Annotated in this window: 53 protein-coding genes and 1 pseudogene (1 of these 54 running past the window's edge); 26 read left to right on the top strand and 28 right to left on the bottom strand. The window is 73.0% G+C overall.

The genetic code is table 11. From position 1 onward, the window contains the following. A protein-coding gene (locus ACH01S_RS19285) for a DUF11 domain-containing protein (protein WP_067893131.1) crosses the window boundary here: on the bottom strand, nt 1-721 show its 5' portion. It extends 362 nt beyond the left edge of the window; only the first 721 of its 1,083 coding nucleotides appear in the window; the start codon lies at nt 719-721; the stop codon falls past the left edge of the window. 214 nt (nt 722-935) lie between these two features. Here ACH01S_RS19285 and ACH01S_RS19280 point away from each other — a divergent pair, with 214 nt between their 5' ends. Then, nucleotides 936-1,961, top strand: coding sequence for a glycoside hydrolase domain-containing protein (locus ACH01S_RS19280; protein ID WP_067893128.1), 1,026 nt, complete (start codon nt 936-938; stop codon nt 1,959-1,961). A gap of 18 nt (nt 1,962-1,979) precedes the next feature. On the opposite strand, the gene ACH01S_RS19275 is transcribed toward ACH01S_RS19280, so the two are convergent. Next, on the bottom strand, nt 1,980-2,480 hold the full coding sequence (locus ACH01S_RS19275) for a DUF6221 family protein (protein ID WP_067893126.1): 501 nt from the start codon (nt 2,478-2,480) through the stop codon (nt 1,980-1,982). A 2,242-nt stretch (nt 2,481-4,722) separates the two neighbouring features. On the opposite strand from ACH01S_RS19275, the gene ACH01S_RS45410 reads away from it, so the two are divergent. Then, the gene (locus ACH01S_RS45410) at nt 4,723-4,932 is read left to right on the top strand and encodes a hypothetical protein (RefSeq protein ID WP_218010318.1); all 210 of its coding nucleotides are present in this window, start codon (nt 4,723-4,725) and stop codon (nt 4,930-4,932) included. Between the two features lie 500 nt (nt 4,933-5,432). On the opposite strand, the gene ACH01S_RS19260 is transcribed toward ACH01S_RS45410, so the two are convergent. The 3 genes from ACH01S_RS19260 to ACH01S_RS19250 all read right to left on the bottom strand — a co-directional run bounded on the left by ACH01S_RS19260 (nt 5,433) and on the right by ACH01S_RS19250 (nt 7,931). Further along, nucleotides 5,433-7,172, bottom strand: coding sequence for a phospholipid carrier-dependent glycosyltransferase (locus ACH01S_RS19260; protein ID WP_067893120.1), 1,740 nt, complete (start codon nt 7,170-7,172; stop codon nt 5,433-5,435). A gap of 272 nt (nt 7,173-7,444) precedes the next feature. Continuing rightward, entirely contained in the window at nt 7,445-7,687 is a 243-nt protein-coding gene (locus ACH01S_RS19255; protein ID WP_067893118.1) for a hypothetical protein, read from the bottom strand. Then, the gene (locus ACH01S_RS19250) at nt 7,677-7,931 is read right to left on the bottom strand and encodes a hypothetical protein (RefSeq protein ID WP_246237023.1); all 255 of its coding nucleotides are present in this window, start codon (nt 7,929-7,931) and stop codon (nt 7,677-7,679) included. The genes ACH01S_RS19255 and ACH01S_RS19250 overlap by 11 nt, the downstream gene beginning before the upstream one ends. A 104-nt stretch (nt 7,932-8,035) precedes the next feature. Between ACH01S_RS19250 and ACH01S_RS19245 the strand changes: the two genes are divergently transcribed. Both ACH01S_RS19245 and ACH01S_RS19240 read left to right on the top strand, forming a co-directional pair. Then, nucleotides 8,036-9,289 carry an NsdA family TPR-like regulatory protein gene (locus ACH01S_RS19245; protein ID WP_148344623.1) on the top strand — a complete coding sequence of 418 codons (1,254 nt, stop codon included), beginning with the start codon at nt 8,036-8,038 and terminating at the stop codon, nt 9,287-9,289. Between the two features lie 12 nt (nt 9,290-9,301). Next, a complete protein-coding gene (locus ACH01S_RS19240) occupies nt 9,302-9,613 on the top strand; it encodes a 4a-hydroxytetrahydrobiopterin dehydratase (RefSeq protein WP_067893116.1) in 312 nt (103 codons plus the stop codon). A 181-nt stretch (nt 9,614-9,794) separates the two neighbouring features. Here ACH01S_RS19240 and ACH01S_RS19235 read toward each other — a convergent pair whose 3' ends face one another. Then, on the bottom strand, nt 9,795-11,132 hold the full coding sequence (locus ACH01S_RS19235; RefSeq protein WP_083980870.1) for a class I SAM-dependent RNA methyltransferase: 1,338 nt from the start codon (nt 11,130-11,132) through the stop codon (nt 9,795-9,797). Next, nucleotides 11,125-13,158 carry an APC family permease gene (locus tag ACH01S_RS19230; RefSeq protein ID WP_067893113.1) on the bottom strand — a complete coding sequence of 678 codons (2,034 nt, stop codon included), beginning with the start codon at nt 13,156-13,158 and terminating at the stop codon, nt 11,125-11,127. Before ACH01S_RS19230 ends, ACH01S_RS19235 begins: the two co-directional genes overlap by 8 nt. A 224-nt stretch (nt 13,159-13,382) precedes the next feature. Here ACH01S_RS19230 and ACH01S_RS19225 point away from each other — a divergent pair, with 224 nt between their 5' ends. Next, nucleotides 13,383-14,048 carry a potassium channel family protein gene (locus tag ACH01S_RS19225; RefSeq protein ID WP_067893111.1) on the top strand — a complete coding sequence of 222 codons (666 nt, stop codon included), beginning with the start codon at nt 13,383-13,385 and terminating at the stop codon, nt 14,046-14,048. After that, nucleotides 14,048-14,707, top strand: a complete 660-nt coding sequence (locus ACH01S_RS19220; RefSeq protein ID WP_067893109.1) for a potassium channel family protein — start codon at nt 14,048-14,050, stop codon at nt 14,705-14,707. The genes ACH01S_RS19225 and ACH01S_RS19220 overlap by 1 nt, the downstream gene beginning before the upstream one ends. A 100-nt stretch (nt 14,708-14,807) precedes the next feature. Here ACH01S_RS19220 and ACH01S_RS19215 read toward each other — a convergent pair whose 3' ends face one another. After that, nucleotides 14,808-15,572, bottom strand: coding sequence for a DUF3159 domain-containing protein (locus ACH01S_RS19215; protein ID WP_370671578.1), 765 nt, complete (start codon nt 15,570-15,572; stop codon nt 14,808-14,810). A 29-nt stretch (nt 15,573-15,601) separates the two neighbouring features. After that, nucleotides 15,602-16,048 (bottom strand): OB-fold nucleic acid binding domain-containing protein, encoded by a 447-nt coding sequence (locus ACH01S_RS19210; protein WP_067893104.1) that lies wholly within the window; start codon nt 16,046-16,048, stop codon nt 15,602-15,604. A gap of 143 nt (nt 16,049-16,191) precedes the next feature. Here ACH01S_RS19210 and ACH01S_RS19205 point away from each other — a divergent pair, with 143 nt between their 5' ends. After that, a complete protein-coding gene (locus ACH01S_RS19205; protein ID WP_083980868.1) occupies nt 16,192-17,727 on the top strand; it encodes an MFS transporter in 1,536 nt (511 codons plus the stop codon). Here ACH01S_RS19205 and murJ read toward each other — a convergent pair. The 4 genes from murJ to ACH01S_RS19185 all read right to left on the bottom strand — a co-directional run bounded on the left by murJ (nt 17,693) and on the right by ACH01S_RS19185 (nt 22,657). After that, complete coding sequence (gene murJ, locus ACH01S_RS19200) at nt 17,693-19,540, bottom strand: murein biosynthesis integral membrane protein MurJ (RefSeq protein ID WP_083980867.1); 1,848 nt, start codon at nt 19,538-19,540, stop codon at nt 17,693-17,695. The two genes, ACH01S_RS19205 and murJ, sit on opposite strands and share 35 nt — an antisense overlap. Before the next feature lie 55 nt (nt 19,541-19,595). After that, nucleotides 19,596-20,417, bottom strand: a complete 822-nt coding sequence (locus tag ACH01S_RS19195) for a hypothetical protein (protein WP_218010317.1) — start codon at nt 20,415-20,417, stop codon at nt 19,596-19,598. An 84-nt stretch (nt 20,418-20,501) separates the two neighbouring features. Then, nucleotides 20,502-21,857 (bottom strand): FtsX-like permease family protein, encoded by a 1,356-nt coding sequence (locus ACH01S_RS19190; protein WP_067893223.1) that lies wholly within the window; start codon nt 21,855-21,857, stop codon nt 20,502-20,504. 2 nt (nt 21,858-21,859) lie between these two features. After that, nucleotides 21,860-22,657: an ABC transporter ATP-binding protein gene (locus tag ACH01S_RS19185; protein WP_067893102.1), complete on the bottom strand. Its 798-nt coding sequence runs from the start codon at nt 22,655-22,657 to the stop codon at nt 21,860-21,862. A 240-nt stretch (nt 22,658-22,897) separates the two neighbouring features. On the opposite strand from ACH01S_RS19185, the gene ACH01S_RS19180 reads away from it, so the two are divergent. After that, nucleotides 22,898-24,175, top strand: a complete 1,278-nt coding sequence (locus ACH01S_RS19180; RefSeq protein ID WP_067893100.1) for an ArsB/NhaD family transporter — start codon at nt 22,898-22,900, stop codon at nt 24,173-24,175. Nucleotides 24,176-24,177: 2 nt separating this feature from the next. After that, nucleotides 24,178-24,893, top strand: a pseudogene (locus ACH01S_RS46815) (PIG-L deacetylase family protein). A gap of 19 nt (nt 24,894-24,912) precedes the next feature. Here the strand turns inward: ACH01S_RS46815 and ACH01S_RS46925 are convergent. From ACH01S_RS46925 to dut, 3 genes are all read right to left on the bottom strand, one after another. Next, complete coding sequence (locus ACH01S_RS46925) at nt 24,913-24,993, bottom strand: 50S ribosomal protein bL37 (RefSeq protein ID WP_483902918.1); 81 nt, start codon at nt 24,991-24,993, stop codon at nt 24,913-24,915. Between the two features lie 136 nt (nt 24,994-25,129). Then, nucleotides 25,130-25,894: a DUF3710 domain-containing protein gene (locus ACH01S_RS19170; RefSeq protein ID WP_246237025.1), complete on the bottom strand. Its 765-nt coding sequence runs from the start codon at nt 25,892-25,894 to the stop codon at nt 25,130-25,132. 54 nt (nt 25,895-25,948) lie between these two features. After that, entirely contained in the window at nt 25,949-26,440 is a 492-nt protein-coding gene (dut, locus tag ACH01S_RS19165) for a dUTP diphosphatase (RefSeq protein ID WP_067893097.1), read from the bottom strand. Nucleotides 26,441-26,669: 229 nt separating this feature from the next. Between dut and ACH01S_RS19160 the strand changes: the two genes are divergently transcribed. From ACH01S_RS19160 to ACH01S_RS19125, 9 genes are all read left to right on the top strand, one after another. After that, nucleotides 26,670-27,380, top strand: a complete 711-nt coding sequence (locus tag ACH01S_RS19160) for a hypothetical protein (protein ID WP_067893095.1) — start codon at nt 26,670-26,672, stop codon at nt 27,378-27,380. Further along, entirely contained in the window at nt 27,377-27,904 is a 528-nt protein-coding gene (locus ACH01S_RS19155; RefSeq protein WP_067893093.1) for a MauE/DoxX family redox-associated membrane protein, read from the top strand. The genes ACH01S_RS19160 and ACH01S_RS19155 overlap by 4 nt, the downstream gene beginning before the upstream one ends. Next, nucleotides 27,901-28,383, top strand: coding sequence for a thioredoxin domain-containing protein (locus tag ACH01S_RS19150; RefSeq protein ID WP_067893091.1), 483 nt, complete (start codon nt 27,901-27,903; stop codon nt 28,381-28,383). Before ACH01S_RS19155 ends, ACH01S_RS19150 begins: the two co-directional genes overlap by 4 nt. Continuing rightward, complete coding sequence (locus ACH01S_RS19145; protein WP_067893089.1) at nt 28,380-28,934, top strand: hypothetical protein; 555 nt, start codon at nt 28,380-28,382, stop codon at nt 28,932-28,934. The genes ACH01S_RS19150 and ACH01S_RS19145 overlap by 4 nt, the downstream gene beginning before the upstream one ends. Then, on the top strand, nt 28,922-29,089 hold the full coding sequence (locus ACH01S_RS44480; RefSeq protein WP_169809304.1) for a hypothetical protein: 168 nt from the start codon (nt 28,922-28,924) through the stop codon (nt 29,087-29,089). The genes ACH01S_RS19145 and ACH01S_RS44480 overlap by 13 nt, the downstream gene beginning before the upstream one ends. Before the next feature lie 18 nt (nt 29,090-29,107). After that, the gene (locus ACH01S_RS19140) at nt 29,108-29,665 is read left to right on the top strand and encodes a hypothetical protein (protein WP_148344625.1); all 558 of its coding nucleotides are present in this window, start codon (nt 29,108-29,110) and stop codon (nt 29,663-29,665) included. Between the two features lie 35 nt (nt 29,666-29,700). Next, nucleotides 29,701-29,994 carry a DUF6412 domain-containing protein gene (locus ACH01S_RS19135; protein WP_218010316.1) on the top strand — a complete coding sequence of 98 codons (294 nt, stop codon included), beginning with the start codon at nt 29,701-29,703 and terminating at the stop codon, nt 29,992-29,994. Between the two features lie 48 nt (nt 29,995-30,042). Beyond that, complete coding sequence (locus ACH01S_RS19130) at nt 30,043-30,744, top strand: YidC/Oxa1 family membrane protein insertase (RefSeq protein WP_067893085.1); 702 nt, start codon at nt 30,043-30,045, stop codon at nt 30,742-30,744. Nucleotides 30,745-30,832: 88 nt separating this feature from the next. After that, the gene (locus ACH01S_RS19125; protein WP_067893083.1) at nt 30,833-32,119 is read left to right on the top strand and encodes a cytochrome P450; all 1,287 of its coding nucleotides are present in this window, start codon (nt 30,833-30,835) and stop codon (nt 32,117-32,119) included. Between the two features lie 7 nt (nt 32,120-32,126). Here the strand turns inward: ACH01S_RS19125 and ACH01S_RS19120 are convergent, their stop codons facing one another. Both ACH01S_RS19120 and valS read right to left on the bottom strand, forming a co-directional pair. Beyond that, nucleotides 32,127-33,008: a metal-dependent hydrolase gene (locus ACH01S_RS19120; protein WP_067893081.1), complete on the bottom strand. Its 882-nt coding sequence runs from the start codon at nt 33,006-33,008 to the stop codon at nt 32,127-32,129. 99 nt (nt 33,009-33,107) lie between these two features. After that, entirely contained in the window at nt 33,108-35,633 is a 2,526-nt protein-coding gene (valS, locus tag ACH01S_RS19115; protein WP_067893078.1) for a valine--tRNA ligase, read from the bottom strand. Between the two features lie 117 nt (nt 35,634-35,750). Between valS and ACH01S_RS19110 the strand changes: the two genes are divergently transcribed. Next, nucleotides 35,751-36,038 carry a DUF4235 domain-containing protein gene (locus tag ACH01S_RS19110; protein WP_067893076.1) on the top strand — a complete coding sequence of 96 codons (288 nt, stop codon included), beginning with the start codon at nt 35,751-35,753 and terminating at the stop codon, nt 36,036-36,038. Between the two features lie 17 nt (nt 36,039-36,055). On the opposite strand, the gene ACH01S_RS19105 is transcribed toward ACH01S_RS19110, so the two are convergent. Together ACH01S_RS19105 and ACH01S_RS19100 are read right to left on the bottom strand one after the other, a co-directional pair. Continuing rightward, complete coding sequence (locus ACH01S_RS19105; protein ID WP_306303253.1) at nt 36,056-36,853, bottom strand: hypothetical protein; 798 nt, start codon at nt 36,851-36,853, stop codon at nt 36,056-36,058. A gap of 16 nt (nt 36,854-36,869) precedes the next feature. Next, nucleotides 36,870-37,166 (bottom strand): DUF4193 domain-containing protein, encoded by a 297-nt coding sequence (locus tag ACH01S_RS19100; protein WP_067893074.1) that lies wholly within the window; start codon nt 37,164-37,166, stop codon nt 36,870-36,872. Nucleotides 37,167-37,671: 505 nt separating this feature from the next. Between ACH01S_RS19100 and ACH01S_RS46540 the strand changes: the two genes are divergently transcribed. Then, entirely contained in the window at nt 37,672-39,378 is a 1,707-nt protein-coding gene (locus ACH01S_RS46540) for a serine/threonine-protein kinase (RefSeq protein WP_067893072.1), read from the top strand. Next, on the top strand, nt 39,375-42,107 hold the full coding sequence (locus ACH01S_RS19090) for an ABC transporter substrate-binding protein (RefSeq protein WP_067893070.1): 2,733 nt from the start codon (nt 39,375-39,377) through the stop codon (nt 42,105-42,107). The genes ACH01S_RS46540 and ACH01S_RS19090 overlap by 4 nt, the downstream gene beginning before the upstream one ends. Nucleotides 42,108-42,125: 18 nt before the next feature. Here ACH01S_RS19090 and ACH01S_RS19085 read toward each other — a convergent pair whose 3' ends face one another. Together ACH01S_RS19085 and ACH01S_RS19080 are read right to left on the bottom strand one after the other, a co-directional pair. Further along, complete coding sequence (locus ACH01S_RS19085) at nt 42,126-43,478, bottom strand: sensor histidine kinase (protein WP_246237027.1); 1,353 nt, start codon at nt 43,476-43,478, stop codon at nt 42,126-42,128. Continuing rightward, nucleotides 43,475-44,128 carry a response regulator transcription factor gene (locus tag ACH01S_RS19080; RefSeq protein ID WP_067893068.1) on the bottom strand — a complete coding sequence of 218 codons (654 nt, stop codon included), beginning with the start codon at nt 44,126-44,128 and terminating at the stop codon, nt 43,475-43,477. Before ACH01S_RS19080 ends, ACH01S_RS19085 begins: the two co-directional genes overlap by 4 nt. 205 nt (nt 44,129-44,333) lie before the next feature. On the opposite strand from ACH01S_RS19080, the gene ACH01S_RS44475 reads away from it, so the two are divergent. Continuing rightward, entirely contained in the window at nt 44,334-44,510 is a 177-nt protein-coding gene (locus ACH01S_RS44475; RefSeq protein WP_165964506.1) for a hypothetical protein, read from the top strand. A gap of 51 nt (nt 44,511-44,561) precedes the next feature. Here the strand turns inward: ACH01S_RS44475 and ACH01S_RS19075 are convergent, their stop codons facing one another. From ACH01S_RS19075 to ACH01S_RS19065, 3 genes are all read right to left on the bottom strand, one after another. Then, a complete protein-coding gene (locus tag ACH01S_RS19075; RefSeq protein WP_067893066.1) occupies nt 44,562-45,371 on the bottom strand; it encodes an inositol monophosphatase family protein in 810 nt (269 codons plus the stop codon). Continuing rightward, a complete protein-coding gene (locus ACH01S_RS19070) occupies nt 45,368-46,279 on the bottom strand; it encodes a ferrochelatase (protein WP_067893064.1) in 912 nt (303 codons plus the stop codon). The genes ACH01S_RS19075 and ACH01S_RS19070 overlap by 4 nt, the downstream gene beginning before the upstream one ends. 61 nt (nt 46,280-46,340) lie before the next feature. Further along, nucleotides 46,341-47,480, bottom strand: a complete 1,140-nt coding sequence (locus tag ACH01S_RS19065; protein WP_067893057.1) for a lytic transglycosylase domain-containing protein — start codon at nt 47,478-47,480, stop codon at nt 46,341-46,343. Nucleotides 47,481-47,688: 208 nt separating this feature from the next. Between ACH01S_RS19065 and ACH01S_RS19060 the strand changes: the two genes are divergently transcribed. Beyond that, nucleotides 47,689-49,011, top strand: coding sequence for a D-arabinono-1,4-lactone oxidase (locus tag ACH01S_RS19060; RefSeq protein ID WP_067893055.1), 1,323 nt, complete (start codon nt 47,689-47,691; stop codon nt 49,009-49,011). Between the two features lie 51 nt (nt 49,012-49,062). Here the strand turns inward: ACH01S_RS19060 and ACH01S_RS19055 are convergent, their stop codons facing one another. After that, complete coding sequence (locus tag ACH01S_RS19055; protein WP_067893053.1) at nt 49,063-50,022, bottom strand: hypothetical protein; 960 nt, start codon at nt 50,020-50,022, stop codon at nt 49,063-49,065. 419 nt (nt 50,023-50,441) lie between these two features. On the opposite strand from ACH01S_RS19055, the gene sepH reads away from it, so the two are divergent. Beyond that, a complete protein-coding gene (gene sepH, locus ACH01S_RS19050; RefSeq protein WP_067893051.1) occupies nt 50,442-52,070 on the top strand; it encodes a septation protein SepH in 1,629 nt (542 codons plus the stop codon). Here sepH and ACH01S_RS19045 read toward each other — a convergent pair. Together ACH01S_RS19045 and ACH01S_RS19040 are read right to left on the bottom strand one after the other, a co-directional pair. Further along, nucleotides 52,067-53,623 carry a PH domain-containing protein gene (locus ACH01S_RS19045; RefSeq protein ID WP_246237029.1) on the bottom strand — a complete coding sequence of 519 codons (1,557 nt, stop codon included), beginning with the start codon at nt 53,621-53,623 and terminating at the stop codon, nt 52,067-52,069. The two genes, sepH and ACH01S_RS19045, sit on opposite strands and share 4 nt — an antisense overlap. After that, nucleotides 53,620-54,210: a PH domain-containing protein gene (locus tag ACH01S_RS19040; protein ID WP_306303252.1), complete on the bottom strand. Its 591-nt coding sequence runs from the start codon at nt 54,208-54,210 to the stop codon at nt 53,620-53,622. The genes ACH01S_RS19045 and ACH01S_RS19040 overlap by 4 nt, the downstream gene beginning before the upstream one ends. Before the next feature lie 262 nt (nt 54,211-54,472). Between ACH01S_RS19040 and ACH01S_RS19035 the strand changes: the two genes are divergently transcribed. Together ACH01S_RS19035 and ACH01S_RS19030 are read left to right on the top strand one after the other, a co-directional pair. After that, nucleotides 54,473-55,465, top strand: coding sequence for an ATP-binding cassette domain-containing protein (locus ACH01S_RS19035; RefSeq protein WP_067893049.1), 993 nt, complete (start codon nt 54,473-54,475; stop codon nt 55,463-55,465). After that, nucleotides 55,462-56,271, top strand: a complete 810-nt coding sequence (locus tag ACH01S_RS19030) for an ABC transporter permease (RefSeq protein ID WP_067893047.1) — start codon at nt 55,462-55,464, stop codon at nt 56,269-56,271. Before ACH01S_RS19035 ends, ACH01S_RS19030 begins: the two co-directional genes overlap by 4 nt. Nucleotides 56,272-56,372 lie beyond the last annotated feature (101 nt).

Raw genomic sequence — 56,372 nt, 5'->3', positions numbered from 1 at the left:
CGGCGGTCGGCGCGACCCGCACCGCCGGGAACCGCTTCGTGACGCGGGCGCCCGCCCAGGTCACGGTTCCGCGCAGGCTGATCGTCCGGTCCGGTCGGGCCCGCTTGGACACCCTGGCCCTGATCGAGCCGGCGATCTCCTGGCCGCGCCCGATCGCGCCGAGGCGGCAGACGACCGTCCGCTCGCGGGACGACGCGCAGTTCCGCTCGCCCGACACGAACGCGAGCGACTTCGGCAGCGTCGTCCGGAACACCGCCCTGCCCGACCGCGCCGGACCGTTCGCGACGACGCGGTACGTCCACTCGTAGGCGCGTCCCGGAACGACGTCCTGCTTGGGCGCGCTCGCCTGAAGTTGGACCGCGCGCGCATGGTGGACGTGCGCCTTGCCCTTCTTCGCCTTGACGGGCTTGGACTTCGGCTTCGCGTGTGTCGGCTTCGTCTCCGCCTTCGGCTTCGTCTCCGCCTTCGGCTTCGGCTTCGGCTTCGCATGATTCGCCTTCGGCTTCGTCCTCGGCTTGGGCTTGGGCTTGGGCTTGGGCTTGGCGGCGGCCTTCGGCTTGGATTTCGGTTCGGCCTTCGGCTTGGCCTGCGCGGCGTGCGTCCTCGGCCGGGGCGGCGGGCCGGGAGCGTCGGCCCGGGCCACGGCCGACGTCGGCGCGATGCCCAGCAGCGGCGCGGCCGCCACCAGGACGAGACCGCGTTCCTTCCATGTCCGGATCACAATGAACCCCCGTGGCCTGCGTTTCCTTCATGCGGACACGTCCGTTGTAGCGAGCGCGGGAGCGTCCGCATAGCGCCACGTCGGCGTGTCGTCACGGAGAGTGACCCATGTCGCGGAGGTGCGTCTTGGGCCTCCAACGCCCCGAAAGGGATGCGAGTCTCCGACACACGCTGTTAAATCGGACAGACTCGAACCCCCGACCCATGGAGTTGACATGGCTGTCTTCGGCGTCGACTACGCCTGGGGCCGCCCTGGAGCGTCCGCGCTGAAACGCGCCGGGGTGAAGTTCGCCTGCCGGTACCTGTCGCATGACACGTCCGGCAAGAACCTGACCCGCGCCGAGGCGGACGACCTGTCCGCGGCGGGCATCTGGCTGGTGGTCGTCTGGGAGTCCGCCGCGAAACGGCCGCTGGACGGACGGTCCGCGGGCGCCGCCGACGCGGCCGACGCCGCCGCGCAGGCCAGGGCGTGCGGCATGCCGGACGACCGTCCGATCTACTTCGCCGCCGACTGGGACGCCCCCGCCAGCGCGCAGGACGAGATCAACGCCTATCTCGACGGCGCCGCGTCCGTCATCGGCCGCGACCGGGTCGGCCTCTACGCCGGATACGGCCCGCTCAAGCGGGCCTTCGACGCGGGGAAGATCGCCTACGGCTGGCAGACGTACGCCTGGTCGGGCGGCGACTGGGACGCCCGCGCCCAGCTCCAGCAGTACTCCAACGACCACGAGATCAACGGCGTGGGCGTCGACTACGACCGCGCCGTGCAAAGCGACTACGGGCAATGGCGCGTCGGCGTCTCGCCCGAGGGAGACGACATGCCCGACTACGTGTCCGTGACCACCGGAACCGAACAGCCGATTCCGCCCGGCAAGTGGACGAACGTCAGTTGGAACAAGGAGTACGCCGACAGCGAGCACCAGCACTGGGACAAGGGCGGCCCGAGCCTGCTGACCGGTTCGGCGCGCTACAGCCTGTCCGTCGCGGCGACGATCACGGGCGTCCCGGCGGGCACCCTCATCCAGGCCCGCGCGGTGGAGGTCGAGATCGAGGACACCACCAAGTTCGAGGCCGGGCCCGTCCAGGACTTCCTCTCCGTCGGCGACCAGACGAACCTCGTGTACGGGCTCGCCGCCGACACCGTCGGGAAGGGCCACCGGGTGCGCTTCCAACTGCTCCACCACGGCCAGGCCCCGGCGAGCGTCACGGCGGGCAGCGCCAAGGTCTTCTTCTGGAAGTAGCGATACGCCGCCGCCGGGTCAGGCCCGCCAGGTCGGCCGGTACGCCGGATGGTCCGCGTACGGCATCGCGAGCAGCCGCAGCGTCGTGCACCCGCCGTCCCGGACGCGCTCGCCGCACGTCTGGCAGACGCCCGTCCCGTTCATGCGCGAATGCAGGTCGAGCAGGCGGCGCTTGAGGTAGGTCTCGGCCACGACCCGCGCGGGCGAGTGCCGCGCGACGTGCAGCGCCACGCCCTCCTTGACGAACGGCACGTCCAGGACGTGGTGCGGTCCGAAGCCCGGACGGCTCTGCCACGGGTACTCGTTGACGCTCCGCAGCGCGACCGGTCTCTGCAGGTGGTCCATCGGGCGTCGGCCGAGCCTGAGGCGTTCGCCGTCGCGCGGGTCGACCCACTGCCACCGCTCCTCGCCGGACAGGTCGGCGCCCCCGTTCGGACGCGACCGGTAGTCCGCCGCCCACCGCGCGGTCTCCTCGTCCTCGAAGAGCCGCGCCCGCAGGAACTCCACCAGATCGCTCACAGCCACTCCCGTTTCCGCCGCAGATGCCTCGATCCTGCCATCACAAGATCGGCGGGGCCTCCGGCGTGGGAGGTCGGACGGGAACGATCGCCTTCCGGTTTCGCCGACGAAACCGGAAGGCGATCGTCTCCCCGCACCGCTCTCAGGCGGTCATGTGCTCATCCTCATGCAGATCGCGTAGACCGTCATCGTCGTGGCGGCCGACGACCGACCCCACGCGCTCCAGCCCTGGCCTGAGGGAAGGATGGGCTCGGTACCCGCGATGGTTCCGACGTCCGTGAGGCCCATGGTCGCCCCACCCCCCGTGACGGTGTAGCCGACAGGACAGTAGACGGCCCCTTGGACCGACTGGCCCGTCCCCGGAACATTCACGATCGACGACACGCGAATGGTCTCGGTAACCCCCTGAGCCAAAGGCCCAGTAGGCCCGGTCGGCCCAGTGGCCCCTGTCGGCCCGGTAGCCCCGACCCCCGTCGGCCCAGTAGCCCCCTCGGGCCCCGTCGGCCCAGTCGGTCCGGTCGCACCGATCCCAGTCGGCCCTGTGGGACCTTCCGCACCCGTCGGACCAGTCGGCCCCTCGACTCCAGCCGGACCGGTCGGACCAGTGGCACCGACCCCAGTCGGACCCGTCGGCCCTGTCGGACCAGTCGCACCCTCGACACCCGTAGGACCGGTCGGCCCCGCGACACCTGTCGGACCTGTGGGGCCGGTGGCACCGCCGACGCCCTCAGCACCGGTCGGACCAGTCGGACCCGTCGCACCCTCAACACCCGTCGGACCTGTGGGGCCGGTCGCACCTTCCAAGCCCGTGGGTCCCGTAGGACCAGTCGCACCCTCGGTTCCAGCCGGGCCCGTCGGACCGGTCACACCGATCCCCATCGGTCCAGTCGGACCCGTCGCGCCCTCGGCACCCGTAGGGCCAGTCGCACCCTCCGGACCTGTGGGACCGGTCGCACCCTCCAGGCCAGCCGGTCCCGTCGGACCGGTAGGACCGGTCACGCCGATCCCAGTCGGGCCGGTCGGACCAGTGGCACCGCCAACGCCCTCAGCCCCGGTCGGACCCGTCGGACCCGTCGCACCCTCAACACCCGTCGGACCTGTGGGGCCGGTCGCACCTTCCAAGCCCGTGGGTCCCGTAGGACCGGTCGCACCCTCGGTTCCGGCCGGGCCCGTCGGACCGGTCACACCGATCCCCATCGGCCCCGTGGGCCCTGTCGCGCCCTCGGCACCCGTAGGGCCGGTCGCACCCTCCGGACCTGTGGGACCGGTCGCACCCTCCAGACCAGCCGGTCCCGTCGGACCCGTCGCACCTTCCAGGCCAGTCGGACCCGTAGGACCGGTCACGCCGATCCCAGTCGGGCCGGTCGGACCAGTGGCACCACTAACGCCCTCAGCCCCGGTCGAACCCGTCGGACCCGTCGCGCCCTCAGCACCAGTGGGGCCAGTGGGCCCTGTTTCGCCGATTCCGGTCGGACCGGTCGGGCCCGTCGCGCCCTCGATACCCGCAGGCCCCGTCGCCCCGGTCGGACCGGCAATACCTTCAGCGCCGGTAGGCCCCGTCGGGCCCTCCGGGCCTGTGGGCCCGGTCGCGCCCTCCAGGCCAGCCGGACCCGTCGGACCAGTCGCCCCCTCAATACCCGAGGGACCGGTCGGACCAGCCGGGCCCTCCGGACCGGTGGCACCGTTCACCCCCTCGGCACCCGTCGGACCAGTCGGCCCCGTCGGACCGGTCACACCCAACCCGGTCGGGCCGGTGGGACCAGTGGCACCGCCAACGCCCTCAGCCCCGGTCGGGCCGGTCGGGCCCTCTGGGCCGGTGGCACCGTCCAGGCCGTCGGCTCCGGTCGGGCCCGTCGGACCGGTCACACCGATGCCGGTCGGGCCGGTCGGACCCGTCGATCCATTCATGCCTGCCGGGCCGGTGGGCCCTGTCGCGCCCTCGATACCGGCCGGGCCGGTCGGGCCCGTCGCACCGTCCGCGCCGGCCGGGCCGGTCGCGCCCTCGGCGCCCGTGGGGCCTGTCGCGCCCGGCATGCCTTCAGGGCCCGTCGGGCCCGTGGGGCCGGTGGTGCCGATACCGGTCGGGCCGGTGGGGCCTGTCGCGCCGGTGGGGCCCGTCGGGCCCGTGGCGCCGTTCTCGCCTTCGGGTCCGGTGGGCCCTGTCGGGCCTGTCGGGCCGGGAGGTCCGTGCTTGCACCATTTGCCTTTGTGACAGCATTTGCCCTCTTGGCAGCATTTCTTCTTGTGCTTTCCACAGGCGATCTCGCCCGTGGCCAGCCGTTGCTCCTGCGTTTTCTCGTCGCGGACGGATTTTCGCGTCTCGTCGGCCGTCGACGCGGAGGCGCGGCCGGTCGCCAGCGGCTGCACCATGGCGGCCGAGACGAAGGCGCTCATGATCACGGCCTTTTTGACCATGCGCCTTCGTTGCAGCATCAAGAAGAACACGCGGTGACTCCCTCATGATCACCGGCGCGCCCAATGACGTCTTCGGCGCGCCCCACCGTTCGATGAGCGCTCCAGGCACGAGCCGCCTACTGCGCACGGCAAAGACCGGAACTAGGCCCGGACGTTCCCACGGTCAGATCACACATGAGGACGCGCCCCGTCTTTTGCCGCGCGTTTGCGTGTTTTATTGGCGTGCGTTTAGAGAGCGGCCGGTCAGATGATCAAGACCGTAGAAATGGGTGGCCTCTTGATCAGCCACGTGACGGTCAATCGCGCTGTCGGCCACAGAACACACATTCACCTGGTTGCGGCGTGTTTCGTTACAACACCCATATCAGACGGGCATGTCGAAGATCTGGCCATCACTCGCAATCATCCTGGACGTGTGGGATGCAGGGTTGGCATGAGTACGTCCGTTATCCGACGTGCATTCGTCCTCGATTTCGCGCTGGCGAAGCGAACTGAGGAGGGGGCAGAGTGCCGTCCGGACGTCTCAGGCCCGGTGGGTCACCTCGTGCGGCGCCAGGCCACCCAGCCGCCCGCGCCCGGCAGGCGCGCCGAGACGATGTGCCAGTTCGGCGGGGCGGCGGGCCAACTGCGCGCAATCACCGTACCCCTGGGCCAGGGGACGACGACGAGCGTCAAATCCCTGGGAAGAGGGAAGCGGCCGGAACTGTCGATCGGCACGAGCCCATGACGAGACTGGAACGCCTGGAGCACCCAGACCCGCCAATCGAGTCCGGGAAAGTTCACGCCGACCTTGTCGTCGGGACGGAGTTCCTCTTTCAGGCTGGCGGCGACGGCATACCGGTGGTCCCAGGGAGTGACGATGTGGTTGGTGGCGGCCACCGCTGCGGCCACGTTGACGGCGGCGACCATTCCGGCGGTGGCCATGATGGCGCGACCGCCGCCGTAGGCGATCAGCGCGGCCGCGCCGACGAGCAGCAGCAGGGCGGCGATGGTGGCGGGCCACAGCCGGAACGCGTCCCATTTCCAGGTGAGGAAACCGGTTTCGGGGAAGTCGGTGGAAAGGAAGAAGCCCCGGGAAAGGCGGCTCCCCGCGCTCAGCCAGACGATGGCTCCGGCGGCCAGCGTGACCGCCGTCGTGATGGGCGCGGCCTGGAGCGCGGTGACGACCGGTGCGCGCACCGCCAGGACGGCGGCGGCCATGAAGAGGACCGGCACCAGGCAGGTCAGATATCGGCCGTAGACGAAATTGGAAACGGTGTGCTCGTCCGGTGTGGCGGCCGAGGTGGCGAATGCGAGACCGGCCGTGCAGACAAGGGTCAGCGCCGCCGTGACGCGGGTGCCGAAAGGCGCGTGGTCGCGCACCGTGACGATGACCAGGGCGACGAGTCCCAGCCCGGCGATGCCCCAGGTCGAGACGATCAGGTACCACAGTTTCCCGACGGTCAGCGAGAGCGTCCACCCCAGGCCGGAAAGGCTGGTGAGCCGGTCGACCAGCAGACCGTCCAGCGCATACGCGCCTCGGGGGTAAAGCTGCGAGCGCACCCAGTCGTTGACCTGAATTCCCACGATCGTGGTCGCGACGAGCAGCCACGCCATGACGGTCACGCCGCGGCGGTCGGCCCAGCGCCGCCACCACGCCACGCCCAGCAGGCCCGCGAACACGACGACGAAGATGAAGCCCCGCACGTGAATCCATGAAAGGTACGCGGCGAGCACGCTCGCGATCATGCCGGGCGTCTGCTTCTGGGACGTGAGCCAGGAATGCACAGCCAGCAGCCAGCCCAGCACGATCACCGGCAGTACCGCGTCGGTCAGCACGAACTGGCTGTAATGGACGTTCGACGGCACCAGCGCGGTCAACGTCGCCGCGACGTACGCCGGAACCTGCGCCATTCCGATCCGGCGGAGCGCCAGATAGGCCAGCGGCAGCACCGCCGAACTCAGCAACGCGTTTATCACCAGGACGATGTGATACACCGTCCCGGGATCGTCGCTGAGCCAGTTCGCCGGGGTCAGGAGCAGCGAATATCCGCTGTAGTACAGCGGCCGTCCGGTCAGGTCGCCGACCGCTCCCCCGGCGAACAGCCGTCCGCCCAGCAGATATCCGACCTCGTCGGGAACATACAGTGGAACGTTCCGCCCGCTGCCGAGCGCCACCCGCAGCAGCACCTGCGAAAGCCATCCCGCGCCGAGGAGAATCGGCCACAGGGGAAGCTGGTTCGCCGCCTTTACCCGCGTCCGGACCCGTTCACGGAGCGCGACGTCGACGCCAATCATGACCGACCTTCCCCAAGGTCCCGCCGCAGCCGACGTCCGCTAGCGGGCTCACCTTCCGCACATTTCACGGGCCCATCCACTGCGATCCTTTTTGTGGGGCCAAAACCCCAAAGCCACATTCTGCGGCTCGCAAGGCACCGTACCGAGGACACGGCAAACCACAGCACTCACCAAGTCGCCATTGGCGAAACACATAAGCAACCTTCGCCTACAGAAAACCCGCCCCCGCTCAAACCGGCCTTCACGACGATCGCCGCCGATGCCGCCTAGGCTCACCGGCTCATGAACCGCTCCGCGACGGCCGGCGGGTCGACGTCGCCGGGCTGGAACACCTGCCGCACCTTCCCGAAGGTGTGGCCGCGCCACCAGTTCGGCGAGCCGGGCACGGCGTAGAAGGCGCCCACGACCGGCCCGTCCCGCTCCGCGATGACGTACACCCCGTCGCACTTCCCTCCGTAGATTTCGTACCCGTCCGGCGTGCTCGCGAGGACGGGCCTCGCCGCGTCACCGGTCATCGCGGATGACCTCCCGGATCTTCTCCGCAAGCCCCTCGGGCGTCTCCGCCGAGACGTCCGCGACACCGCTCAACTCCTCCCGCGTCAAAGGCCCACGCGTCGCCCACCATGTACCGATGTCGGTCCGGATGATGGACCAGGCCGGGAACTCGCCCTTGAGCCGGGCCTTCGTCTGTTCGATGTCGTTCGCGGTCGTCTTCACGGGGGCCGTCCTTCTGCCTGCGATGCGCGGATAGCCGGTCACAACCAGTGAATCTGTGGCGGACGCCGCAGGTCAGCGTGATAATCGCGGATGAGCGCGGACGCGGTCCGGCGTCCGCGAACTTCCAGGCCGAGGGGCACCACGACATGTCGTCCCGCAGTAGGTCCAGCGGTGCGCGCCTGCGCGCCGCGAGGAAGGCGGCCGGATTAACCGTCGCCGACCTCGCCGAACAGTGGCGTGACCTCGCCCCCGAGCGCGTCCGGCGGCGGCTGCCGTCGCTCAGGGACCTTGAGCGCACGATCCGCGGCCACGAGGCCGGCACGCACGCTCCCGGCCCGCGCTACCGGCTTCTCTGGGCCCAGGCCACCGGCAGCACCGAGGCGGAGCTGTTCGACGAGGCCGGACGGCCGCCCGCGTCGCCCCCGGCCATTCGCCCCCGCGAGCCGCTGGAGGCAGGAATGACGGCCGGGCCAGGCGCGATCGTGCCCGGCACCGGTCACCATGGGCGTGTGGCACCCGAGTTGGTCGGCTACTTCCGTCAGCAGCTACCCGGCCACTACAGCGCCGACATGTGGCTGGGCCCGCACATGCTGATCTCCACCGTGGACGCGCAGACGCGCCTTCTGAAGCAGCTCGTCAAGGACGCCGACTCGCGCGTCCGGCGCGGCCTGCTGGAGATGGGCGTGGCCTACGCGGCCCTGCTCGGATGGCTCTACCAGGATGCGGCCGATCTGGACGGCTCGGCCCGCTGGCGCGATGAGGCGCTCGACATGGCGCACCGGCACGGTGACCGCCAGCTCGTCGCCTACGCGCTGGCCAACAAGGCGATGCACGCGATCGACCTCCGCGACGGCGCGGCCATCGTCGACTACGCGCAGGCCGCCCTCGACGAGGAGCACCGCCTCGCCCCGAAGGTGCGCGTGCTGGCGCTCGTCCACCTCGCCCACGGACACGGCTTCCTGGGCGACCGCGACGCCGTCGATCGCGCGCTCGCCCGTGCTCAGGCGCTCATCGACCACGTCGACGCGGAACACCCGTGGGGCAACGCGTGCCGCCGCACCCCGAGGTACATGGAGATCCAGCGGGCCACGGCATACGGGCGCGCGGGCCTGCATGACGAGGCGGCGCGGCTGTGGGACGAGATCCTCGGTGACCAGCCGGACGACCACCGCCGGGACACGGGTGTGTTCCGGGCGCGGCAGGCCGCCGCGCTCGCCGCCGCCGACGCTCCCGAGCCCGAGAAGGTCGTCGAGATCGCGGGCGCCGCGGTGACCGTCTGCGCGGAGACCGGCTCAAAGCGGCTCCGCGCGGAGTTGGTCGCGCTCCCCGCCCACGCGGCCCCGTGGGCTCGCAGTCGGCACGGCCGGGACCTGGCTGAGATCATCGCGTCCGTCACCTGACCGGAGGTACCCGTGACCATCCCCGAACCCCTGACGGACGACCAGATCGCCGAGCGGCTCGCCGCCGCGCCCGGCTGGACCCGCGACGGCGACGCGATCAGCCGGACGTTCAAGCACACCTACCACGAGACCGTGCACCTGGCGATGTACGTGGCGGCCAAGGCCCGCGAGGTCGGGCACCACCCGGACATCCACATCACGTGGCAGCGCATCAGGTTCGCGATCACCACGCACGACGCCGGCGGCCGGATCACCGCGAAGGATTTCGACCTGGCCCGGCACATCGACGCGATCGCCGCCGGTCACGGCGCCGAACCGGTCTAGACGAGCCGCACAACGCACCGGCACCCGTCCTGTTCCCCCGCCATGAGACGGACGCGGGGCTGGGGCCGTCGCCCAGCCGCCGATCATGTTCGTTCGAGCCTCCTGAGAGGACGCACCGCCCGACATACGCAAGCTGACCATGATCGTGCGCAGCACGTGCGCGGAGCAGTGTCCCTCTCAGTCAACCTCTGACCAGGACCGCCAAAAGTTCTACGTGGTGGGTCATGGGGAAGGCGTCGAAGGCGCGGAGGGTTTCGAGGGTCCAGCCGCGGTCGCTGAAGTAGGAGAGGTCGCGGGCCAGGGTGGCGGGGTCGCAGGAGACGTAGGCGATCTTGCGGCCGGCGAGGCGGGTGATGTGGTCGACGACCTCGCGGCCGGCGCCCGCGCGGGGCGGGTCGAGGACGACGATGTCCGCGCGCCGGACGCGCTCGCCGCGGTGGTGGCCGCCGGTCCGCTTGTTCTGCGAGCGGGACGTGCCGTCCGCGCGGCCGAACTCCAGGTCGGCGACGACCTCCTCGACCGGGCCGCGCTCGATCGACACGTTCGGCAGGTCGCGCAGGTTGAAGCGGGCGTCGCGGACGGCCTGCCCGTCGGACTCGACGCCGACGACGAGGCCGTCGCGGCCGACGCGGTCGGCGAGGACGCCCGCGAACAGGCCGACGCCGCAGTACAGGTCGAGGGCGATCTCGCCGGGCTTCGGTTCGAGCGCGTCGAGGACGGCGTCGGCGAGGAGCCGCGCGGCGCCCGGGTGGACCTGCCAGAAGCCGCTGCCGCTGACCTGGTACAGGCGTCCGGCCACTTCTTCGCGGACGTACGGGAGCGCGGCGCCCGGCTCGGGCTTGCCGCGGACGAGCCGGACCGGCACGTCCAGCCGCGGCACCCGGATCTTGCGGCGGTCGCGGCCGCGCAGCACGACCAGGCGGTCGCCGGTGGTCGCGGACACGATGCCCTCGACGCCCGACGCGCCCGGCCAGCGCTTGCGCTCGATGCCCATCAGCTCGACGCCGGGGTGCGCGATCAGGCACTCGTCGATCGGCTCGATGTCGTGCGAGCGGTGCCGCCGCAGCCCGACGGCCCCGGACGACACCGTGAACTGCACGCGGGTGCGCCAGCCGAGGCCGGGCGGCGGGGCGGAGTCGCCGTCCACCGGGTAGGGGACCTCCTCGACGGTGACCGTCCGGGTGATCCCGGCGAGCCGCTGGAGCTGCTCCTCGACGACGGCGGCCTTCAGGGCGCGCTGCGCGGGCAGCGAGGCGTGCTGCCAGTCGCAGCCGCCGCAGCGGCCGGGGCCGGCGAACGGGCAGGGCGGCTCGACCCGGTCGGGGGACGCCTCGATGATCTCCACGGCGTCGGCGCGCAGGAAGTTGCGGGCGCTCTCGGTGACGCGGGCCCGGACCCGCTCGCCGGGCAGGGCGTGCCGGACGAAGACGACCCGTCCCTCGTGCCGGGCGACGCAGAAACCACCGTTCGCGACGTTGCCGACCTGCAGTTCAAGGACGTCGGGATCCACATCAGTCACGGTCTGAAACACTACCGGCACCGGGGCGTGAACCGGTCCGCGGCGGGCGCCGGGACGCCCCGGGGCCGGGCGGCTCGGCCCGCCCCTTGAGCCGGTCGGACGACTGGAGCTGCCACGCCACGCTCGTCACCATGACGCCCGGCTGGAACAGCAGGCGTCCCTTCAGCCGCAGCGCGCTCTGGTTGTGCAGGAGCTGCTCCCACCAGTGCCCGACGACGTACTCGGGGATGAACACCGTGACGACGTCGCGCGGGCTCTTGCGCCGGATGCTCTTCACATACGACAGGACGGGACGCGTGATCTCCCGGTACGGCGAGTCGAGGATCTTCAGCGGGACGGGGATGTCGAGCGCGTCCCACTCGTCCTGGAGGCGCTGCGACTCGGCCGCGTCGACCGCGACCGTCACCGCCTCCAGCGTGGACGGACGGGTCGCCCGCGCGTACGCCAGCGCCCGCAGCGTCGGCTTGTGGATCTTGGAGACGAGCACGATGCCGTGGTTGCGGGCGGGCAGCGCGACGTCCTCGCCGGACGGGACGAGCTCGGCCGCGATCCGGTCGTAGTGCCGCCTGATCGCCTTCATCAGCAGGAACAGCAGCGGCATCGCGATGCACACGATGTAGGCGCCGAGCGCGAACTTGGTGATCAGCACGACGACGAGGACGATGCCGGTGAGCGTCGCGCCGAACGCGTTGATGCCCCGGGAGGTCTTCATCCGGCGGCGCTGCGCCGCGTCGGTCTCGGTGGCCAGCAGCCGGTTCCAGTGCCGCACCATGCCGACCTGGCTGACCGTGAACGACACGAACACGCCGACGGTGTAGAGCGGGATCAGCCTGCTGACGGACGCGTCGTAGGCGTAGATCAGCAGCCCGGCCATGGTGGCGAGGATGATGATGCCGTTGCTGAACGCGAGCCGGTCGCCGCGCGTGTGGAGCTGGCGGGGCAGGAACCGGTTCTGCGCGAGCACCGAGCCGAGCACCGGGAACCCGTTGAAGGCGGTGTTGGCGGCGAGGAACAGGATCAGCGCGGTCATCGCGGTGACGAGCGCGAACCCGAGCTCGAAGTTGCTGAACACGGTGTGCGCGACCTGGGCGATGACGGGGTCGGCGTCCACGACCGCGCGGCCGGTGTCGGGGTTGATGAGCTGGCTGCCCTGGTCGGGCTCGGCGAACTTGGCGTCGGTGATGTAGGCGAACGCGGTGACGCCGCCGAACATCGTCATCGCGACGATCCCGAGCGCGAGCAGGGTCTTCGCGGCGTTCTCGCCCTTCGGCTTGCGGAACGCGGGCACCCCGTTGCTGATCGCCTCGACCCCGGTCAGCGCGGCGCAGCCGGACGAGAACGCCCGCAGCAGCAGGAAGACCAGCGCGAACCCGGCGAGGTCGGTCTCGTCGCCGCGGACCTCGTAGTGCGCCGTCTCGGCCTGCAGGTCGGTGCCGAGGACCAGCCGGACGCCGCCCCACAGCAGCATGCTCATCACGGCGAACATGAACAGGTAGGTGGGGATCGCGAACGCGACCCCGGCCTCCTTGATCCCCCGCAGGTTGCCGATCGTCAGCAGGACGACGATCCCGATCGCGACGACGACCTCGTGCGGCTGCATGAACTTCAGCAGCGCGCCGAGGTTCTCCACGCCGGACGACACCGACACCGCGACCGTGAGGACGTAGTCGACCAGCAGGGCGCTCGCGACGACGACGCCCCAGTTGCTCCCGAGGTTCTCGGTGGCGACCTCGAAGTCGCCGCCGCCGCTCTGGTAGGCCCGGACGTTCTGCCGGTAGGAGGCGACGACCGTCAGCAGGATGACCACGACCGCCGCGGCCACCCACGGCGTGTAGTGGTACATGACGAGGCCGCCCGCGCCCAGGGCGAGGAGGATCTCCTGCGGAGCGTAGGCGACCGACGACAGCGCGTCGCTGGCGAAGACCGGCAGCGCGATGCGCTTCTTCAGGAGCTGCTCGTGCTGCTGAGCGCTGCTGAGCGCGCGTCCGAGCAGCAGCCGCTTCGCAAGGTCCGGAACCTTTGACACGAGAGGAGACTCTAGCCCGTGGGAATGACGCCTCAGCCCCGCCCCCGTGCCCGTCCCGCCGGGTAGTACTCCCCTGGGGGGATGTGTAGGTTTGCAGCCCGGTAGGGATCATTCACAGGAAACGATCCTCGGGTGCAGCACGGCATGGCTGTGGGCGATGAATGCCGTGCACGGCGCGGGGGGTACAGGGGGAACGTCCCCCTGGACGGATAGAGGGAACGGCCGTGCATATCGTGATCATGGGATGCGGGCGGGTCGGCTCGACGCTCGCCCACATATTGGAGGACAAGGGTCACTCGGTGGCCATCATCGACCAGAACCCGGAGGCGTTCCGGCGCCTGCGCAGCGGGTTCCGGGGCCGCCGCATCACCGGGTTCGGATTCGACCGCGACGTGATCGCCGAGGCCGGGATCGAGCGCGCGTCCGCGTTCGTCGCGGTCAGCAGCGGCGACAACTCCAACATCATCTCGGCCCGGGTGGCGCGGGAGACGTTCGGCGTCGACAACGTGGTGGCCCGGATCTACGACCCCCGCCGGGCGGAGGTGTACCAGCGCCTCGGCATCCCCACGGTCGCGACCGTCCGGTGGACCGCCGACCAGATCCTGCGCCGCCTGCTCCCCGAGGGCGCCGAGCCGCTGTGGCGCGACCCGACCGGCGCGGTCGTCCTCGCCGAACTGGACTCCGGGCACCTGTGGGTGGGCGAGAAGGTCGGTGCGCTGGAGGAGCACGGCGGCACGCGGGTGGCGTTCCTGTCGCGGATGGGTGAGGCGCTCGTCCCCGACCGGGACACGGTCATCCAGGACGGCGACATCGTCCACATCATGGCGGGCGCCGACGACCTGGAGCGCGTCAACGCCGCCGTCGCGGCGCGGAGCGGGGAGGAGTCCTGATGCGGGTCGCGATCGCCGGGGCGGGCGCGGTGGGCCGGTCCATCGCCGCGGAGCTGCTGGAGAACGGGCACGAGGTGCTCCTGATCGACAAGAGCCCGAAGGCCATCAAGGTGGAGATGGTCCCGCGCGCCGAGTGGCTGCTCGCGGACGCCTGCGAGATCTCCGCGCTGGACGACGCCGCGCTGGAGCGCTGCCAGGTCGTCGTCGCCTCGTCCGGGGACGACAAGGTCAACCTGGTGGTGTCGCTGCTCGCCAAGACCGAGTACGGGGTGCCGCGCGTGGTGGCCCGGATCAACCACCCGAACAACGAGTGGCTGTTCAACGAGTCGTGGGGGGTGGACGTCGCCGTGTCCACGCCGCGGCTGCTGTCGGCGCTCGTGGAGGAGGCCGTCAGCGTCGGCGACCTCGTTCGGCTGATGACGTTCCGGCAGGGCGAGGCGAACCTCGTCGAGCTGACGCTGCCGGACGACGCGCCGCTCGGCGGGGAGCGGGTCGGCTCGGTGGACTGGCCGCGCGACACGGCCCTGGTGGCGATCCTGCGGGAGGGACGGGTGCTCGTCCCGACGTCCGACGACACCCTGGAGCCCGGCGACGAGCTGATGTTCGTGGCCAGCCAGGACGTCGAGGACGAACTGGCCGAACTCCTCGGCGGCCACTGACCCCGAAGACGGCGGAACCCGCCGGGCCGACGACGGCCCGGCGGGTTCTTCGCGTCCGGTGGCCGGGACGACCCCGCGGGACGACCTCGCGGGATGACGGTCAGGCGGGCTCTTCGCATTCGATCGGCGTCCGGCCGCGGGCGAGGAGGCCGACCATGGCGGCGAGCGCGGCCACCTGCAGCGGCCAGCCCATGACGATCTTGGCGGCGCCGAGCAGCCCGCTCTGGTCGCCGTCGGCGAGGTAGATCGGGTACTGGACGGCGACCCGCGCGACGCACGGCAGCACCAGCAGCCAGGTGAGCCGCGAGCACAGCTTCACGATCCCGGGGTCGCGGCGCCAGGCGGTCGGGTCGCCGGTGACCGAGCCGATGATGAAGCCGACGACCGGCCAGCGCACCGCGATCGAGAAGATCATGGCGGCCGCGTACCCGGCGTTCAGCATGATGCCGGGCAGGAACGCGTTCTCGGCCTTGCCGGAGCGCAGCGCGAAGAACGCGGCGATCGCGATGCCGACGAGGCTGTTCAGCACGAACTGCGGGCTGGAGCGCTGGACGATCCGGACGAGCAGCAGCAGCACCGCCGCGCCGACCCCGAGGGCGACGGCGAGCTTGATGTCCTTCGCCGCGACGTAGGTGGCGGTGAACGCGATCGTCGGGACGGCGGCCTCGATCATGCCGCGGACGCCGCCCAGCGCCTTGTTCAGCTGGGCGCGGACGGCCGCCTCGACGGTGTCGTGCGCGGCCGCCCCCGGAGCGGGCTCCGCGCCGCCGGGCTCCGGCCCTGGCCTCGCGCCGGTCTCCGGAGCCTTCGGAGCGGGCTCCGGGCCGTCCGTCGCGGGCTCGGCGCCCGCCTCCACTTCGTTCACGTCGCCACTCCCGGCCGCCGGCCGCGGCATCAGGAACCGCCGCGCAGCTCGTATCGCGGATTGAACATCACCTTGCGCCCGTCCTGGACGCTCACCAGCCCCTCGGCGCGCAGCATGCGGCCGGGGTCGATGCCGGCGATCTTGCGGCGGCCGAGCCACACCAGGCTGATCACGTCGGTGCCGTCGTACAGCTCGGCCTCCAGCGCCGGGGCGCCGCCCCGCGGCCGGAGCGTCACCGTACGCAGCGTACCGGCCACGCAGTGCCGCGTGCGCTCGCCGCACTCGGTGATCGGCGTCGCGCCCTCGTCGCCCGAGGTCCGCTGCAGCTCCTCGGCCTCCAGCTCGGCCGTGCTCGACGCCATCCGGCGCAGGAAGCGCCGCAGGCCGCCGCCCTTGGCCGGCGGCCGGTCGCCGCGGCCGCGCCCGCGCCGTCCGGGCCCGGCGCCCTGGGGTGTGCCGGCGGAAACCTCGTCCATGGTTCGAAGCGTATGGCATGACCGGACGAATCGGACCCCCTTGCCGCCATCCCGGCATGGCTTCCCGGTCAGCTATTGGAATGGACCATTCCGTTCTGCTACTATCGGAACAGAGCATTCCGCTCCAGACGGAAGGAAGAGCCATGACCGCCACCCTCGACACCCCGGCCGCGGCGCCCGCAGCGCCCGGGACCCGTCCGGACAGCGGCCCGCGGCCGCACCCGCGCCGCTGGCTCGGCCTCTCGGCGATCCTGGCCGCGACCCTGCTGAACCTCCTCGACTCGACCGTGGTGAACGTGGCCGCGCCCGCCATCCGCGCGGACCTCGGCGGGTCCTACTCCGCGCTCCAGTGGATGGCCGCCGGGTACACGCTCGCGCTCGCCGTCGCGCTGCTCACCGGCGGGCGGCTCGGCGACATGTTCGGCCGCAGGCCCGTCCTGCTGGCCGGCGCGGCCGGGTTCCTCGCCACCTCGGCGCTCTGCGCGCTCGCCTGGTCGCCGGAGAGCCTGATCGCCGCCCGGGTCGCGCAGGGGCTGTGCGCGGCGGTGATGGTGCCGCAGTGCTTCGGGCTCATCCGCGACCTGTTCGGCGCGAAGGACATGGGCAAGGCGTTCGCGCTGTTCGGCCCGGTGATCGGGCTCGCCACGATCCTCGGCCCGGTGCTCGCCGGGCTGCTGGTGGACGCCGACCTGCTCGGCTCCGGCTGGCGCGCGATCTTCCTGATCAACCTGCCGGTCGGCGCGTACGCGCTGGTCATGGGCGCCCGGGTGCTGCCCGCCCCGTCCGCCGCCGACCGCTCCGGCGGGCTGGACGCCACCGGCATGCTGCTCGGCGGGCTCGGCATGAGCATGCTCGTGTACCCGCTCGTCCAGGGACGCGAGCTCGGCTGGCCCGCCTGGACGCTGGCCGTGCTCGCCGGTTCGGTTCCCGTCCTCGCCCTGTTCGCGCTGCACCAGCTCCGCCGCTCCCGCCGGGGCGGGACGCCGCTGCTCCGCCTGTCGGTGTTCGCGAACCGGTCCTACTCCTCCGGCGTGCTGTTCGTCGTCGTCTTCTTCGGGACGATCACCGGCTTCTCCCTCGCCGTCGGCCTGTTCCTGCAGCTCGGCCTCGGCTACACGCCGCTCGCCGCGAGCCTCGCGATGTCGTCCTGGGCGATCGGCGCGTTCGCCGGGTCGGCGTTCAGCGGGATGGCGATGACCCGGCTCGGCCGGACGATCCTGCACATCGGCCTGGTCATGATGGCCGCCGGGCTCGGCGGGCTGTACGCGGTGTTCGAGACGGCCGGGACGGGCCTGACCGGCTGGCACCTCGCCGCCCCGCTGCTGGTCTTCGGCGCCGGGATGGGCATGATCTTCGTCCCGCTGTTCGACATCATCGTCGCGGGCATCGCCGACCACGAGGTCGGGTCGGCGTCGGCGGCGCTGGAGTCGATCCAGCAGCTCGGCGCGTCGCTCGGGATCGCCGTCCTCGGCACGGTGTTCTTCGGCGCGGTCGGCGCCCCGGCGGCCGGGCACTTCGACCCCGCCGCCGCGCTGGAGGCCGCGAAGCGGGTCGCGGAGCTGACGCTCCTCCTCACCGCCGCCGCGTTCCCGGTGGCGTTCCTCCTCCCCCGCCGGGCCCGCGCGGTCTCAGCGGCTCGGCCGTTCAGCGGCGCAGGCGCGCGGCGGCGATCGAGGTGAAGTAGCCGATCTCCGGGACGCGCATCACCCGCGCCGCGACCACGTAGAGCGCGCCGCCGCCGAGCCCGCCGACGACGACGGCGAGCAGGTCCGACAGCCGTCCGGCGGGCAGCCGCCCGAAGCTCCAGACGGCCGCCGCCGCGAACGCGAGCGCGGGCAGCGCGGCCATGTGCAGCCGGACGAGCGCGCGGGAGATCCGCCGCCCGTCCAGCCCGCCGAGGCGGCGGCGCAGCACCAGCGCGGCCCCGATGCCGCCGACCACGTAGAACAGCCCGTACGCGGCGGGCAGCCAGACCACGACCCGCCGGGCCGGGAGGAACTCCAGCAGCGCGAACGCGGTGACGCCCTGCGCGACCCCGGCCGGGACGGCGATCAGCCCCGGCGTCCGCGTGTCGCCGAGCGCGTAGAACACGCGCATGAGGAGCTGGTGCAGCGTGAACGGCAGCACGGCGAACGCGAACACCATGAGGGCGGTCCCGATGCGGTGCGCCCCGTCCTCGGTCAGGCTGCCGTGGGCGAACAGCACCACCGACCCGGGGACGGCGAACACCAGCATGCCGAGCCACAGCGGGACGAGCAGCGCGCACGCCAGCCGCAGCCCGCGCGAGAAGTCGTCGCGGACGAGGTCGCGCCGCCCGGTGGCGACGTGCGCGCTCATCCGCGGCAGCAGCGCCGTGATCACCGACACCGCGACGACCGCGTACGGGAGCTGGAACACGACGAGCGCGAACGAGTAGGTGGCGATCCCGTTGCCGCCGCCCGGGGCGCGGTGCCCGGCCCGGGTCGCGACGTTCGCGGTGATGAGGACGCCGACCTGCATGACCACGACGTAGACCAGCATCCAGACCGCGGTGCGGGCCGCCTCGCCGAGGCCGGACCCCCGCAGGTCGAGGCGCGGCCGCCAGCGGAACCCGGCGCGCCGCAGCGTCCAGGCGAGGACGGCGCTCTGCGCGACCGTCCCGAACGCCGACCCGAGGCCCATGAGCGTGAGCTGCGCGTCGGTGACGGTGTTCGGGGTCCGGCCGCGTCCGGCGACCCAGAGGAACAGCAGGCCCGCGCCCATCGTGACGACGTTGTTGACGACCGGCGCCCACATCGGCGCGCCGAACCGCTGCCGGACGTTCAGCATCGTGCTCGCCAGCCCGCTGACGCCGATGAAGAAGATCTGCAGCAGCAGGAGGCGGGTGAGCAGGACGGTGACCTCGCGCTGCCGCCCCGTGTACGCGCCCGCGTAGAGGGAGACCAGCGGTCCCGCGGCGAGGACGGCGACGACCGTCAGCACGGCGAGCGCGAGTAGCACGACGCCGAGCAGCCGCCGCTCGGTGGCCGCGCCGCCGTCGGCGTCCGCGAGCCGCCGTTTGACGAGGAACGGGACGAACACGCTGGCCAGCAGCCCGCCGAGCAGCAGCTCGTAGACGGTGTAGGGGACCATCTCGGCGGCCTTGTAGGCGTCGCCGAGCAGCGCGGTGCCGAGCGCCGCGCCGATCACGACCGTGCGCAGGAAGCCGGTGAGGCGGGAGAAGAACGTCCCGATCGCCATGACGGCGCTGGAGCGCGCGACGCCCCGCGGCGCGGCGGCCCCGGCGCCGCCGATCTCGGTGCGCTCGGAGCCGGGCCGGACGGCGGGGCCCGGGTCGCCGACGCCGTCCGGGTCGCGGACCGGGACGAGGCCGGGCTCCGGCTCGCCGGGCGGCTCGGCGCGCTCCGCCTCGTCGAAGACCCCCGGCATGAGGGGGCGGCCCCTGCCGCGCCCGGTGTCCGGCCCGGTGTCCGGCCCGGTGTCCGGCCCGGTGTCCGGCTCGCCCTCGGTCATCGGCACCACCCCCAGGGGCGCCAGTATGCCCGCCGGGCGCCCGGGGCGGACGGTTTCAGGTGATCATGAAACGGACGGCGGACACCGCGATCACGACCCCCGCCACGGCCCAGTACGCGCCCGACGCCGCCGCGACGACCCGCACGCGCCGCGGCTCGGGCAGCGCGGTGAACGTGAGCAGCCACGCCAGCAGCGGCAGGACGAGGATCGCGTGCATCGTCACGAAGTGCGCGGGCTTCAGCGCCGCGACGACGTGGTAGGCCGCCTGCTGGTCCCCCGACTCGACCTTCGCGACGCCGCGGGCGATCATCGCGCCGCCGGACGCCAGCGCGAGCATCAGCGCCGCGAACCCGGACCGGACGGCGAGCCGCATGCTCGGCGCCGTCCCCGGGTTCGCCCGGAACGCGGCGACCGCGAGCGTCACCAGCGTGACGATGAGGACGCCACCGCCGGCCGCCAGCATCCGCGTGATCACTGTGTCGAGGGTCGTCTCCATGTTGAAGTGCGACGGCACCCGCCGCCACGCCTGGACGGTGATCAGCGTGACCTCGACGACGCAGTCGGCCGCGAACACCCCGACCAGCACGGTGCGCGCCCGCTCGCCGAGCCGGACGAACGACCCGACCCACGCGATGGTGACGAGCGTCAGCCCGAACGACAGCCCGAACGTGACGGGCTTGCGCCAGGAGACGGGGCCCGTCCAGGGGCCGCCGTCCACGGCGAAGACGACGAGGTGCAGCAGGCCCGAGAGGAAGAGCGCGGCCCCGACGGCGTAGGCGACGCGCTCGACCCGGCGTCCGCCGGTCCAGGCCGACCGCAGGCCGCGGAGCGCGTCCGCCACCGGCAGCCCGCGCGGAACCCCCACCGAACCGGCCATGTCCCCTCCCAGAAATGAGTGAGTGCTCACCCAGTATGGATGAGCACCCACGCGGAGCACAACCGGGCCGCCCGCCCGTCCGGGTCAGCGCAGCGCCGCCTCGACCGCCGGGACCCGCACCGCGCGGCGCGCCGCGCCGTGCGCCGTGGCCCCGGTGAGGACGGCGGCGAGCGCGACCACCGCGACGTAGGTCCAGACGCTGCCGTCCGGGGTGGCCGAGTCGCGCCGGGCGAGCCCGAACGGGACGATCGTGAAGACGGACGCGACCGTCCCGCACAGCACGCCGGTGACCGTCAGCACCGCCGACTCCAGCCCCACCGCGGCGAGCACCTGGCCGGGCGTCGCGCCCGCGAGCCGGGTCTGGCCGAACTCGCGCCGCCGGTGCGCGATCGCCGCGATCAGCGTGTTGACCAGCATGATCGCGGTGAACAGGACCACCATGCCGATGACGACGAAGTTGAGCGTCTCGATGCTCTTCTGCTCGGCCGTCTTGGCGAGCCCGGCGGCGTCCATCGCGGCGTTCTCGGTCGCCTGCAGGAACAGGGTGCCGACGGCCGTCCCGACGAACAGGATGACCGGGGTGACCGCGGACGCCAGCGCCGACGTCCGGCGGCGCATCGTCGCGGCGGCGAACTCGCCCGCCGGGCCGAACGCCCGCAGCGGCCCGGCCGCCAGCGCCGTCGCCCCGCGCATGATCACCGGGCTGAGCAGCGCCAGCCCGATCGCGGCGAGGATGTCGGCCTGGCCGGAGGTCGCCATCGCGTCGCTGCCCTTGCCGTCCATCACGGTGATGGTCAGGACGCCCTCCCAGACGGCGGCGAGGAGGAACAGCACCGCGAACACCGTCCGCTTGCGGCCCATCCGGCCGTCGCCGATCGCGGCGTCCGTCATCGCCTCGGCCACCCGGACGCGGGTGGTCCGGCGCGCCGTGATCATCGCGGCGGCGACCGCGGACACGAGCGTGATCCCGATCCCCATCGACAGCGCGACCGGGCCGAAGCTGTAGCCGATCTCGGACGGGACCTGGTCGGTGCCGTGCAGCAGGCCGAGCAGCCCCCGGCCGAGCAGCATCGCCGGGACGATCCCGAGCAGCGAAGCCACGACGGCGAGCCCCGCCGCCTCACCGGTGATCATCCGGCGGAGCTGCGCCGGGGTCGCGCCGACGCTCTTCAGCAGCGCGATCTCCTGCGCCCGCTGCCGGACGGCGAGCGTCAGCGTCGAGGCGACGGCGAACACCGACAGCAGCAGCCCCCACCCGCCGACCACGTTCGCCATGATCGTCAGCGTCTCCCGGGCCGTGCCGGTCGCGCCGCTGGCCCGCGCCGTGTCGAGCATCGAGGCGAACGCCATGATGATCGCCGAGCCGAGGAACATCGCGAGGAAGCTCGCCGCGAACGCGCCGGTGCGGTGGCGCAGCGAGCGAAGTGCCAGTCCGAGCATCGTCACGCCTCCGCCATCGTCCGCTGACGCTCGACCTCTTCGGCCAGGTGCGTCATCCGCTCCGCGACGGCCTCGGCGGTCGGCGCGCTCTGGTGGCCGACGATGCGGCCGTCGGCGAGGTACAGCACCGCGTTCGCGTACGACGCGGCGACCGGGTCGTGGGTGACCATGACCACCGTCTGCCCGGCCATGTGCACCGACTCCTGCAGCAGGCCCAGCACGTCCCGGGCGCTGCGGGTGTCGAGCGCGCCGGTCGGCTCGTCGGCGAACAGGACCCGGGGGCGGGCGACCAGCGCGCGGGCGATCGCCACCCGCTGCTGCTGCCCGCCGGACAGCTCCGCCGGGAGGTGCCCGAGCCGCTCGGCCAGTCCGACCCGGCCGAGCGTCTCCCGCGCCAGCTCCCGGTCGACCCTGCGCCCGGCGAGCTTCAGCGGCAGCACCACGTTCTGCAGCACGGTCAGCGTCGGCAGCAGGTTGAACTGCTGGAACACGAAGCCGATCCGCTGCCTGCGGAACTTCGTCAGCTCCGTCTCGTTCTCGCCGGTCAGCTCGGCGCCGTCCACCAGCACCCGGCCCTCGGTCGGACGGTCGAGCCCCGCCGCGCACTGCAGCAGCGTGCTCTTGCCCGACCCGGACGGGCCCATCACCGCCGTGAACGACCCGGCGGGCAGCGACAGCGACACGCCGTCGAGCGCGACCACCCGGTTGCCCTCCGTCCCGTACACCTTCCGGACGCCCTCCAGCCGAAGCGCCTCACCGGTCGCCTGGCCCGCGGGGTCCGGTCCCTTGCGTCCGAACATCGTCCTTACCTCCAGCCCGGGCGCCCTCGCCGGGCGCCTCCGAGAAAGAAGCTACGGACGCCGGACGCGCCGGAGGATGGGCCCAGCACGCCGATCGGGGTAGGCAAAACCCCACCATCGCCTGGCGCCGCCCAGGCCCCGGTTCGACCCGGCGCGGCCCGTTGCCGCTAGGGTCGGACGCGGTGCGCCGGGAAGTCTGGTCGGCAGGTCCCTCGTCCGCATGCCGATCGGGAGTCACCGTTGGCCGTCGCCGCGATCGTCGTCTTCATCGGCGCCTACGTCCTGATCGCCTCGGAGCGGGTGCACCGGACGGCGGTCGCGCTCGGCGGCGCGGGCCTGATGCTGCTCCTGCGCGTCACCGACGCCGAGGGCGCGTTCTTCTCCGCCGAGTCCGGCATCGACTGGAACGTCGTCTTCCTGCTCCTCGGCATGATGGTGATCGTCTCGGTGCTGCGGCGGACCGGCGTGTTCGAGTTCGTCGCGATCTGGGCGGCCAAGCGCGCGCGGGGACGGCCCTACCGGCTGATGGTGATGCTGATCGTCATCACGGCGGTGGCGTCGGCGCTGCTCGACAACGTGACCACCGTGCTGCTGGTCGCGCCCGTGACGTTCCTCGTCTGCGACCGGCTCGGGCTGCGGTCCGAGCCGTACCTGATCGCGGAGGTGATGGCGTCCAACATCGGCGGCACCGCCACCCTGGTCGGCGACCCGCCCAACATCATCATCGCGAGCCGCGGCGGGCTGTCGTTCAACGACTTCCTGGTGCACCTCGCGCCGCTGGTCGTCCTGCTGGTCGCGGTGTTCTGCGCGCTGTGCCGGTGGCTGTTCCGCTCGGCCTTCGTCCACGACCCGGCGCTCGCCGCCGAGGTCATGGAACTGGACGAGCGGAAGGCCATCACCGACCGGGGCCTCCTGCTCCAGGGGCTGACCGTCCTCGGGATCGTGGTGGTCGCGTTCGTGCTGCACCCCGTCCTGCACTACGAGCCGTCCGTCGTCGCGCTGCTCGGCGCGGGGCTGCTCGTCGCCGCGACGAAGGTGACCACCGAGGAGGCGCTCAGCGAGGTCGAGTGGCCGACCCTGGTCTTCTTCGCCGGGCTGTTCGTCATGGTCGGCGGGCTGGTCGAGACCGGGGTGATCGACGACATCTCCACGGCGGCGGCGGACGCGACCGGAGACCGGCTCGGCGCCGCGTCGATGCTGCTGCTGTGGGCGTCCGCCGGGCTGTCGGCGATCGTGGACAACATCCCCTACGTGGCGACGATGAGCCCGATCGTGTCGGACCTCGTCCAGCAGCACCCGGGGACGGAGGGCCACGTCCTGTGGTGGGCGCTCGCGCTCGGCGCGGACCTCGGCGGCAACGCCACCGCCATCGGCGCCAGCGCGAACGTCGTCGTCCTCGGGATCGCCGCCCGCAACGGCACGCCGATCAGCTTCTGGCGGTTCACCCGGTACGGCCTCGTCGTCACCTTGGTCACGGTCGCGCTCGCCACGCCTTACCTGTGGCTCCGCTACCTGTAGCGATGGGCCAGGATGAGGGGATGGACGAGGTACCTGAGGACTGGGACCGCGCGCTCGCCGTCGTGGCGCACCCCGACGACCTGGAGTACGGCGGCTCGACCGCCGTCGCCAAATGGACCGCCCAGGGCAAGACGGTGACGGAGGTGCTCGCGACCCGCGGCGAGGCCGGGATCGACTCGATGGACCCGGACGAGGTCGCCCGCGTCCGCACCGGGGAGCAGATCGAGGCGGCGCGCCGGGTCGGCGTCGAGACCGTCGAGTTCCTCGACTTCGCCGACGGCGTGCTGGAGTACGGCCTGCCGCTGCGCAGGGCGATCGCGGCGGCGATCCGGCGGCACCGCCCCGAGGTGGTCCTGTCGGTGAGCTACCGGGAGCGCTTCCCCGGCGGGCCGTTCAACATGGCCGACCCCGGGCGCTCGGTCTCGCCGCCGTCGACGCGATCAGGGACGCCGCCAACCGCTGGGTGTTCCGCGACCTCGGTCTCGACCCCTGGCAGGGCGTCCGGTTCGCGCTGCTCGGCGGCTCGCCGGAGGCCGCGCACTACGTGGACGTCACCGGCCACCTCCAGGCGGGCATCGACTCGCTGCTCGCGCACCGCGTGTACTTCTCGAACCTCGGCGCGGACTTCGACGCGGCGGCCTTCCTCACCGGCATCGCCGAGGAGGGCGGACGCGCCGCCGGGGTCGAGCACGCGATGCCGTTCGAGCTGATCGCCTGAGCGGGCCCGGTCCCGGCGGTCAGTGACGGGCGTTGGGCCGTTTTCCCTTGTTGCACTTGCCGCGTTTACGTGCCCGGCGCTTGCGCGTCTTCTTCGACATGTCCTGATTCAGCACCCGGGGGACGCCGCTGGCAAGGGACGGCCCGCGCGCCGCACGGAAAAACCCGCCGTGCCGCACGTCCGAAAAGGCGTGCGGCCGGCGGGTCGGAGATTCTGGCGGACCGGACCCGGACGGGTCAGCGGACCTCGGTGATCTCGGGGCCGCGCTCGAAGGGGTTGAAGGTCTCGACGGCCTCCTCGGCCTCCTCCTCGCCGCCCTCGCTGAACTCCTTCGGGATCTGCAGCTCAAGCAGGTCGCGCGGCGGCATCGGGGCGTCGCCGCGGACGACCACCACGCCGTTCAGCACGTCTTCGAGGACCTGCCACTGCTCCTCGTCCTCGATCGCGGCGCCCTGCACCACGGCCTGGAGGAACCAGCGGGGGCCGTCCACGCCGAGGAAGCGGATGATCTGCGGCGCCCAGCCCTGCTCGACGAACTCGGCCGGGATCTGCTCGCGGGCCTCCGCCGGCATCTCCGCGAGGACCTCCTCGGTGAGCGGCGTCGGGATCATCGCGAGCAGCTCGGTGCCGAACGGCCCCTCGCCCTCCTGGATCTGGCCCTGCGCCTCTTCCTGGATGTCCTTGGCGGTCTCGCGGCGCACGTCGTCCCAGATGCCGGAGCGCTTCGGCGCGGCGAACGCCTGGAGCTGCATCACGCTCTGCTCGTACTGCACCAGGACGGCGACCGGGCGCCCGTCGAGCGGGTTGCCCTCCTCGTCGACCTGGGTGGCCTCGAAGTTCACCTGGAAGCCGAGCCCCTGCGCGACCGGGACCAGCATGGAGCCGAAGTCGAGCCGCTGGATATCGGGGTAGGAGTCCTCCGAGTCCCACGGTCCGCCATCGGCGCGCTCCGCCACGGCGGAAGCCTCCTCCTCGGCGTCCTCCGCCGGCTCCTCGGTCACCTCGGGACCCTCAGCGGGCTCCTCGGCCTGCCGGCGACGTCCAAAAGCCACGACTCACGCTCCTTCTCGACTGTGCTCATTGTTCCCGAAAACGCGCGTGGAGCCGAATCCGCCGGTGGAGCCGAAGCCGTCGGTTCCGCGCGCCGACCCGGGCAGCTCGGCGACCTCGTGGAACACCGCGTGCTCCACCCGCTGCACGACCAGTTGCGCGATGCGGTCGCCGCGCCGCAGCGTCACGGTGGCGCGCGGGTCGGTGTTCAGCAGGGTCACCTGGATCTCACCCCGATAGCCGGCGTCGACCGTACCGGGTGCGTTGACAATGGTCACCCCCAACCTAGCGCCCAAACCGGACCTCGGGTGAACGAACGCCGCGTAGCCGTCGGGCAGCGCGATCGCCATCCCGGTGGGGACGACGGCCCGCTCCCCGGGCGGCAGCTCGACGTCCACGGCCGCGACCAGATCGGCGCCCGCGTCGCCCGCGTGCGCGTAGCGCGGGAGGGGCAGCTCGGGGTCCAGCCGACGGATCAGCACCTCGACCTTGCTCACGGTCTCACCTCATGATCACCTGCCGGAGAACCACACGACCCTATCCGGGCCGCGGGGCCCGGCCGGGGCTGAAACGCCGCCGCCGCGCGGGTCCGGCAGTTGACCCTACCCGCTCCCGCGGATGACCACTTCCGGAAGGTTTGGCCCCAAAGTGAGGCATCACCCGTAGCGTTACCTCTGTTACCCGCGGTGCTTCTGTGGGACGTGCGTCCCGCATTAAGGGGACGGCATGGGCAGACCCGGACGCGACGCCACCGACCGCGTCACACACCGCTCGTTGGACGGCGTGCGCGTCAGCCTCGCCGGACCGCACGACCTCGACCGGCCCTGCACGTCGGTGGCGCGGATCGCCGACCGCGGGCGGCTCCACGAGATCTCCAGCGGGACGCGGGCCGACGCCCTGTCCTGGGCCGACGACATCGGCGTCGACCGGTTCGACGAGGAGTTCCGCATCCAGGACGGGCGGCTCCGCGTCGGCCGGACCGAGACCCGCGACCCCGACACCGGGCATCGCGACCCCGTCCTCGCCGCCGTGTGGGAGGGCCGCCGCCACGCCGTGTTCACGCACCTCTACCACGCGCGCCCGGCCGACGCGGTGGCGTTCTTCGGAACGCTCCGGCTGACCGAGCACGACGACGGGATCGTCGCGGTGCCGCGCGGGCGGGCCCGCCGCCCCGACCCGGCGGAGCTCGTGAAGGAGGTCCCCGGGCTCGGGCTCCTGGAGATCACCGCGCTGACGGCGCGGACCCGGCGGCGGCTGCCGCCGTGGCGCGGCGCGTCGGTCGCGGGCGGCGAGCTGTTCCGGGACACGGTCGAGGGCCAGGGGCCGTATTTCCTGCTCGCGCTGAAGGCCCTGCTGGTGACCGTGCTGCCGGAGGAGGACCGGGTGCGGGACGTCCCGCGGCGGCTCGGCGGGCTGGCGGTCGAGGCGGTCCGGTGACGGGGCTGCTCGCGGGGATCGCGGCCGTCGCGCTCCCGGTCGTGCTGCTGGGCTCGGTGTTCGGGCAGGTCAGAAGGCCCGGCGCGGTGGTGTCGGCGGTGCGGGCGCAGGGCGTCGTGCCGCGGGCGCTCGCCGGACCGGCGGCGCTGGCCGCGATCGCGGCGGAGGCCGCCGTCGGGCTCGTCGGCGCCACTTCGCTCGTCCTCCGGCTGGACGGCCCGGTCCGCGCGGCGTCCGGCGCCGCCGCCGTGCTGCTCGGCCTGTACGCGGTGTACGCGGCATACGTGTCGCGGACGCGGCGCGGCGTCCCGTGCGGGTGCGCGGGCGCGGACACCCCGATGACCGGCTGGGTCGCCGGACGCGCCGCCGCCCTCGCCGCGCTCGCGCTCGCCGGGGCCCTGCGCGGCCTGCCCGCCGACTGGTCGGCCTACGAGGCGGCCGTCGCCGGGACGGCGGGGCTGGGCTTCGCGGCGATCCTCTGGACCCTTCCCCACGCGATGATCGAGAGGAGACCGGCCGGATGAGTTTCCAAGCCAGTGCCCTGCTGCTGTCATGGGCGGCGATCCTGCTGCTCGCCCTGGTGGTCGCCGGCCTGGTCCGGCAGGTGCACGCGCTGTCGCGGGGCGCGCCCCGGCCCGCCGAGCTGGGGCTCCCGCCGGGCCGTCCGGCGCCCGCGTTCGACCGGCTCGGGCCCGGCCTGCTGCTGTTCCTGGACCGCGACTGCGGGGTCTGCGCCGCCGTGCTCGCCGCGGCGGGCGGGTCGGACCGGCCGCTGCACGCGATCTTCGCCGGGGAGCCCGCGGCCGAGGCGGCGGCCCGGCCGGGGATGACCGTGCTCGCGAGCGAGCGGGACGGACTGTTCGCCGACTACCGCGTCCCCGCCACGCCGTTCGCCGTCCTCGTGGACCCGGACGGGCGGGTGCGGGCCGCCGAGCCGGTGGGCTCCCCCGAGGCCCTCCGCGAACTGACCCTGGAGGAGGCGCACGGAGGTGGGGCGCGATGATCGAACTGGATGACATCCCGCCGCTGCGCGGGCCGCGCCCGGCGGGCGCGCAGCGGGTCAGGCGGCGGCCCGTCCCCGCCGACGCGCCCCGAATGCGCCCGGCGCGGCGCAGCGTCCTCGCCGGGCTCGCGGCGGCCGGGGCGACGGCGGGCCTCAAGGCGCTCGGCGTGTTCCCGCCCGCGCGGGAGGCGCTGGCGTCCGGGTTCCAGTTGGTCGGCTACTACGACATCTATCCGCGCTGCCCGTCGTACGCGTCCGACCACAACTGCTCGCCCGGCTGCGGCCCGAGCTACGCGTGCAGCTGGTGCTGCCGGACGAGCGGCAAGTACAAGGGCTTCCACAAATCCGGGGCGTCGAATCCGGGGTGGTACAAGCTGCGCCCGAACCAGTGCTACGGCGGCGGTTACGACGGGTGGATCTGGGCCTACGCGAAAAGCTGCGGCTCTTGCAAGAAGGGCGTCACCTGGCGCTGCCACGACGGGTGGAAGAAGTCGAAGAAGGGCGTCTGGTACAAGACCATCTGCCGCAAGGCGACCGCGTGCAAGAACTGACCGCCGGACGAGCCCGGCGCGGTCTGACCGATCCGCTGCTGCCCGTCGCGGCCCTCACCCTCGTCGCGCTTTCGGCCGCCGCGCTGGACGCCGCCGTCCTCTGCTGGGCCTCGGTCGGCGCGCTCGCCGGGTTCTCGCTGTCGGGGAGCGTTTGAACGCGGAACAGCGAATCCGTGCTGTTCTCGCCAGGTTGGCGGGCCCCCGTACGGCAGGACGAGGTCCTCGCCGTCTTCACCTTCGGGCTGCTGCTCGGAGGGACGCTCAGCGCGGCGGTGATCTGGCTGCTGTCCGGCCTTTCCGCGCCGTTGCCGGGGCCCGTCCGCGCGGGCGCGATCCTGGCCGCCGCCTTTCTCGGTGTCGCCCGGGAATGGGGCCTGATCCGCATTCCGCTCCCCCAGAACGCGCGGCAGATCCCGCCGGACGTCCTCCAGACCCATTTGCGCCGGGGCGCCCTACAGTTCGGCTTCGAGTTGGGCACCGGGGTTCGCACTTATGTCTCGTCCAGCGCGCCCTATGTGCTGGCCTTGGCGCTCTTCCTCGGCCACGGGCCGCTCCGCACCACCCTTCTGGCGGGAACCGCGTTCGGCGCGGGACGCGCGCTGAGCGCCGCGCTCACCTACCTTTCCCGGGACGCGCACCGCGACGCCGCCGTCGCCGCGCGAATGCCTCCGGTCCGGAACGCCACCGCGCTGAGCGCGCTCGCCGCCCTCGCTCTCCTGCTGCTCACCTGATGTGGCAGAGTTGGCGCGGAAGAGGAGGCCTGTCCGTGCTCTGGTCGCTGGTGATCTCCGTGGTGCTGCGGGGCTTCGCCATGGCCGACTGGGCGGGCCCGGGCCAGTCGCTGCTCGTGCTGATGGGCACGCTGACCGTGGCCGGGCTGCTGGTGCTGGCGGCCGTGCGCCTCGGCGCCGCGCGCCGGGGACACCGGGTCGCCCTGGCCAGGGTCCGGACGACGCTGCGCGAACGCACCCTGCGCACCGCCTTCCTGCCGCAGCGGGATCCGGACGCGGCGGGACGCCCCCGTCCGCGCGCCCCCGGAACCGGGATCGCGGCCGCCTGAGCGCGGCCGGAAACGCCACCGATCCCCCTCCTTCCGGAAGGTTTCCCCATGTTCGGCATTCTCGACGTTCCCGTCTCCATCGCGGCCTTCCTCGTCGGCGGGCTGGCCGACGTCCTTCGCCCGGCCGCGGGCGGACTCGCCACGGCGCTGGCGATCGTCCTGTTCACCGCGCTGGTGCGGCTGTCGCTCGTCCCGTTCGCGGTCGGCGCGGCCAGGGGCGAGCGGACCCGCGCCCGGCTCCTGCCCAAGATCCAGGCGCTGCGGGACAAGCACGCGAAGGACCCGCGGCGGCTCCAGCGCGAGATGGTCGCGCTCTACGCGGCGGAGGGCGCGTCGCCGCTGGCCGGATGCCTGCCCATGGTCGCGCAGACGCCGTTCTTCATGGTCATGTACCGGCTGTTCGTCTCGGCGACCGTCGCGGGGCACCAGAACCTGCTGCTGGCACACACGCTGCTCGCCGCGCCGCTCGGGCAGAACTGGATCGGCGTCGTCGGCGGCGGCCTGTTCGCGCCGCCGTCGCTGGTGTTCCTCGGGCTGTTCGTCCTGCTCGGCGCGGTGGCCGTGTGGACGTCCCGGCGCGTCACCGCCGAAGGGCCGATGGGCCTCGTGGCGCGGGCGCTGCCGTTCGGGACGATCGCCGTCGCCGCGTTCGTCCCGCTGGCGGCGGGGCTGTACCTGCTGACGTCCGGCGCGTGGACGGCGGCGGAGCGCGCGGTGCTGCGGCGCGGGGTCGTCCTCGCGGGGGCGTGACGCCTCGCCCGGGGGGGCTTGACGGAGGTCCGGGCGGTCGGTTCGATGGAAACCGAATGGCGTTCTGACTCAGGACGGGCGGTGCGCGGTGGCGACGAAGGTACGGGACACCGGCGGGATCGACCTTTCCGACCTCGCGTTCTGGTCGCTGCCGCCGGACCGGCGGCTCGCGGCGTTCGCGCGGCTGCGCGAGCTGGACCGGCCCGCCTTCTTCCCCGAGCTGAAGCTCCCGTTCATCCGGACCGGCCCCGGCTACTACGCGCTGACCAGGCACGCCGACGTCGTCGAGGCCAGCCGGACGCCCGAGGTGTTCAGCAGCGAGCCGTGCTCCAACAGCGTCGCCGACCTGCCCCGGTACATGGCCCGGTACTTCGGCTCGATGATCAACATGGACGACCCGCGGCACGCCAAGATCCGGCGGATCGTGTCGCGGGCGTTCACCCCGCGCGTCCTCGCCAAGCTGGAGGCCGACCTCCAGGCGACCGCGACGCGGATCGTCGACGACCTGCGCGGCCGGGACTCGGCCGACTTCGTCACCGAGGTCGCCGCCCGGCTCCCGCTCCAGGTCATCTGCGACATGACGGGCATCCCGCACCGGCTGCGCCCGATGGTGTACGACCGGACCAACACCATCCTCGGCCTCGGCGACCCCGAGTACACCGGCGGCAAGGACTTCAACCGCGACGGCATCACCCGGATCGGCGTCCTGTACGGGCTGCTCAAGGCCATGACGGCCGGGTACGAGCTGAACCACCTGGCGATGAGGCTCGCCCGGCGGCGGCGCGGGCGCCCGGGCGACGACCTGGTGTCGCGGCTCGTGTCCGCGAACGTCGACGGCGAGTACCTGACCGACCAGGAGATCGGCTCGTTCTTCATCCTGCTCGTCGTCGCCGGGAACGAGACGACCCGGAACGCCATGTCGCACGGCCTCAAACTGCTCACCGACAATCCCGAGCAGCGCGCCCTGCTGATGGAGGACTTCGACGCCCGCGCGCCGGGGGCGGTGGAGGAGATCGTCCGGATGGCGACGCCGGTCATCCAGTTCCGCCGGACGGTCACCCGCGAACACGAGATGAACGGCCAGCGCTACAAGCGCGGCGACAAGGTCCTGCTGTTCTACAACTCGGCCAACCGCGACGCCGCCGTGTTCGAGAACCCGGACGCCTTCGACATCACCCGCTCCCCCAATCCGCATGTGGGATTCGGCGGCCCCGGCCCGCATTTCTGCCTGGGCGCGAACCTGGCCCGGCGGGAGATCACGGTGATGTTCCGGGAGCTGTTCGCCCGTCTCCCGGAAATCCGGGCGACCGGCGAGCCGCGGATGCTCTATTCGAACTTCATCAACGGCATCAAGCACCTGCCCTGCGAGTTCTGACCACCGCTCACCTCCGCCCGGCCGCCCGCGCGGCGGGCGAGACGGCGAGGTAGTCGAGCGCCCGCCGCGTCGAGCATTCGCGGGACGGGTGGTAATCGCGCCGCAGATAGGCGCGCGCGGCCGACAGCATGAAACGGTTGCTCGGGAAGAGCCCGCGCCGGACGGCCCGCCGGTAGTCGCGGATCCGGGGCCGGACGCCTTTCAGCGTCGGATCCGCCCGGCACAGGAAGACCGCCCCCGCGTAGACCATCAGCGGCATCGCCAGGACGCCGATGAAGAAGGCGATGAAACGCGTCCAATAGCGTCCGGCCACGTGCTGGTAGACGTCGAACGCGACCGAGCGGTGCTCGACCTCCTCCGCGCCGTGCCAGCGCAGCAGGTCGAGCATCGTGGGGTCGGCTCCGGCCTCGTCGAGTTCGCGGGCGTCCAGGATCCACTGCCCGAGCACCGCCGTGTAGTGCTCGATCGCGGCGATGACGCCGATCCGGACGTGCAGCCACCGCGTCCGCGAGAGCAGCGGCACCGGCGGGCGGTCGCCGAGGATCCGGGTGAAGACCCACTCGATCCGGACGGTCAGCGGCCGCGGGTCGAGCCCCCGCGCGAGCATCTGCCGGTCCAGGACGCCCTGGTGCGAGTACGCGTGCACGGCCTCCTGGCCCATGAAGCCCTTGACCTCCCGGTGGAGGCGCTCGTCGTCCTCGACCAGCGGGAGCGTCTGCTTGTAGACGCGCACGAACCAGCGCTCACCGGCGGGCAGCAGCAGGTGCAGGACGTTGATGAAGTGCGTCGCGACGGGCTCGCCCGGGATCCAGTGCAGCGGCGTGTCCGCCCAGTCGAACTTGACGCGGCGCGGGGTGATGACGGGATGCCGCTCGTCGATCTCGCTCATGCCGCCGCCTCCCCGGACCGCCCGCCGCTCCAATTGGACGTTTCATCCAATATGAGGAGTGCGCGGAATCCGCGTCAAGGGGCGGGCGGCCGGGGTGATCTAGGTAACGGGCGCGAGGACGACGTCCACGGTGAGGTCGGCGGGCGCGTCCTCCAGCGTCAGGTCGGCGATGCGCCCCGCCGCGGCCAGGTCCGGCCGCGCGATCCGGGCCGCCGCCGCGCCGCGCACGACCGCGCGGGACACGTCCGCGCGCATCGACGCCTTCGCCTCCGACTTCGCCTTGCGGACCTGCCGCAGCGCCTCCCCCGTCGCCGCGAGGACGGCCGGGTCGCCGCCGCGCGGCAGCTCGGCGGCCGACGGCCAGGACGCGGTGTGCACCGACCCGGCGCGCCACCACGACCAGACCTCCTCGGTCACGAACGGCAGGACGGGCGCGAACAGGCGCAGCAGGACCGACAGCGCGGTGCGCAGCGCGGCCCGCGCCGACCGCGCCTCCGGGCCCTCCCCGTAGGCGCGGGTCTTGACCAGCTCCAGGTAGTCGTCGCAGAACTCCCAGAAGAACCGCTCGGTCCGCTCCAGGGCGCGGGCGTAGTCGTAGCCGTCGAAGGCGTCCGTCGCGTCCTCGACGACGGCGGCCAGCGCGGCGAGCATCGCCCGGTCGAGCGGCTCGGTCACCGGCGCGTCCGGCTCGACCTCGCCGAGCCCGAGCACGAACTTCGACGCGTTGAGGATCTTGATCGCGAGCCGCCGCCCGACCTTGATCTGCCCGGTGTCGAACGCGGTGTCGGTGCCCGGCCGCCCCCCGGCCGCCCAGTACCGGACGGCGTCCGACCCGTACTGGACGAGCAGGTCGATCGGCGTGACGACGTTGCCCTTCGACTTGGACATCTTCTTGCGGTCCGGGTCGAGGATCCAGCCGGACAGCGCCGTCGCCCTCCACGGCAGCGACCCGTGCTCCAGATGCGCGCGGACGACCGTGGAGAACAGCCACGTCCGGATGATGTCGTGCGCCTGCGGGCGCAGGTCGTAGGGGAAGACGCGGCCGAACAGGTCGGCGTCGCGCTCCCAGCCGCCCGCGATCTGCGGGGTCAGCGACGAGGTGGCCCAGGTGTCCATCACGTCGGGGTCGCCCGCGAAGCCGCCGGGCGCGCCGCGCCGCTCCTCGGTGTACCCGGGCGGGACGTCCGAGGACGGGTCGACCGGCAGCGCGTCCTCCGCCGGGACGATCGGCTCGTCGTAGCGCGGCTCGCCCGCCTCGTCCAGCGGGTACCAGACCGGGATCGGGACGCCGAAGAACCGCTGCCGCGAGATCAGCCAGTCGCCGGACAGTCCCTCGACCCAGTTCTCGTAGCGGGCGCGCATGTAGGCGGGGTGCCATTCCAGCTCGCGCCCGCGGGCGAGGAGCTCCGCGCGGACGCCCTCGTCGCGCCCGCCGTTGCGGATGTACCACTGCCGGGTCGTGACGATCTCCAGCGGCTTCGTCCCCTTCTCGTAGAACTTCACCGGCCGGGTGATCTCGCGGGGCTCGCCGTCCAGGTCGCCGGACTCGCGGAGCAGCTCGACGACCCGCTGCTTGGCGGCGAAGACCGTCCTGCCCGCCAGCTCGTCGTAGGGCCGCGCGGGGACGCCGGGCGGCGGGTCGGCGGCGAGGCGGCCGTCCCAGCCGACGACCGCGCGGGTCGGCAGGTCCAGCTCGCGCCACCAGAGGACGTCGGTGACGTCGCCGAACGTGCAGACCATCGCGATGCCGGAGCCCTTGTCGGGCTCGGCGAGGCGGTGCGCGACGACCGGGACCTCGACGCCGAACAGCGGCGTCCGGACCGTCCGCCCGAACAGCTCCCGGTAGCGCTCGTCGTCCGGGTGCGCGACCAGCGCGACGCACGCGGGCAGCAGTTCGGGACGTGTCGTCTCGATGTAGACCGGACGCTCGTCGCCGTGGAAACGGATCCGGTGGAACGCGCCGGGCTGGTCGCGGTCCTCCAGCTCGGCCTGGGCGACGGCCGTGCGGAACGTGACGTCCCAGAGCGTCGGCGCCTCCGACACGTACGCCTCGCCGCGCGCCAGGTTGCGCAGGAACGCGCGCTGCGACGCCGTCCGGGAGGCGGCGCCGATCGTCGTGTAGAGGCTGCTCCAGTCGACCGAGAGGCCGACGCGGCGCCAGATGTCCTCGAACGCCTTCTCGTCCACCGCGGTCAGCCGCTCGCACAGGTCGATGAAGTTGCGGCGCGACACGGGGACCTGCCGTTTGGCGTCCGGCTTGGCGGGCGGCTCGAAGTCGGGGTCGTAGGGCAGCGACGGGTCGCACCGGACGCCGAAGTGGTTCTGGACGCGGCGCTCGGTGGGCAGGCCGTTATCGTCCCAGCCCATGGGGTAGAAGACCGCGCGACCGCGCATTCGGTGGTACCGGGCGACGGTGTCGGTGTGGGTGTAGGAGAAGACGTGGCCGACGTGGAGGGAGCCGCTCACCGTGGGCGGCGGGGTGTCGATCGAGAAGACCTCGGCGCGCGGCCTCGTGCGGTCGAAGCGGTAGACGCCCTCCTCGTCCCAGACGCGTACCCACTTCTCCTCCAGGCCGTCCAGGGAGGGCTTGGCGGGGACGTGCGGAATACGCGGCTGCTCTGTCATGCGCCAATCGTATTGACATCCGCGCCGGACGCACTCCGGTTATCGGCCGCGACGCGGCGATCACCGGCGGGCCGGTCCGGTAGCGTCGGAGACCACAGGACGACTGGAAGGACGAACATGGCGGACAAGGGCGACATCGGCTGGCGGGTGGTCGCCGGCGCCGCGGCCTTCGCGGGCGGCTTCGTCGCGAAGAAGGCCATCACGTTGGCCTGGAAGAAGAGCACCGGCAAGGAGCCGCCGACGAACCCCGAGTCCCCGGACGTGGCGCTGGCCGAGGCGATCGGCTGGGCGGTGGTGATGGGCGTGGGGATGGAGCTCGCCCGCCTCCTCGCCACCCGCGTCGCCGCCCGGCAGTGGGCCAAGGGCACCGGCGAGCTGCCGTCCCACCTCAAGATCGAGGGATGAGGGCCGGGCCCGCGGGGTCAGCCGCGCGGCAGCGGCGGCGGGGCGCCGGTGTTCGCGCGTAGGTCGTTGCGGATCTTGGTGCCGAGCGCCCGCGTCGCCGAGCGGTTCAGGGCCGCGCCCGCCGCCGCGCCGGTGAGCAGCGGGCCCATCGTGCCGATGCTGCGGCCGAACGTCCGGAGCATGCGTTTGCGCAGGGCCGACTTGGCGGCCGTGCCGAGCGCGCTGGTGAGGGAGCCGGCCTCCAGGGGGTTGATGCCGCGCTGCCGGGCCCAGGACGTGACGAACGCCGCTCCGCGCGCCGTCCCGGTGCCGTGCACCTGGACGCCGTACACCTCGTGCAGCTCGGCGATCATCTTGACCTCGATCGCCGCGACGACGAGCGTCTCGGCGGCGAGCTGCGCGGGCGCGGTGAGCAGCAGCGGCGGGGCGGCGAACTGCACCGCGGCGAGCGCGCCGCCGGCCGCGCCGACGGCGGTGGTCGCGTTCCCCGCCGTCTTCACGAGCCGGTCGGCGAGCTCCTCGCCCATCAGCCCGCGGTGGTGCGCCTGCAGCGTCTCGATGTCGCGGATCGGAATGTGGGGACCCACCTCGACCAGCAGGTCGCCCAGCCACCGTCCGCGCGCGAGACCCGCGGCGCCCGCCTTCCGGGCGCTCTGGCCGAGTAGCGCGGCCAGCCGCCCGAGCAGCCGTCCGCGGGTCTCGCGGTCCATGTCCTCGTCGCCGGTGAGCCGCCCTATCAGCTCACCGACCTCGGCGGAGCCGTCGCCGGGCGGCGGCTCCAGGTCGTCCCGGCGTCGTTCGATCTCTCCCGTCACCCGCGGCCACTCCCGGTCAGGCGGCGCACTCGCGGCAGATCGGCTGGCCGTTCTTCTCGGTGGCCAGCTGGCTGCGGTGGTGCACCAGGAAGCAGCGCGTGCAGGTGAACTCGTCGGCCTGCCGCGGAACCACCCGGAAGGTGAGCTCCTCGTTGGACAGGTCGGCGCCGGGCAGCTCGGCGACCTCGCCGGCGTCCAGGTCCTCATCGATGATGCTGGCGGCCTTGTCGGCGCGCCGGGCCTGGAGCTCCTGGAGGCTGTCCTCGCTGAGATCGTCGTCGGTCTTGCGTGGGCTGTCGTAGTCGGTCGCCATCTTCTATCTCCATCCCCCTCAGTGCTTTATGCGCCCCGTCGCGCGGAACTAACGCACGGGGGGCCGTTCTTGTGCCCGATCCGGGCGGGAAATTCTGTCACGGTTGGTGACCTGCGACACACGAGGCGCGACCGTTCCCACGAGTGACACCCATCACCCGGTTCTCTTCCTCGCGATGTGTCTTCCGTCACACGCCCGGCGGCGGCCTCGGTCTGGTCCGGGACCGGGGCGCCCCGCCGGGGTATCCCGCGGCGGCGGGGATCATATCGGTCCCGGCGGCGTTCCGCGCGCCAGCCTCCCCGGCGTGGCGGATCGGCGCGATCGGCCTGGTCGTCCATCGAACCGCACACTTCGGTGAAACGTCTGAACTAACGCGATATCGTGCCCGCCTGAGGTTGGGGGCGGGTCCCCTGCGGGTCCGCCCGGCATTCGCCGGCCGACGGCCCCGCTGCGGGGTCCGGCGCACGCCATCGCGGCACATCACTGCGGGTCACTGGAGGGTCAGATGCCGGATGCCGCTCCGCTGGAGCCAGGCGATCCTAGGGCACTGGGACAGTACGAGGTCGTCGGACGGCTCGGCGCCGGGGGGCAGGGCGCCGTCTTCCTCGGCCGGGCGCCGGGGGGCGAGTACGTCGCGGTCAAGCTGCTGCACGCGCAGATGGCGAACGATCCGGCGGCGCGGGCCCGGTTCACGCGCGAGGTGAGCGCCGCGCAGAAGGTGGAGCCCTTCTGCACCGCCCGCGTGCTTGAGGCGGACGTCCACGGCGACCAGCCGTACGTCGTCAGCGAGTTCATCGACGGGCCCTCGCTGCACGACGTGGTCGCGCACGACGGTCCGCGCGGCGCCGCCGAACTGGAGCGGCTCGCGATCGGGACGGTCACCGCGCTCGCCGCGATCCACGAGGCCGGGATCGTCCACCGCGACTTCAAGCCGAACAACGTCATGCTGGCCGCCGACGGCCCGCGCGTCGTCGACTTCGGCATCGCGCGGACGGTCAACTCGCAGGAGAGCGCTGTCACCGCGACCGGCATGGTCGTCGGCACCCCCGGCTACCTGGCGCCCGAGCAGCTCACCGGCGCGCCGCTCACCCCGGCCGTCGACATCTTCGCCTGGGGCGCGACGATGGTGTTCGCCGCGACCGGCCAGTCGCCGTTCGAGGCCGACACGCTGCCCGTCATCATCAACCGGATCCTCAACGAGGAGCCGGACCTGTCCGCGCTGCCCGCCGGGCCGCTGCGCGACCTGATCGGCCGCTGCCTGTCCAAGGACGCCGGGCTGCGGCCGCCCGCGGCGCAGCTCCTGCTGAACCTGCTCGGGCACGTCGGCGCCGCGCCCGCGGGCCAGGGCGGCGGCCAGGAGGACCTGCTCAACCAGGGCACCCGGATCGCGTCGCAGCTTCCGCCGCCGCCCCCGGTGCCGCCCGCGCCGCGTCCGCAGCCGCCCCAGCCGCAGCAGCAGCCGCAGCACCAGATCACGCCGCCGCCCATGCCGATGCACCAGGCCGGGATGCCGCAGGGCGGCATGCAGGGGCCGAACACGCCCCCGCCGCAGCCGATCACCCCGCCGCCCATGCCGATGTACCAGGGCGGGGGGATGCCGCCCCCGCCGCCGCACACCCAGCCGGGCGCGCCGATGCAGCACCCCGTCCCGCCGGGGCCGGGATTCGCGCCGCCGAAGCAGTCCAGCTCGGCCGGGCCGATCATCGCGATCGGCTGCGGCGCGTTCGCGCTGATCGTGATCATCGCGATCGTGGCGATCGCGGTGGTCGCGGCGAACAAGGACGACCCCGAGCCGAGCCCCACGTACCTGCCGCCGAGCACGTACACGCCGAGCGAGACGCCGTCGTCGCGGGTGACGTCCGGCGGGCTGCTCGGCGTGTTCGACGGCGACGGCAACCAGCCCGCCGCGGGCGCGGGGCACACGACCTTCCAGGTCCGGTTCGCGCTGCTGTACACGAGCGGCACGGCCCGCTACACCTACCCGTCCGGCTCACAGGACAACTGCTACACGCGGCTGTCGCTGCTGTCCGGCGACCAGAGCAGCGAGAAGGTCGAGTACCAGGAGACCCCGATGGCCGGGATGGACCCGAAGGAGTGCGCCTCCGGCTACATCACGTTCATCCCGTCCTCGGGCGGGAGCACCCTGAGGTGGGAGTGGCGGCAGACCCGGAGCGCTCCGACGGCCGCCGCCTTCGGAACCGTCTCCAAGTGACCGAGGAGGTCGCCCCGCTCCGCGCGGGTGATCCGTCCCGGCTGGGCGCCTACCGGCTGGCCGGGCTGCTCGGCGAGGGCGGTCAGGGCACCGTCTACCTCGGCGAGGACGAGCCCGGCCACCGGGTCGCGGTGAAGCTGCTGCACGCGCGCTTCAGCGGCGACCCGAAGGCCAGGTCGCGGTTCGCGGCCGAGGTGGCGGTGGCCAAGCGGGTCTCGGCGTTCTGCACGGCCCGCGTCCTCGACTCCGACGTCGAGGGCGACCGGCCGTACATCGTCAGCGAGTACATCGACGGCCCGTCGCTGTCGGAGGTGCTGGCCGCGGAGGGCCCGCGGCGCGGCGCCGCGCTGGACCGGCTCGCGATCGGGACGATGACCGCGCTCGCCGCCATCCACCAGGCGGGCGTCGTCCACCGCGACTTCAAGCCCGCGAACGTGCTGCTGGCCCCGGACGGCCCGCGCGTGATCGACTTCGGCATCGCGCGGGCGCTGGACGCCACCGGCACCATGTCCAGCACGGCCGTCGGGACGCCCGCGTACATGGCCCCCGAGCAGATCTCGGGGGCGCGGGTCGGCCCGGCGGCGGACGTGTTCGCCTGGGGCGCGACGATGGCGTACGCGGCGAACGGGCGGCCCGCCTTCGGGCAGGACTCCATCCCGGCGGTCATGCACCGCATCCTCAACCTGGCGCCCGACCTCGGCGACCTGCACGAGCCGCTGCGCCAGATCGTCGCGGACTGCCTCAGCAAGGACCCGGCGCTGCGGCCCGCGTCGCAGCACGTCCTCGCGCATCTGCTCGACCTCGCGGGGAGCCTGCCGCAGCCGGGCGCGCCGCGCGACACGGGCGACGGCGAGGCCGCCGTGATGCTCACCCAGGGCGCGGCGACGGCGGCGACCGGGGCGGTCCGGCTGCGCTCCACCGCGCCGCCGCCGGTCAACGGGCCGCCGGGGGCGACGCAGCCGCCCGGCGCGACGTGGCCGCCGCCTCCCCCGCCGCCGGACGGGCAGGGGTTCACCACCTGGCCGTCCGCCGGACCGCCCGCTTCCGGACCGCTGAGCGCCGGGCCGCGGCCGCCCGCCGGCCGCAAGCGCGGGATCGGCGTGCTGGCGGGCGTGGGCGGCGCCGCGCTGGTCGCGCTGGTCCTCGCCGGGACGGCGGTCGCCGTCCTGATCGCGAACCGCGACCACGACAGGTCCACCGCGACCGCCGCGCGGGTCGGCGGCACGCTGGAGATGCTGTCCGACGACACGACCACCGACGGGCTGCTCGACCCGGGGCATGCCGCCGGCACCACGCAGCAGTTCCTCGCCAAGCAACTGTTCACCGGGCTGACCGCGCTGGACGGGGAGGGCGTGGCGCAGAACCGGCTCGCCGCCTCGATCACGCCGGACGCGTCCTGCCAGACCTGGCGGATCACCGTCCGGCGGGGGACGACGTTCAGCGACGGCGAGCCGGTCGACGCGGAGGCGTTCGCCCGGGGCTGGGCGCGCGCCGCCGCCACCACCGGCGGCCCCGCGTCGTACCTGATGAACGACATCGACGGGTTCCAGGGGGCGTCCACCGGGTCGCCGGGCGGGCTGTCGGGCGTCAAGACGGTCGGCCCGGCCGACCTCAGCGTCCGGCTCACCTCCCCCAACTGCGAGTTCCCGACGCGGCTCGCCAACCCCGTGTTCGCGCCCGTCCCCAAGGCCGCGGGCGACGCGACCAACTCCGCCTACAACACCCGTCCGGTCGGGAACGGGCCGTTCAAGCTGGAGAGCTTCACCGAGAACCGCAGCGCCGTGCTCGTCCGCAACGACAGGTGGGCGTTCGGCAAGACCAAGCTCGACAAGGTGGACGTCCGGCTCGCCGCCGACCCGGCGGTCGGGCGCGCCGCGTTCACCGGGGGCGAGGTCGACCTGGCCATGCTCGCCCCCGGGACGGGGACGTCCCCCACGCAGGCCCTCGGCGCGGACGGGGTGTCCCGGCCGACGCCGTACACGCGGATGATCGTCCCGCTGACCCGGCGCGGCCCGCTGAAAAGCCGGGACGCGCGGCTCGCGGTGTCCTACGCGCTGGACCGGGCGCGGATCGCCGCGGCGACGCCGGGGTACAACGAGGCGGCGCACGGCATCGTCCCGGCGGCGGTGCCCGGCGGATTCGGACGGCCCGGCGCCTGCCCGTCCTGCGACACGCCCGACGCGGCGAAGGCCAAGGAGCTGGCGGCGCGGGCGAAGCTCGGGCCCGGCACGAGGATCCGGCTCTACCACCCGAACGTCGAGACCTACCGGCCCATCGCCGAGGCGGTGTCCCAGCAGCTCAGGTCCGCGCTCGGATGGCAGGTCGAGCTCCGTCCCACCGAGTTCGCCGACCTCCGCAAGACCCTCTCGGGGAGCGACGCCTCCGGCCTCGCGCTGTCCTCGTGGGGGGCCGACTACCCGACCCCGTACACGGTCCTGTGGCCCCTGCTCGGAAGCACGGCCGCCGCCACCGAGAGCAACGGGTACGCCAACTACAACGGCTGGAAGAACGGGAACTTCGACGACCTCGTGTCCAGGGCGCTGCGCAGCACCTCCGCCGAGACCCGCACGTCCCTCTACAAGGAGGCCGAGAAGGTCGCGCTGGACGACCTGGCGCTCATCCCGCTGACGTCCGGCCGCCGGGCGGCGCTCGTCCGCAAGACGAAGGTCACCGACCTGAGCCTCGACTACGACGGCGACCCGGTCCTCGTCGCCGCCGCGCTGAAGTAGCGCCGGACCCGCGGGCGCTCAGCCGGACGGCAGCCGGACGGTGACGATCAGCCCGCCGCCGGGACGCGGCGCCGCGTACACCGCGCCGCGGTGCGCGAGCACCACCGACCGCACGATCGACAGTCCGAGCCCGGCGCCCTTGGACGACTCGACCCGGTCGGCGTTCAGCCGCCGGAACGGCTCGAACAGCCGCTCCACCTCGTAGGCGGGGACGGCGGGCCCGGTGTTCTCGACCTGCACGGTGGCGTAGCCGTCCAGCAGCCCGGTGCGGATCCACAGCTCGCCGCCGGCCTCCTCGTTGTGCTTGATCGCGTTCTCGACGAGGTTGGACACGAGGTGCTCCAGCAGCACCGGGTCCCCGAGGGCCTTCCCCGACGTCAGCTCCGGGTGGACGGACACGTCGTTGTCGTGGTCGCGGCGCGCCGAGTGCTCCAGCACCGTCGCCGCGACCTCCGCGAGGTCGACCGGGGTGCGGGTGGTCAGCTCGCGCTCGCTGCGGGCGAGCAGCAGCAGGCCCTCGATGAGGCGCTCGTGCCGGGCGTTGGTCGCGAGCAGCGTCCGGCCGACGGCGCGCAGGTCGTCGGACACGTCGGGGTCGCCGAGCGCGACCTCCAGCAGCGTCCGGTTGATCGCGAGCGGAGTGCGCAGCTCGTGCGAGGCGTTGGCGACGAACCGGCGCTGCGAGTCGAACGCGTGCCCGAGCCGCTCCAGCATCGCGTCGAAGGTGTCGGCGAGCTCCTTGATCTCGTCGTCGGGGCCCTCCAGCGCGATCCGCTCGTGCAGGGTGCTCTCGGACAGGCGGCGGGCCGTGGTGGTGACCCGCTGCAGCGGGCTGAGCGCCCGGTCGGCGACGAACCAGCCGAGCACCAGGGTGATGATCCCGACCCCGCCGAGGGCGAGCAGGGACCGTCCGACGAGCTGCTTCATCGTCTGCTCGACGAACTGGCGCTGCAGCGCGGCGGCCTGCTCGTCGGTGGTGATGCCGAAGCCGATCACCTTCACGCCGCCGAGGATGTCGGCCATCAGCACCGACATCACGGCCAGCAGCAGGGCTCCGGCCAGGAAGAACAGCAGGCCGTAGAAGAGGGTGAGGCGCAGCCGGACGCTCATCCGGCCGGGCAGCGCCTTCAGCTCGGCGAACGACCCGGCGTTCTCGCCGCGCCACATGCCCTTCGGGGCGGGGGGCGGCTCGGGGACCTGCTGCGGGCCGGGGCGGCGCCAGCGTCCGCCGCGCCGCCCGCCCTGGGCCGCGGCGTCCTCCTGGTACGGCCCGCCGCCGGCGGGAGGCTGGGCGGACGCGGCGGTCGCGCCGGGCAGGGCGTCCGGGCGGGGCTCCTCGGAGCCGGTTCGGGGTGCGGGTTCGGCGGTCACAGTCGGTATCCCACTCCCGGGACGGTCTCGATCACCGGAGGTTCGCCGAGTTTCTTGCGCAGCGTCATCATCGTGACGCGGACCACGTTCGTGAACGGGTCGATGTGCTCGTCCCAGGCCTTCTCCAGGAGCTGCTCGGAGCTGACGACGGCGCCGTCCGCGCTGAGCAGGACCTCCAGGACGGCGAACTCCTTGCGGGTCAGCTCGACCGGGCGGCCGTCCCGCGCGACCTCGCGGCGGGCCGGGTCGAGGCTGATCCCGGCGCGCTCCAGGACGGGCGGCAGCGGCGCGGCGGCGCGCCGTCCGAGCGCCCGCACCCGCGCGATCAGCTCGGCGAAAGCGAACGGCTTGGCGAGGTAGTCGTCGGCGCCGATGGACAGCCCCTCGACCCGGTCGCCGAGCTCGCCCGCCGCGGTCAGCATGATGATCCGCGCCGGGTAGCGCTGCGCGACGAGCTGCTTGCAGACGTCGTCGCCGTGGACCTTCGGCAGGTCGCGGTCGAGGACGATGACGTCGTACTCGTTGACGCCCGCCCGCTCCAGCGCGCCCGCGCCGTCGTAGGCCACGTCCACGGCCAGCGTCTCCCTGCGCAGGCCGGTGGCGATGGCGTCGGCGAGCACCCGCTCGTCCTCGACGACTAGAACACGCACTGATCCCCCTCCATGGCCGGGGCGCGGGACGCCCCGGGTTCCAGATATCCCACGCGGGCCGTAAGAAGCCCGTAAGCACCTGTTCACTGATCGCCCGACGGGCCGCGGTCCGGCGGACGCAAGAATCCGCGAAAATTGCATCGGCGTACAGGTTTACCTCCAGCCTAGGTCTGGGTACGCATGGGCACGATCCGGGAGGAGGCCAATGGGCGAGTTGTCACGCATGATCCAGCAGCGGCTAGACGACGCGTACGCGTCGCTGCGGAGCGCCCACGCAGAGGGAGACACCTACCTGGCGGACATCCGCCAGGAGGAGATCAACGACCTGCGCCGGATCGCAGCGAACAACGACATCGGCGTCGAACCGCCCCGCTGCGACTGAGGACACGCGAACCGAGACGGGGAGCCCGGGACCGGCAGCGGTCCCGGGCTCTCAGTCGGTGAGCGGGTCCAGCGGCGCGAGGAGCGCGTGCAGGGCCTCGAACGTGCCCGCCCCGGCCGCGATGGTCAGCTCCGGGCTCGCGGGCGCGCCGTGCAGGCCCCCGACCCGTCCGCCCGCCTCCTGGACGATCAGCGCCCCCGCCGCGACGTCCCACGCCTGGACGCCGCGCTCGTAGTAGGCGTCGACCCGTCCGGCGGCGAGCGAGCACAGGTCGACGCAGCAGGAGCCGCCCCGGCGGATGTCGCGGACGCTCGGCAGCACCCCGGTGAGGACGCGGGCCTGCCCGGCGCGCCGCTCCGCCGAGTACCCGAAGCCCGTGGCGACGAGGGCGCGGTCGAGCGGGACGCCGGAGTTCACGCGGAGTTCACGCGTCCCGGACGAGGTGCGCAGCAGCGCTCCCCCGCCGCGCACGGCCGTGTAGGACTCGCCGCGGCGCGGCATCTCCACCGCCCCGGCGACGGCGGCGCCGTCCACCTCGGCGGCGATGCTGACCGCCCAGTCGGGCAGGTCGTAGAGGTAGTTGACGGTGCCGTCGATCGGGTCGATCACCCAGCGGACGCCGCTGCCGCCCGCCTGCGTGCCGCCCTCCTCGCCGAGGAAGGCGTCGTCCGGGCGGGCCGCCCGGATCCGCTCGACGATGAGCTGCTCGGCCGCCCGGTCCATCTGGGTGACGACGTCGGTCGGGGACGACTTCGTCTGCACGACGTCCGGGCCGTCCGCCGGGCGCTTGTCGACCAGCATCCGCCCGGCCTCCCGCGCGGTCTCGGCGGCCAGTTCCAGCAGGTCTTCGGGGAGGCTCATCGCGTCTCGTCCAGGAGGTGGCGGGGCAGGGCGGCGAAGCGCGGGTCGGCGCCGGGGGTGGCGGCGCGGACGAACGCGACGCCGAGCTCCCCGGCGCGCCCGGCGGCCTCCACGTCGAGGTCGTACTTGACCTCCATGTGGTCGGAGACGAACCCGATCGGCACGACCGCGACCGCGCGGACGCCCTCGCCGTGCAGCTTCTCCAGGTGGTCGGTGATCTGCGGTTCGAGCCACGGCTGCGCCGGCGGCCCGCTGCGGCTCTGGTAGACGAGGTCCCAGGGCGTGCCGGGGGACGCCTTCTCGGCGACCGTCCGGGAGGCGGCCTCCAGCTCGGCCACGTACAGCTCGCGGTTGGGCTGGGAGAGGGGGACGCTGTGCGCGGTGAAGACCAGCCGCGCGCCGGCCGGGAGGCGGCTCAGGGCGTCCTTGGCGGCGTCCACGAAGGGGGCGATGAAGCCGGGCCGGTCGGAGTAGACGGGGAGCTTGTCGATGACCGGCGCGCCCTCGACCTCCTCGCGCGCGCGTTCGATGTCGGCGAGGTACTGGTCGTTCGTCGAGTAGCCGCTGTAGGCGGACGTGACGAACGCCGCCGCCCGCCGGACGCCGTCCGCCTTCATCTGCCGGACGGTGTCGGCGAGGTAGGGCGTCCAGTTCCGGTTTCCCCAGTAGACGGGGAGGTCCAGGCCGTGGGCGGCGAAGTCGGCCTCGATGGCGCCCTTGAGGTCGCGGCAGAGCTGGTTGATGGGACTGACCCCGCCGAACAGGTGGTAGTGCTCGCCCACCGCCTCCAGCCGTTCGCGGGGGATGTCGCGGCCGCGGGTCACGTTCTCCAGGAAGGGGATCACGTCGTCCGGTCCTTCGGGGCCGCCGAAGGAGAGCAGGAGCAACGCGTCGTACGACGACGTCATGCCTCCATCCAACCAGGCCCCCGCGCGTGCCCCGTGCGGGCCGGGTCAGTCGAACGCCGGGTCAGTCGAACCGCGCCTGGTACGCCTTGGCCAGGTTGAGGACCTTCTGGACGTACCAGTCGGCGTGGTTGTACTGCCACACCGCCCGGTAGAGCTGCCGCCCGCCCCGTCCCGCGCCGCTCGCGCACAGGTACTTCGCGGCGGCGGGGACGGCGTCGTAGGGGTTCATGATGTCGGCCTTGCCGTCGCGGTCGCCGTCCACCCCGTAGGTCCGCCAGGTGGCGGGCATGAACTGCATCGGGCCGAGCGCGCCCGCGCTGGAGGGGCCCGCGTTGCGCCCGTGGTCGCTCTCGACCTGGCCGATCGCGGCGAGGACCGTCCAGGACAGGCCGGGGCACGTCCGCGCCGCCTGCTTGTAGAGGTCGAGGTAGCCGCCGGGGCGCCCGCTCTCGCCGGGCGTCTGGAACCGCCGCTCGTGCAGGTTCACGACGTTCGCGCCCGGCCCGAGCGCCTTCGTGACCGCCTGGACGACCTTCGCCGGGCTCACCCCGGGCGCGTTGACGAGAAGCGCGATGTTCGGGACGAGCCCCATCCTGCCGCCGGACGTCCGGCTGACGAGCATGTCGATGCCGGGCAGGCCGAGGGCGCCGGAGCCGCCCATGGTGAGGTTCGGCATCGTCCGCCCCACCACCGGGTAGCGCATGCCGCGGTTGAGCCTGAGCTGCTCGGCGGCGGCCGGGGAGACGACGAAGTGGTCGGCGGCGAGGGCCTCCCACAGGTCGGTGCGCTTGGCCGTCCCGGGCGGCGTCCAGGACCGGAAGGACGACGGGTCGACGGCGAACGCGTTGACCTGGCGGCCCTGGAGCTGGACGGCGCCGCCGTCGACCGCGACCACGTCCCTGACCTTGCCGAGCTTCGCGACCTTCCTGATCCGCGCGGCGGGGATCGACCCGCCGCCGACGGCCAGCACGTCCGGCGGGACGACGCGGCGCAGCGGCGCGACCTGACCGCCGCTGACCACGTTCACCGGGTCGCCCGGCGGCGCGCCCGGCGGCTGCTCGTCCCGCGCGGCGGCGGGCTCGGCGTCGCCCGCGGTCAGCGCGGCGAGCACGCCGCCGGATCCGGCGGCGACGGCGAGGAGGGCGATCGCGGCGACCGTGACCGGCAGCGCCCGGCCGCGCGGTGCTGAAGGAGGAGCCACACCATTCCCCAACGAGAGTCGCTACTGACGGTTACCCGGCGTTCGCTTCCTTCCCCCATGGAAGGGGATCATGAGGATCATGGGGTCGGCGGGCACCGAACCGGTGCCGACCGCCCGCCGCCCCTGTGGGACGGATCGGATCGTATCGCCTCAGACCGGACAGAAACGTGAACTTTTCTCGCGAACAATCGCCGAGTAGAGTCACGCCATGTCCCCCGTGAAGTCCCCCGTGAACGGACGCGCCTGGCAGAACTGGGCGGGAAACCAGCAGGCCGCGCCGCAGCGCGTCGTGACGCCGCGCACCGGTGCCGAGGTGGCCGACGCGGTCCGGGCGGCCGCCGAGGACGGGCTCACCGTCCGCATGACCGGCACCGGGCACTCGTTCACCGGGGCGGCCGTCGCGGAGGGCGTGCTGCTGCGTCCGGACGCGCTCACGGCGGTGCGTTCGGTGGACACGGCGACGGGGCTCGTCACCGTCGAGGCGGGGCTTCCGCTGCACGCGCTCAACCGCGTCCTGGACGAGCACGGTCTCGCGCTGGCCAACATGGGGGACATCCAGGAGCAGACCGTCGCCGGAGCCCTCCAGACCGCCACCCACGGCACGGGACGCGACAGCGCGGGCCTCGCCTCCCAGGTCGCCGCGCTCGAACTCGTCCTGGCCGACGGCGGCGCCGTCACCTGTTCGCGCGAGGAGCGGCCGGACCTGTTCGACGCGGCGCGGGCGGGCCTGGGCGCGCTCGGCGTCGTCACCGCCATCACCTGGCAGACCGTCCCGGCCTTCCTGCTGCGCGCACAGGAGCAGCCCATGAAGTGGGACGAGGTGCTCGCGCGCATCGACGAGTTCGACGCCGCCAACGAGCACTTCGAGTTCTACTGGTTCCCGCACACCGAAGGGTGCCTGACCAAGCGGAACAACCGCGTCGAGGGCCCGGCGGAACCGCTGTCCAGGGTCAAGTACTGGATGGACGACCAGTTCCTGTCCAACACCGTCTTCGGGGTCGTCAACAGGCTCACGCACCGGGTGCCCTCCGCGACGACCTTCGTGAACGGCGTCTCCGCCAAGGCGCTCGGGGCCCGCACCTACAGCGACACCTCGTACAAGGTGTTCACCAGCCCGCGGACCGTCCGGTTCAAGGAGCAGGAATTCGCGATCCCGCGCGAGGATCTCGTCCCCGCGCTGCGCGAGCTGCGTTCCCTGTTCGCCAGGAAGGACTGGCGGATCAGCTTCCCCATCGAGGTGCGGCTGCTCCCCCAGGAGGACGCCTGGCTCTCCATGGCCCATGGGCGCCGGAGCGCGTTCATCGCCGTGCACGTCTACCACCGCGACCCCCACGAGGACTACTTCAAGGGGGTCGAGGACCTGATGACGTCCCTGAACGGGCGTCCGCACTGGGGCAAGCTCCACACGCGCGACGCCGCGTACCTGGAGAAGGTGTATCCCCGGTTCAGGGACTTCCGCGCCCTGCGCGACGAACTCGACCCAGAGCGCCGCTTCGCCAACCCGTACACCAACCAGGTCTTCGGCGAATAGGCGGATGGCAGGCGGCTGGACGGATCGGGCGGATCGGTCGGCGGGACCGCCTCAGCCGCCGGGGGTGGAGCGCTGCTGCTGCTCGGCTCCGCCCGGCGGCTGACCGCCGTCCTGCGGGTTCTCGGTGGGCGGCGGGGCGGTCGGCGTCGTCGGCGCGGGCGTCGTCGGACGGCCGGTCGGCTCCTGCCGCGTCGGCGTCTCGGTCGGCCCGGTCGGCTGCTGCCCGCCCGGCGTGGTCTGCTGCGTGGACGGGGTCTCGCCGGTCGGCGTCCCGCTCGGCGTCCCGGTGGGCTCGGTCGTGGTGTCGGTCGGCGTCGGCGTGGGGGTGTCGTCCTGCTTCCCGCCGCCGTTGCCGCCCAGCACGTTGGTCACGGTCAGGCCCTTGTCGCTCTTGCCGATGGGCTTGCCGGTAGTCGCCTCGTAGACCGTGATCCCGCCGATGACGATCGCGAACACCGCCGCCGACGACACCACGAGCTTGACCCAGTGCGCCTTGGCCCATTCGACGGTGCTCTGCAGCGCCGACCGCCGGACGACCTCGCGGACCGCGTCCTCGCCCGCCGCCTCGGCGAGCGTTCCGGCCACGGCGTCCACCGGGTCCAGCCTGGTGGCGTTCGGGTCGGCGCCGCCGAACACGGGGTCGAGCCGGGTCGCGTTGGGGTCGCCGCCGCCGAACGACGGGTCGAGCCGGGTGGCGTTGGGGTCGGCGTCATGGGGCCAGGCGACGGTGCGCGTCGGGTCGGCGCTGGTGGCCGCCTCGGCGGCGTGGCCCGCCGCGTCCCGCCGCCGGACCGCCACCTGGACGTGCGACAGCTCCTTGAGCTGCTCCCGGCCCTGGTCGAGGTAGTGCTTCCCGATGGCCGACCCGGCCGTCGAGATCACGCTCATCAGCGCCGCGCCGATGATCGTCCCGTAGACGCCCAGGTAGGACGCCCCGAGCGCGGCCACTCCCGTCGCCGCCGCACTCGCGATCAACTGCGTCGTGCTCAGGTCCGGCAGCTTGCGCGGCATTCCCCGGCTCACCCCTGTCTCTCGATGTCAAAACCCCCGAAAAGAAACTAACCGGGACAAGTCGGTGTTCCTGCCGCGGACGTGACGCTCGCAACTCCGAACCGGTGGCGCCGCACCCGCCGGTCAGGCACGGTGAGGAAAAAGATGGACAAGAATCGAGCGGGACGGGCCCCCGCCGTACTCGGCGCGGGCAAGCTTGGTCAGGTGCCCTCTTCGACCTCGTGGAGGGGGCTTCGAGAGCGGCGATGTTCGGACATGCCGGGTACGGTGCTGGCAGCAGGTGTGTCCGAAAGAGAGACTCGGGAACCCGGGGGAAGGGCACGCATGCGCCCTCGGTGGGCATCGGGCGGCCGACCGTCGAGCACGGTCCGCCGCACCGGCGTCCTCCGTGCCGTAAGGACAGGGCAGGAAGGACACGCATGCAGGAGCTGCGCCTCGTCGCGGTCAGCGAGGACGGTACGTACCTCGTCCTGGCCACCGCGGGCCGAGGCACCCGGTTCACCCTGCCCGTCGACGACCGGCTCCGCGCCGCGGTCCGTGGGCACTTCTCCCGCCTCGGCCAGTTCGAGATCGAAGTGGAGAGTCCCTTGCGCCCCAAGGAGATCCAGGCCCGCATCCGGTCCGGCGAGACCGCGGAGGAGATCGCCGAGTCGGCGGGAATCCCGGTCGAACGCGTCCGCTGGTTCGAGGGCCCGGTCCTGCAGGAACGCGAGTACATGGCCCAGCAGGCGCAACGCGTGGCGGTGCGCCGCCCCGGCGAGTCGGCCCCGGGCCCGCCGCTCGGCGAGACCGTCGAGGAGCGCCTCGGCCGCGGCGGCGTCGACCTCGAAGAGGTCGAGTGGGACTCCTGGAAGTGCGAGGACAACACCTGGCGCGTCCGGCTGTCGTTCTTCGACAACGGCCGCCCGCACGCCGCCGAGTGGACGTTCGACCCGCGCCGCCGCCACGTCTCCCCGCTGGACGAGGTCGCCGCCCGCCTCACCGCCGTCGAGTGGGACGACGAGGCGCTCTCCGACACGGTGACGCCGCTCGTGCCGCGCCGTCCCGCCATGAAGGTCGTGTCCAACGACCGCGACCTCGACCGCGACCTGGAGCGCGAGCGCGACCCGGCGCCGCGCGGGCTGCCCGCCGAGTTCCCGGCGGAGGTCCCCGCCGAGCCCGCGCAGGCCGGTCCGGCCGCGCGGCCCGCGCCGTCCGGCCGGCCCGAGCCGCTGCGCGCCGCCGAGCCCCGCGAGTACGTCATCGAGCGCGGGCGGATGGCCGAGCCGCGCCCGGCCGTCCGCGAGCCCGGCGAGGGCGCCGCGCTGCACGAGGCCGCCCGGCCCCGCGAGCCGGACGAGCGCGCCGCGCCCGCGCCGCTGCGTCCCCGCGTCGCCGAGGAGCCCGCCGCGCCGCGCGAGGCCGTCCGGGAGGCCGTCCAGCAGGCCGCCCCGCCGGAGGAGGAGCCCGCCGCCGCCGAGGCGGACGAGAAGCCCGCGCCCGCCGCCGACGAGCGCGACGACGCCCCCGAACCGGCGGCCGAGCCCGCCGAAGCGGAGCGGCCCGCCGAGCCGGTCGCGGAGGAGGCCGCCGAGGCCGACGAGACGGACCGGGCCGAGGAGGCGGACGAGGAGCGTCCGGCCGACGAGCCCGAGCCCGCGCCCGAGCCGCAGGCGGTCGACGAGCCCGAGGAGGCGGCCGCCGCCGAGCCGGAGCCCGCCGCCGCGAAGGCGCCGGAGGCCGAGCCCGTCGCGGCGAAGCCGGAGCCCGCGCCGGAGCCGGAGCCCGAGCGGGACGAGCCCGCGGCGGAGCAGAAGCCCGCGGCGGCGGCGCAGCGCCCGGCGCAGCGGCAGCCGCCGCGGACGCCCGCGAAGAAGAAGCCCGCCGCGCGTCCCGCCATGCCCGCCGCGCAGGACAAGCCCGCCACCGGGTCGCCCGCCGCCGCGGCGGCGGCGGGCGGCGGCGACTCGGCCGCGCAGCGTCCGGCGCGGCGCCGCAAGGCCAAGGGCAAGCGCGCGTCCGTCCCGTCGTGGGACGAGATCATGTTCGGCGCCCGCCGTCCCGACTAGCGGTCGGGCGGCGGTTCCAGGAACGGGGTCACCCACGCCGGGGTGATCCCCGCGGCGAGCGACACGGCGTCCGCCTCGGACATGTCCGCGGCGGAGTAGCCGCCGTCGCCCGCGCCGACCGCCGCGAACAGCGTCGCGAGGCCCAGCCTGCGCTGGAAGAGCGTGCGGCGGATCCGCCAGCCGACGACCGCGCCGTGCTCGACGACCACCTGGCGCCGCCGCAGCGAGCCCGAGCGGACGCTGAGCCGCTCCCCGTCCGTGACGTGCCCGAGCTGCCGGTACCGGTCGAGCCCGAGCAGGACGGCGGGCCCGGCGAACACGGCGAACGCGCCCGCGACCCACGGCTGCCCGGCGACCAGGGCCAGCGCGGCGAGGCCGAGCGGCGGCGCCACCGCCCGCGCCACCCGGCGTCCCCGCGCCGCGCGCGGATGCGTGGTCAGCGGGCCGGGGACGTTCCCGACGACCCGCGCCGCCAGCGCCTCGGCGACCGGGCGCGGCGCGGCGGGCAGCAGCCGCCCCCGGTGCGCGGCGTCCCCGAGACCGGTGATCAGCGCGCCGAGCCGGGTCACCCCGGCCGCGCGCTCGAACGGGTTGTCGGCGAGCTCGACGCCGCGCAGCCTGCGCCGCTCCAGCGACACGCTGCGCCGGGTGAGCAGGCCGCGCTCGGCGACGAGCGACCCGTCCCGCTCGTGGACGGTGAAGTCCCAGTTGAACAGCGTGAAGACGATCACCGACATGACCGGCATCGCGATGAGGACGAGGATGGCGAGCGCCACGACGAGCGCCGTGGGCAGGCCGACCACGTCGTGGCCCACGCCCTCCACCCGCTCCCGCGTGATGAGCCCGAGGTCGTCGCCGAGGTTGTAGAGGGTGCCGAGCAGGCTCCCGGCGAGCGCGAACGGCGTGAACAGGTACGCGCCGCTGAGCGGGGCGTACACGTACCAGCGCCGCCGCATCCGGGCCAGGACGCGGCGCGGCGGCGCGGGCGCGTCACGGGCCAGCAGGACGCGCCGCAGCCGGTCCGCCTCGTGCCGGGACACCGCGTTCAGCGTCCCCTCCCCGCCGTCCGCGCCCGCGTCGACGTCGACGACCGCCAGGCCGAGCAGGCGGTGCGGCAGGGACGCGCTGATGTCCACGCCCCGGATCCGGTCGCGCGGGATGCTCTTGACCGACCGTCCGATGAGCGCGCGGCGCAGCTCGATGCGGTCGCCGTACAGGACGTAGGTGAACGTCACCCAGTCGGCGACGTGGAAGGCGAGCCCGAACGCGAGCCCGACGAGCGTGAAGTAGAACGCCGTGGACAGGCCGCCGACCAGCAGCCCCGTCGCCCCGGCGGCGATCAGCGCGACCAGCTCCCGGACGGCGCCGACGACGAACGTGAACGGATGCAGCCGGTGCGCGTGACCGGCGTCCGCCGGACGGCCCGGCACGGCCCCGTCGCGATGCCCGTTGGACGCGGTGACGCCGTCCGAACCCCCGGCGGGACCGGGCACGGGTTCGCGGACGGGCTCGGGCGCGGGGTCGGGGACGGGGTCGCCGTCTCGCAGGTTCACGTGGCGTCGTCGCGGAGGTCGTGGGCGCGGTGCGCGAGGTCCTCGGCGAGGCGGGTCGCCACGTCCACGGGAAGGCCCGAGACCTCCGACGACCCGGTGTGCGAGGCGGTGTTGACCTCGATGGTCGCGAGGCCCAGCATCCGCTCGATCCAGCCCTGCTCGGTGTCGACGGTCTGGATGCGGCTCACCGGCACCAGCAGCCATTCACGGCTGAACCATCCCGTCCTGGTGTAGACGACGTCCGCGCTGACCTCCCACCGGTGGACGCGGTAGCGCCACACGGGCGCGACCGTCACCATGAGCAGGCCCGCCGCGCCGACGACGTAGGGCAGCCAGTCGACGCGCCCGGTCAGCCAGCCGGGCACCCCGTCCCACCCGGAGTCGCCGACCCAGGCCGCGACGCCCAGCGCGAGACCGAACGCCAGCCCCCAGAGCAGCAGGTACTCGATCGCCCAGTGCGCGACGGCGCGCGGCGAGACCCGGTTCTCCGGCGGCCGCAGCCGCGGCGGGCGCGCCGCCCCGCCGTCTCCGCCGTCCCCGTCGTCGTCCCCGTCGTCCAGGTCGTGACCGCACCGCACCGACGTCACACCGCGAGTCTAGAACGCCGGAGGCCCCCTCCCGTTCTCACGCCAGACGCGAAATCGTCCCGCCTGAGGCATCGTGGCGGGCATGTCAGCGTTCTGTCAGTGGCGCATGCGATGTTGGGAGCGCGTCTGGACACCGCCGACGGAACCGCGCCCGAGGCGGACGAAAAACCGGATGCGCACCATCCCGGACACCGCATATTTTGACTGGCTCCCCTTCCCGGAGGGCGCAGACGTCCGGCGAACGACCCACCTAGGAGATCACATGACTTACGCCATCCAGGCCGAAGGTCTGGAGAAGCGGTTCGGTGAGACCCAGGCGCTGGCCGGCGTCTCACTCACCGCCGAAGCCGGGACGGTCCTCGGCGTGCTCGGCCCGAACGGCGCCGGGAAGACCACCATGACCCGCATCCTCGCCACGCTGATCGAGCCGACCGGCGGCAGCGCCAAGGTCGCCGGGTTCGACGTGGTCAAGGACGCCCACAAGGTGCGCCAGCTCATCGGGCTGACCGGGCAGTACGCCGGAGTCGACGAGATGCTCACCGGGACCGAGAACCTCATCCTCATCGGACGGCTCCTCGGCATCTCGCGGAAGGCCGCCAAGGCGCGGGCCGCCGAACTGCTGGAGCGGTTCCAGCTCACCGAGGCCGCCGAGCGCGCCGCCAAGACCTACTCCGGCGGGATGCGCCGCCGCCTCGACCTCGCGGCGAGCCTCGTCGGCCGCCCGCAGTTCCTCTTCCTGGACGAGCCGACCACCGGCCTCGACCCGCGCAGCCGCAACGGCCTGTGGGACATCGTCCGCGGCCTCACCGACGACGGCGTCACCGTCCTCCTCACCACCCAGTACCTGGAGGAGGCCGACCAGCTCGCCGACGACATCATCGTCATCGACCGCGGGCAGGTCATCGCGCACGGCACCTCCGACGTGCTGAAGGAGCAGGTCGGCGGGCAGGTGCTGGAGGTCACCCCGGTCAACGCCGCCGACCTCGACACCGTCTCGCGGATCGTCGGCGAACTCGCCGAGGCCGTCCCCGAGGTCCGCGACGGGCTCGTCAGCGCGCCGATCACCGACCCGCAGCTCATGCCCGCCGTCGTCCGCCGCCTCGACGACGCGGGCGTCACCGTCGGCGAGCTGTCCCTGCGCAAGTCCAGCCTGGACGAGGTGTTCTTCGCCCTCACCGGCCACCACACCGACGACATCGACGCCGAGGCGGGCGAACTCGCCGACGCCGCCGACAAGGAAGGGGCGTCCGCATGACCGCCGCGACGTTCGCGCCAGAGAACCTCTCCAAACGGGTCTCGCCGGGCACCGCCGTCCGCAACACGCTGACGCTCGCCTGGCGCAACCTCGTCCAGATCAAGCACAACCCGATGGAGCTGCTCGACCTCTCCATCCAGCCGATCATGTTCGTGCTGCTGTTCGCGTACGTGTTCGGCCCGGCGATGGCGGGCAGCGTCGACAAGTACCTGCCCGTCGTCATCCCCGGCATCATCGCGCAGAACGCCCTCTTCGCCGGGATGAGCACCGGTTTCGGGTTGAACACCGACATCACCAAGGGCGTCTTCGACCGGTTCCGCAGCCTGCCGATCTCGCGCAGCGCCCCGCTCGCCGGACGGATCATCGCCGACACCGCCAAGCAGGCGTGGTCCATGACGATCCTGCTCGCCGTCGGGTTCGCCATCGGATTCCGCATCGAGACGAACGTGTTCGCCCTGCTCACCGCGTTCGTCCTGCTGCTGGCCTTCGCCGTGCTGTTCTCCTGGACGTCGGTCTTCATCGCGATGAAGGTCAACGAACCGGAGAAGGTGCAGATCTTCGGCTTCGTGGTGATCTTCCCGCTGAGCTTCCTCAGCACCGCGTTCATCCCGAACACCGACGGCATCCCCGACTGGCTCGCGTTCATCATGGACAACAGCCCCGTCACGCAGCTCGTCGAATCCATGCGCGGACTCCTGGTCGGCGGACCCGTCCTCGAACACGCCTGGATCGCCCTCGCCTGGGGCGTCGGCATCTCACTGGTGTTCGCACCGCTGTCGCTAAGGGCGTTTAAGCAGAGGGCGTGATTTCCCAGGGGGGCGACCCCACTTTCCCAGGGGGGCGACCCCCTGGAACCCCCGTTGCGCGCGGCGGGCCGTTTCCCGAGGCCGCGTTCGCGGCTCGGGAA

This window comes from Actinomadura chibensis NBRC 106107 (genome assembly GCF_001552135.1).
GTDB lineage: Bacteria > Actinomycetota > Actinomycetes > Streptosporangiales > Streptosporangiaceae > Spirillospora > Spirillospora chibensis.
This window is presented reverse-complemented; position numbering and strand designations above follow the sequence as displayed.

What these genes read in the sequence shown, in the direction of transcription:
- ACH01S_RS19070 (WP_067893064.1), bottom strand. Translation starts at nt 46,279, where the DNA reads ATGACGTCGTCGTACGACGCGTTGCTCCTGCTCTCCTTCGGCGGCCCC.
- ACH01S_RS19260 (WP_067893120.1), bottom strand. Translation starts at nt 7,172, where the DNA reads ATGATTGGCGTCGACGTCGCGCTCCGTGAACGGGTCCGGACGCGGGTA.
- murJ (WP_083980867.1), bottom strand. Translation starts at nt 19,540, where the DNA reads ATGACCGAGGGCGAGCCGGACACCGGGCCGGACACCGGGCCGGACACC.
- ACH01S_RS19030 (WP_067893047.1), top strand. Translation starts at nt 55,462, where the DNA reads ATGACCGCCGCGACGTTCGCGCCAGAGAACCTCTCCAAACGGGTCTCG.
- ACH01S_RS19145 (WP_067893089.1), top strand. Translation starts at nt 28,380, where the DNA reads ATGATCGAACTGGATGACATCCCGCCGCTGCGCGGGCCGCGCCCGGCG.
- ACH01S_RS19055 (WP_067893053.1), bottom strand. Translation starts at nt 50,022, where the DNA reads ATGCCGCGCAAGCTGCCGGACCTGAGCACGACGCAGTTGATCGCGAGT.
- ACH01S_RS19035 (WP_067893049.1), top strand. Translation starts at nt 54,473, where the DNA reads ATGACTTACGCCATCCAGGCCGAAGGTCTGGAGAAGCGGTTCGGTGAG.
- ACH01S_RS19245 (WP_148344623.1), top strand. Translation starts at nt 8,036, where the DNA reads ATGTCGTCCCGCAGTAGGTCCAGCGGTGCGCGCCTGCGCGCCGCGAGG.
- ACH01S_RS19190 (WP_067893223.1), bottom strand. Translation starts at nt 21,857, where the DNA reads ATGCTCGGACTGGCACTTCGCTCGCTGCGCCACCGCACCGGCGCGTTC.
- ACH01S_RS19205 (WP_083980868.1), top strand. Translation starts at nt 16,192, where the DNA reads ATGACCGCCACCCTCGACACCCCGGCCGCGGCGCCCGCAGCGCCCGGG.
- ACH01S_RS19075 (WP_067893066.1), bottom strand. Translation starts at nt 45,371, where the DNA reads ATGAGCCTCCCCGAAGACCTGCTGGAACTGGCCGCCGAGACCGCGCGG.
- ACH01S_RS19120 (WP_067893081.1), bottom strand. Translation starts at nt 33,008, where the DNA reads ATGAGCGAGATCGACGAGCGGCATCCCGTCATCACCCCGCGCCGCGTC.
- ACH01S_RS19210 (WP_067893104.1), bottom strand. Translation starts at nt 16,048, where the DNA reads ATGGACGAGGTTTCCGCCGGCACACCCCAGGGCGCCGGGCCCGGACGG.
- valS (WP_067893078.1), bottom strand. Translation starts at nt 35,633, where the DNA reads ATGACAGAGCAGCCGCGTATTCCGCACGTCCCCGCCAAGCCCTCCCTG.
- sepH (WP_067893051.1), top strand. Translation starts at nt 50,442, where the DNA reads ATGCAGGAGCTGCGCCTCGTCGCGGTCAGCGAGGACGGTACGTACCTC.
- ACH01S_RS19130 (WP_067893085.1), top strand. Translation starts at nt 30,043, where the DNA reads ATGTTCGGCATTCTCGACGTTCCCGTCTCCATCGCGGCCTTCCTCGTC.
- ACH01S_RS19100 (WP_067893074.1), bottom strand. Translation starts at nt 37,166, where the DNA reads ATGGCGACCGACTACGACAGCCCACGCAAGACCGACGACGATCTCAGC.
- ACH01S_RS19060 (WP_067893055.1), top strand. Translation starts at nt 47,689, where the DNA reads ATGTCCCCCGTGAAGTCCCCCGTGAACGGACGCGCCTGGCAGAACTGG.
- ACH01S_RS19280 (WP_067893128.1), top strand. Translation starts at nt 936, where the DNA reads ATGGCTGTCTTCGGCGTCGACTACGCCTGGGGCCGCCCTGGAGCGTCC.
- ACH01S_RS19255 (WP_067893118.1), bottom strand. Translation starts at nt 7,687, where the DNA reads ATGACCGGTGACGCGGCGAGGCCCGTCCTCGCGAGCACGCCGGACGGG.
- ACH01S_RS19110 (WP_067893076.1), top strand. Translation starts at nt 35,751, where the DNA reads ATGGCGGACAAGGGCGACATCGGCTGGCGGGTGGTCGCCGGCGCCGCG.
- ACH01S_RS19185 (WP_067893102.1), bottom strand. Translation starts at nt 22,657, where the DNA reads ATGTTCGGACGCAAGGGACCGGACCCCGCGGGCCAGGCGACCGGTGAG.
- ACH01S_RS46925 (WP_483902918.1), bottom strand. Translation starts at nt 24,993, where the DNA reads ATGTCGAAGAAGACGCGCAAGCGCCGGGCACGTAAACGCGGCAAGTGC.
- ACH01S_RS19195 (WP_218010317.1), bottom strand. Translation starts at nt 20,417, where the DNA reads ATGGCCGGTTCGGTGGGGGTTCCGCGCGGGCTGCCGGTGGCGGACGCG.
- ACH01S_RS19160 (WP_067893095.1), top strand. Translation starts at nt 26,670, where the DNA reads ATGGGCAGACCCGGACGCGACGCCACCGACCGCGTCACACACCGCTCG.
- ACH01S_RS19220 (WP_067893109.1), top strand. Translation starts at nt 14,048, where the DNA reads ATGCGGGTCGCGATCGCCGGGGCGGGCGCGGTGGGCCGGTCCATCGCC.
- ACH01S_RS46540 (WP_067893072.1), top strand. Translation starts at nt 37,672, where the DNA reads ATGCCGGATGCCGCTCCGCTGGAGCCAGGCGATCCTAGGGCACTGGGA.
- ACH01S_RS19150 (WP_067893091.1), top strand. Translation starts at nt 27,901, where the DNA reads ATGAGTTTCCAAGCCAGTGCCCTGCTGCTGTCATGGGCGGCGATCCTG.
- ACH01S_RS44475 (WP_165964506.1), top strand. Translation starts at nt 44,334, where the DNA reads ATGGGCGAGTTGTCACGCATGATCCAGCAGCGGCTAGACGACGCGTAC.